Here is a 55868-nt window from a genome sequence, read left to right on the forward strand (position 1 = left end):
GCACCCGCACCTCCGCCGCAAGCTCCCGCGCCAACGCGGTGAGCGGGTCGGCGGTGCCGCTCAGCTGGAACTGGCGCTGGTGCACCCAGCGCATGAAATGGTGGAAATGCAGGCGTCGGGCGGGAACCTGGAGGTGTCGATGGAAGCCGTCCATCAGCCAGGTCTTGCCGCGGCCCACCGGGCCCCAGAGATAGACGCCGGGTATGGCCCGGCGGCCTCCCGATGCCGCTTCTTCGTGCAGCGCCTGATAGCAGGCGTCGAGGCGGGCGGCGGCAACCCGCTGCGCCTCGTCCGGGGCGAAGCCCTGGCGCTCCACCGCCTCCCGGTACAAGGCCAGGGGCGAGGCGGCCGTCATGCCTCTAGCCGGCGCAGCATGATGGTGACGTTCTCGCCCCGGTAGCTCAGCTCTTCGTGCTCGCACCAGCCGAGTCGACGATAGAGCCCCTGCTGGTCGGGGGTGTACAGGTAGAACTGGCCGACACCACAGGCGGCGGCCTCCTCTTCGACGCGGCGGATCAGCCTGGCGGCGATGCCCCATCCGCGCCACTCCGGCAGCACGAACACCGAGGCCAGCCAGGGCGTGAGCTCGCGACGGGAGTCCATGTCCTCTGCCATCAGCGCCGCCGTCCCCACCGGCCGATCGCCCTGCATGGCCACGAACACCGACGGCACGCCGCCGTCACCGCACTCGCGGCGGAAGGCCTCGCGGTATGACTCCGGGTTACTGCCGGGGTGCAGGTGCCCCCATTCGGCGTAGGTCCAGCTCGCCACCGTGGCGACATGGATTGAGTCGGGGTTCAAGCGCACGATGCTGAGATCTCGCATGATGTCCTTATCCAGGGTTACGTCTCTGCCCACCCAACTGGCATGGATATCTTACGCACAAGGCTACCCCAGTTGAAACGGGTAGACCGAACCGATCGCCAGGATGCGGGTGAGTTCGTCCAGCGCCGTCAGGGTCTCGTCGGCCAGCTGCGGATCGGCCAGGTCGTCGGGCGCCAGGCGGTCGCGATAGTGACGCTCGACCCAGGTGGTCAGCTCGTCATGAAGCCCGTCGTTGAGCAGCACCCGGCCGGTCAGGGCCGATCGCTCCACCTGCGAGAGTGCCACCCGCAGACGCAGGCAGGCCGGGCCGCCACCGTTGCGCATGCTCTGCTTGACGTCCTTGACGATCACTTCCCCGATGGGGTTGTTGCCCGCCAGCAGGTGATCCTGGATGGTGCGCCACACCGCCTCGCGCTCCTGGCACTCGCCGGGAACCACCAGGGTCATGCTGCCATCGGCATTGGTCAGCAGCTGGGAGTTGAACAGGTAGGAGGCCACGGCGTCCTCGAGGCTCACCGCCTCCAGCGGCACCCGTACCGGGATCAGGGGCGTCGCCATCTTGCGGCGCAGCTCGTCGAGGGTCGCCCCCTCGTCGAGGAAAGCCATCTCGTGGTAGAGCAGCACCGGGCCGTTGCCCACCGCGATCACGTCGTTGTGGAACACGCCGGCATCGATGGCATCGGGATGCTGCTGGGCGAACACCGCCTGGTCGTCGCTCAAGCCGTGCTGACGGGCCACCGCCTGGCTCGCCTCCAGGGTCTGGCGGGCCGGGAACTTCTGCGGCTCGATGCGCCCGCCGAAGGCCTGGCGGCCGTAGACGAAGAGGTGCACACCGGCCTCGCCGTGCTCGCCACAGAGCCGGGTGTGGTTGGCCGCCCCCTCGTCGGAGAAGGCCGGGGTCGCCGGCAGCACCGAATGGTGGGCGAAGTGGCGCTCGTCATGGAAGATCGCCGCCAGCACGCGCCCGGTGGTCTCCGGCTCCAGGTAGCGGTGAAAGCTCGACTGCAGGTTGGCCGGGGTGAAATGCACCCGCCCATCCGGCGCATCGCGGCTCGGCGTCACCGTACCGGCGTTGGCCGTCCACATGCTCGACGCCGAACACACCGCCCGCAGCACCTGGGGCGCCTCCCTGGCGGCACGGGCCAGCACCTCGGAATTGCTGCCAGTGAAGCCCAGCGCCCGCAGGGCGCCGAGATCCGGCCGCTGCTGGGGCGGCAACACGCCCTGGGCGTAGCCGGCGTCCATCAGCGCCTTCATCTTGGCGAGCCCCTGCAGCGCGGCCTCACGCGGGTTGGAGACCAGGCCGCCATGGCTCATGGAAGCGACGTTGCCGTGGGCCAGCCCCGAGTAGTTGTGGGTCGGCCCCACCAGGCCGTCGAAATTGACTTCCCGGTAGCTCTCGTCGCGCAGCGTCACAGCGTCGCTCATAACACCACTCCCGGCGGCAGTTGGTCAGGCAGGTGCAGATCCTCGCTCTCCATGGAGGCTACCGGATAGGCGCAGTAGTCGGCGGCATAGTAGGCACTGGGGCGGTGGTTGCCACTGTTGCCGACGCCACCGAAGGGGGCATCGCCCGAGGCGCCGGTGGTCTGGCGGTTCCAGTTGACGATGCCGGCACGAATGCGCAGCAGGAAGTCGTCCCAGTCGGCGCGCTCGCCGCCGATCAGGCCGGCGGAGAGGCCGTATCGGGTGTCATTGGCGATAGTGACCGCTTCGCCCCAGTCTTTATAACGGTATACCTTCAACAGCGGGCCGAAGTGCTCCTCGTCGGGCACCGCCAGGCCGGTGACGTCGATCAGCGCGGGGCTGAGCAGGCTGGTGCCCTCCTGCAGGCACGCCATGCGCGACAACACCACCCCGCCCAGGGCTTCCAGCTCGTCCTGGGCCTTGAGCAGCCCCTGGGCCGCCGCCGGGCTGACCAGGCCACCGTAGAACGGCGCCGGCTCGGCGAACTGACCTGCCACGTGCAACCGACCGATGGCGTCCGCCAGGGCGTCGAGCAGGTGGTCGCCGACCTGGCCCTCGGGCACGATCAGCCGGCGCGAGCAGGTGCAGCGCTGGCCGCCGGAGAGGAAGGCCGACTGCAGGATGGTCAGCACCACGGCGTCCTGGTCGTGCACGTCCTTGACCACCAGCGGATTGTTGCCCCCCAGCTCCAGGGCCAGGATCTTGTCGAATCGATCGGCGAACTGCCGGTTGAGCAGCCCGCCCACCTTGGCGCTGCCGGTGAACAGCAGGCCGTCGATGCCCGGGTGCGCCGAGAGCGCCTGCCCCACCGGTGCCCCGCCCTGCACCAGGTTGATCACCCCGGCCGGCAGGCCCGCTTCCTGCCAGCACTGCAGGGTGAGGTCGGCGGTCAGCGGCGTCTGCTCGCTGGGCTTGAACACCACCGTATTGCCGGCCAGCAGCGCAGGCACCATGTGCCCATTGGGCAGGTGCCCGGGGAAGTTGTAGGGACCGAACACCGCCATCACCCCATGGGGCCGATGCCGCAGTACCGCGCGGGTGTCGCCCACGTCACGGCTGCGCTCGCCGGTACGCTCATGGTAGGCACGCGCCGAGATCGCCACCTTGCCGATCATCGCCCCCACTTCGGTGCGGGCCTCCCAAAGCGGCTTGCCGGTTTCCGAGGCGATGGTTCGGGCCAGGTCCTCACGATGCGACTCCAGTACTTCGCGAAAGCGCTCCACCACCGCCAGCCTCTCATCGAAGGCGCGCCGCGCCCAGGGGGCAAAGGCACCTCGGGCGGCGGCCACCGCCGCCGCCACCTGGGAATCGCTGGCGCCGTTTCCCTGCCACAGGGTGTCGCCGGAGACCGGGTCCTGCTTGGTGAAGCGGGTAGCCTCCCCCGCCTGCCAGGTGCCATCGATCCACAGCTGCTGCATGGCTTTCATGGTGTCTCCTCGGTATCCAGTACGCGCAGGGCGTCGCCGGCGACAACGTCGAGTCGCCGCGCCTCCTGTTCGCTCAGGGTGATGGTGTCGTCCTCGTTGGGGCCGCCGGCTATCCAGGCGGCGCGGAAAGCGGCCATGTCGGTACTGGCCGCCAGCCAGCGCGGGCGAGCGGCAGGCGGCTCGCTGCCGGCATGCACCTCCACCCGGCAGCGGCGCGACTTGCGCACGGCGCGTATGTCGTCGATGTAGGCCTCCACGGTGGGGCCGCCGTCGAAGATGTCGATGAAACCTTCCCAGCGCAGCCCCTCCTTCTTGAGCATGGCCAGCGCCGGACGGGTATCGCGGTGCACCTGACCGATACAGGCCCGGGCCTCGTCGGAGAGAAACGGGGTATAGATGGGAAACTTGGGCATCAGCTCGCCGATGAAGCTCTTCTGGCCCAGCCCGGTCAGGCGATCCGCCTCGTCGAAATCCAGCGGGAAGAAGTGGCTTCCCAGGCACTCCCAGAAGGGACTCTTGCCCCGCTCGTCGAAGACACCCCGCATCTCCGCCAGCACCTTGTCGGGGAACTGGTCGCGAAACTCGGCGATGAACAGCCAGCGCATCATCGACAGCAGTGCGCCGTTGCGCTGGTGGCGCCGATCCTCGCCACGGTACTGGGGGCGCAGGAACAGCGACGCCACTTCGGCATCGCCGGTGTGGTCGGAGCTGAGAAAGAGGGTGTCGATGGTGCGATGCAGGTCGAGCTGCACCGAGGAGTGGGCCAGGGTGCCAAGGCGGTAGTGGTAGAACGGCACCTCGCGGCCCACCTGCCCTTCGATGGCACAGCAGCCGGCCAGCTCGCCGCTGGCCTCGTCCTCCAGCACGAAGAAGTAGTTGCGCCGGTCGGCCGGGGTGCGCTGCTCGAAGGCGGTCACGGCCAGCTCGATCTTCTCGGCGAGAAACTCGCGGTTGTCGGGCAGCGAGGTGAAGCCGACCCCGGTCTCGCGCGCCAGGGCCTGCAGCTCGTCCAGGTCGGACTCGGCAATCGCTCGAATGCGCATCACAGCTCTCCCTCGTCGTAGCCCAGCTCGGAATCGTCCGCCGCCAGGGCCAACGGCGCCACCAGCACGGCACGCCCCTCCTCCACGCCCAGCAGCTCGGCGTGCTCCGACGAGAGCATCAGCTGGCCGGTGGGCGACAGCGCGTAACGGGCCACCACGCAGCGAAAATCGGCCAGCCGCTGGTTGGCGATCATGGCCGGCTCCGCATCCGGCAGGGCATGGGCCGGGCGTATGCGCACCGGATGCCAGGCGGCGCGCCGGAAGCTTGCCAGGCGATCGCGCTCACCCTTGATCACCGGGCCGGCATCGAAGATGTCCACATGGCGCGAGCGCAGGAAGCCCTCGGCCAGCATCTCGGCCATGGCGACTTCATGGTCCGGGTGTTCGCGCCCGATCGCCGCGCGGGCCTGGGGCGTCAGCAGCGCCAGGTAGAGCGGGAACTGAGGCATCACCTCGGCGATGAAGCTCTTGGAGCGCACCCCCGCCAGGTAGTTGATGTCGTGGTAGTCACGCACGAAGAAGTGCCGCCCCACGCTGTTCCAGAACGGCGATTCGCCCTGCTCGTCCAGGTAGCCGGGAAAGGCCATGGCCAGCACCTCGGCGAAGCGCTCGGGATACTGGGCGATGAACATCAGCCTGGCCCGGCGCAGCAGGCTTTCCGCACTGGTGCCACGGTAGCGCGGCTCGATCGACAGCGCGCAGAGCTGGGTGGTCTCGGAGACCTCATGGGAGAGCGCCAGGGTCTGCACCTCGCGGCGCACGTTGAGCTGCTGCGAGGCGTGGATCAGGGTCTCCTGGCGATAGGTGTAGTAGGCCTCCCGGGCACCGGCCTCGGCGCGAATGGTGGCGGTGCCCACCACCTCGCCGCGCTCCAGGTCCTCGAGGACGAAGGTGTAGAGCTCGTCGCCGGGGAAGTCCACCTCACGGCTGAAGGAGTGCCGCGAGCGGGCGATGCGCTCCTCCAGCCGGTCGCGGTGGGCCGGCAGGTTGGTCAGGCTCGGCGTGGCGGTACCTGCCAGCCGCTCCAGGGCCGGCAGGTCGGCCGGCCGAACAGGGCGTACGACCATCATGGCAGGGTCTCCGGGTCGGTTGGCAGCATCTTGCATGGGCTGGCCGGCCTTCACTTGGCCGCCACCAGTCGCGCCACGGCCCGCTCGAGGCGCGCCATGCCCTCGCTGATATCGGCCTCGGGAATCACCAGCGACGGCGCCATGCGCAGCACGTTGGGCCCGGCGATCAGGGCCATGAGCCCCTCCTCGATGGCCAGCGGCAGGATGTCCTTGGCCCGGCCTTCGTAGTCGGGGGCCATCTCGGCGCCGACCAGCAGCCCCATGCCGCGGATCTCCTTGAACACGCCATGCTTGCGGTTGATTGCCTCAAGGTGCTCGCGGAACAGGTCATGGCGCTGTTTCACGCCATCGAGGACCGCTGGCGTGGCGATGTATTCGACCGCGGCCAGGGCCACGGCGGAGGCCAGCGCATTGCCGCCATAGGTGGAGCCATGGGTGCCGATGGCCAGCGCCGGGGCGACGCGGTCGGTGGTCAGCATCGCCCCCACCGGGAAACCGCCGCCCAGGCCCTTGGCGCTGGTGAGGATGTCCGGCATCACGCCGTATTCCATGTAGGCGTAGAGGGCGCCGGTGCGGCCGACGCCGGTCTGCACCTCGTCGAAGATCAGCAGGGCATCGTGGGCGTCGCACAGGTCCCGCAGCCCCTGCAGGAATTCCTGGGTGGCCGGCACGATTCCGCCCTCGCCCTGCATCGGCTCGACCATCACTGCGCAGGTATCGTCGTCGATCAGGTCACGGACGCTGGCGAGATTATTGAACTCGCCGTGGACGATGCCGCCCGGCACCGGGCCGAAGCCCTGGGAGTACTTGGGCTGGCCGCCGACGCTGACGGTGAAGAAGGTGCGCCCGTGGAAGGACTGCGAGAACGAGACGATGCGGCTCTTGTGCTCGCTGAAGTTGTCATGGGCCCAGCGCCGCGCCAGCTTCAGCGCCGCCTCGTTGGCTTCGCCGCCGGAGCTGCAGAGGTAGACCTTGTCGGCGAAGGTACGCTCCACCAGGGTCCGGGCCAGGGCCAGGGCCGGCTCATTGGTGTAGACGTTGGAAAGGTGCCAGAGCTTGTTGGCCTGCTCGGTGAGTGCCTCGACCAGCACCGGATGGCAATGGCCGAGGGAGTTGACCGCGATACCCCCGGCGAAATCGATATACTCGCGCCCTTCCTGATCCCATAGGCGGCTGCCCTCGCCGCGCACCGGAATGGCCTTCTGGGGAGAGTAGTTGGGCACCATGTACTGATCGAAATCGGCGCGGGTCGGGGTCTGGCTCATGTCGGTCTCCATTCCAGCGAAATAAGGGGAAGCGAAGCGCTACTGTCATTCGAGTATACGGAGCCCTAGCCGTCCAGGCTTTCAGCTATGGGACTCCATCTTGTGAAAATGGCTGTCGGCGTGACGCACCGGCCTCGGCTAGTGCAGCCGCTCCTCGCGGGGCGTTACCCCGAAATGATTGCGATAGGCCGTCGAAAAGTGCGCCGGGGAAGAGAACCCCGTCTTCATGGCGATCTCGCCGGCGGGCAGGTCGCTGTCACGCAGGAGTCGGCGAGCTTCCTGCAGGCGCAGGTCCAGGTAGTAACGGCCGGGGACGGCCTGGAGATACTTCTTGAACAGCCGCTCCAGCTGGCGCCGGGAGATGCCCAGGTGCTCGGCCAGCTCGTGGGTGGTCAGCGGCTCCTCGATATTGGCCTCCATCAGCATCACCGCATCCACCAGCGGCGCCGGCGCATGGCCCAGGCGGGCACGCAGCGGCACCTGCTGGGGCTCGTCGGCCATGCGGATCCGCTCCAGCACGAAATGCTCCGAGACCCGCTCGGCCAGCTCGCTGCCGTGGTGGGTGGCGATCAGCGTCATCATCATGTCCATGGCCGCCGTGCCGCCACCGCAGGTGAGCCGGTCCCGGTCGATCTCGAACAGCTGCTGGGAGAGCCGCACCCGGGGAAAGTCGCGGGTGAAGGCGGTGAAGCGCTGCCAGGGCAGCGTGGCGCGATAGCCGTCCAGCACGCCGGCGCGGGCCAGCAGCTCGGTACCACCGCCCACGCCGACCAGGACGACACCGCTTCTGCCCAGCGCGCGCAGGCGGGACACGATGGCGCCATCGGCATTCGCCGACAGGGGCGTCGGGGCACAGACGACCAGCATGTCGAGCTCGACCGCCGCCTCACCGAAAGGCTTGCCCGCCGCCAGGCTGAGTTCGGCGAGGCTAGGGGTCTCGCCGCCAGCGGGACTGTAGGGCTGCACGCGGTAGAGACGCCGACCGGCCAGCTGGTTGGCCACCATCAGTGGCTCCAGGGCGCAGGCCTGGGCCAGCAGGGAAAAACCCGGCAGCGTCAGCACCCCGATCCAGCGGGTCGCTGACGTGGAAACAGTGGCAGTGGGGGTGTCGGGCATGGAACGCTACGCCGTGAGCCGAATCGAGGCTGTGATCTTACTCGATTGACAGGGGCTACGCCGAGCGCCGTGCGGAGCCGCCCCGCGCCAGCGGCTCAGATCAGGCGTCCCCCGGGCCTGCGGCTTCAGGCCCGGGGGCAGGATGGCTCAGGGCCAGACCAGCGTGAAGATCAGAATCGCGCCGGCGATCAACGCCGCCACCAGCAGGACCCAGTGCAGGTTCTGGGGCGACTGCTTGGCCTCCGGCTGGTCCTCGTCCGGCTCCGGATGCTCGAAGTCCTCGGGCATCCTCACTTCCCTGAGATGCTCGTACTCTTCTTGCGCCGTCTTGCTCTCCTTGGTATCCATCGCCACCTCCATGCTCCGGAATGCTCATGCTGCGAACCGGACGGAGTGCCGCGATTCGCAGAGCCTATACGCACACTCTATAAATTCACGACATCGAAGGTCACGTCCGGGTTCACATCCGCCTCATAGTCCACGTCGTCGCGCTCGAACCCGAACAGCTTCAGGAAGTCGTGCTTGTAACCAGCATAGTCGGTAATCTCGAACAGGTTCTCGGTGGTCACCTTGGGCCAGAGGTCCTTGCACGCCTGCTGCACGTCGTCGCGCAGCTCCCAGTCGTCGAGACGCAGGCGGCCGGCGTCATCGGTGACGAACTCGCCGCCCTGCCCCTGGGGGGAATAGAGGCTCTCACCGAACAGGCGGTTGAGCTGGTCGATGGTGCCCTCATGCAGCCCCTTCTCCTTCATCACCTTGTAGACCATTGCGATATAGAGCGGCATGACCGGAATCGCGGCGCTGGCCTGGGTCACCACCGACTTCAGCACCGCCACGTTGGCGCCACCGCCGGTGGCCTTGAGCTTGCTGTCGATCTCGCCGGCGGCGCGATCCAGGTCCTCCTTGGCCTTGCCCAGGGCACCGTGCCAGTAGATCGGCCAGGTGATCTCGGTGCCGATATAGCTGAAGGCGACGCTGCGTGCGCCGGGCGCGAGCACGCCGGCACGATCCAGGGCATCGATCCACAGCTCCCAGTCCTCGCCGCCCATGACGGCCTTCGTGTCCTCGATCTCCTGCTCGGTGGCGGGCTCGACCTCGGCTTCGATGATCACATCCTTGTTGGTATCGATGGCGGTGGCACGGTAGGTCTCGCCGATGGGCTTGAGGCTGGAGCGCTTGAGTTCACCGCTGTCGGGCAACTTGCGTACCGGCGATGCCAGCGAATAGACGACCAGGTCCACCTGTCCCATGTCCTGCTTGATCAGCTCGATGGCCGTCTCGCGGGCTTCATGGGAGAAGGCGTCACCGTTGATCGACTTGCTGTAGAGCCCTTCCGCCTTGGCGAACTTGTCGAAGGCAGCGGAGTTGTACCAGCCCGCGGTGCCGGGTTTCTTCTCGCTGCCCGGCTTCTCGAAGAACACGCCCAGGGTATCGGCACCGTAGCCGAAGGCGGCGGTAATCCGCGCCGCCAGGCCGTAGCCACTGGAGGCCCCGATCACCAGGACCTTCTTCGGGCCCACGGACGGGTCCAGTCCACGGGCACGGGTCGCCTCGATCTGCTCGAGCACGTTCTTCTCGCAGCCGACGGGGTGGGTGGTGGTGCAGATGAAACCGCGAACCTTGGGTTTGATGATCACGTCTAACCTCGTTGTCGATGGCCCGCCGCTGGCACAGCAGCATCGGGCGGATTTGATTGGGCTGTGGTGGCATTCTAACGGCCGTCATCCCTCCTGTCCGCTCTTGAGCCGGGCCCTCGAGTGGGGCAGGATGCATTTCCCGGGCAACGCACAGGCAGGAGAGAACGATGGATGCACAGACGCTGGTCGATGAGCGCGGCGAGCTGTGGCTGGCACTGGCCCCGCTATGGCTGGACCGCGAACCCGGTGAGCGAGACTATACCCACATGGTGGAAGTGATCCAGCGCCACGACCTGACGCTGCATGAGCTGGAGTGGGTATTCCGCCTGGAACTGGCGCCGGTGCTGTCACGCAACCAGATGTCGGTCGCCAGCGAGTGGCGCAAGTTCGACGACTACCAGCTCATGAAGCGCCTGGTGGCCCACAACATGCGGCTCAAGGGCTGGCGGCGTAAGAGCTGGGCACTGTTCTCCGGCTTGACCACCATGATGACCCGCCACCGCTGGAACGAACTGATGATGCGCGTGATGCTCGAACGCGGTGAGTCACCCCGTTAGTGCCGCCACCGCTCAGATTTCATCCAGAGCCTGCTCCAGGGCGATTTCCAACGTAACGCCGTGCTCCCCCGGCGCGAAGCGTCGTATCACCCGGCCATCCCGGCCCACCAGAAACTTGGTGAAGTTCCATTTGATCATCGTGGTGCCGAGCACGCCCGGCGCCTTGCGCTTCAGCTCCTTGAAGAGCGGATGAGCCTGGGAACCGTTGACCTTGACCTTCTGCATGACCGGAAAGGTGACGCCGTATTCGGTCGAACTGAAGGCACAGAAGTCCAGGGCCGACTCCGGCGACTGACGCGCAAACTGGTTGCAGGGAAAGGCCAGTACGGTGAAGCCGCGGTCGCGATAGCGGCCATAGAGCCGCTCCAGCTCATGCAGCTGCTGCGTGAAACCGCAGCGGCTCGCCACGTTGACGATCAGCAGCACCTGCCCCTGGAGGGCCAGCAGATTGAAGGGTTCGCCGCGATGGGTGCGGCACTCGTGTTCGTGAATGGCCATGGGTCGCCTGCCTAGCTGACATCCATTCACGATGCCACGTCATCTCCCGCGGCACCAGTCCGATGGGCTCGATAACGACGCTTCGTCAAGTGGCGCCGTATTCCCTTGATGGCCTGTCGGAGTCGCCGCCGGCCAGCACTCCGCTCCACCTCGTTCAGCGGTGCGTAGGCCAGCTGTTCGTACTCCTCGGCCACGGTGCGCAGGGCCTCCCCCGCGGGGCCGCAGGCCGGGGCGACACGTCGCAGGTGGCCGGCCGGGGTCTCGCCGGAGACAGGCCCCAGGCCCAGGCGCACCAGTCGGTCCTGAAGATACCCTAGCATGGCACTTTCACTACGCCAGCGGCGCTGGCGGAGCCCCTGGCACAGCAGCCATGTCAGCCCCGCCAGCCCCAGCGCTGTGCCACCCAGCCAGGCCATGGCCTTCCAGGGCGCCGAGCGCAGATGCGCCATGAACCAGCCGTAACCCGCCTCCAGCCGCTCGCCGAGGCGCTGCATGAACGACCTGGCCGCCTCTCGCTGGTAACCGATGACGCCCCGCTGCCACTGGTATTCCAGATTCTCCCAGCGCAGCCGCAGGCGGTTGGCCCAGCCCAGCTCACGCAGCCGCAGCGAGGAGAAGGGCGAATCGGCCAGAAAGGCCTCGGCACTCCCCTCGACGGCCTGGGGCCCCAGTTCGATACGCTCGGGGGCAATGGCGGCCGTGGGGTCCAGGCGTTGCCAGGCGCCGTCGAGCCACACCTCGACCCAGGCGTGGGCATCGTAGTCGCGAATGGTGAAATAGCCATCCGGATGGCGTTCGCCGCCCAGGAAACCGACCACCAGGCGCGCCGGAATCCCCGCCACACGAATCAGGGTTGCCGCGGCTGAGGCGTAGTGGGTGCAGTAGCCGGCACGACTCTCGAACAGGAATTCGTCGACCCGATGACGGGAGTTCAGGCGCGGCGGCATGAGGGTATAGCGAAAGGGGGACTCGCCGAACTGCGCCATGACCGCCACCAGGAAGGCATGCTTGTCACCACCGCTCTCCTGCCACAGCCGCTCGCCCAGCGCCCGGGTACGGGGGTTGGCCCGGTTCGGCAGCAGGGTGTTCCAGGCGTCGCCGGCGGTGTCGGCATTGGCCGGTGCCGCCCCGCTACTCTCCAGGCGCAGCAGGCTGCGCGAACCCTGTGCGGCCAGCCGCTCCAGGGTGCCATCGGCCAGGTAACGCTGTTCGCTGTCAGTGGCCAGCGGTGTGCCTAGCGAGGGGAGCCAGGGCCGGCTATCGGGTTCCAGCAGCAGCTCGGCGCGAAAGCGCCCCTCACCGGCCGCCTCGTCCACCCAGGGCGACCGGCGTCCCTCGCGGACGAAGGCATCTTCGCTCCGCCCCAGGGTGGCGGCCAGCTCGTCGGGCGGCGCACGGAACCAGCGCTGGCCGTCGGTGCCGGAGAGCGTATAGACCCGCCAGTAGCGCTCATGGGTCGCCGGTTCCTCGCCGTCGAACGCCGCCCGGAAGACACGGGCATCGCTGCGCGACAGCTGTGCGATATCCCCCGGCGACACCTCATCGGACAGCCCGGTGGAGGCACGATCCATCTGGGGCATGCTCCACAGCGGCCCCAGCCTCGGCACGACCAGGAACAGCAGCACCATCAGCGGCGCCGAGTAGAGCAGCAGCCAGCCGGTTTCGGCCCAGGCCCGGCGTGCATCCGGCGCGCCGGCCAGCCAGTTCAGCGACTGCAGCAGCCAGGCCAGCGCCACAAGGGCGCCCAGTGCCATCGCGATCCCCTGGTCATGCAGGAATGCCACCCCGGTCGCGATGATGCCGATCACCACCACCACCCGGGCACCGCGTCGGTCATGGGTCTCGAGCAGCTTGAGCAGGTAGACGCCCAGCAGCAGCCCGATCAGCCCGTCCATTTCGTGCATGGCGCCGTACTGCAGCCAGAGGGCGCCCAGCAGCACTGCGACCCCTCCCAGGCGCACCAGGCGACCCGCCGGGGGCAGCCGCTGACGCAGCTGGAAGTAGCGCCAGGCCGCCACGCCGAGGGCCAGCGCCACCAGCCAGATCGGCATCCAGGGCAGATGCAGCGCCAGCACCAGGCACTGGCCGATGACCAGCCGGCGCAGCATGGCGGCACCGAGCTCGCGACCGTCGGCCAGCACCGCCACCTCCAGATGGGGCCGTTGGCGACGCACCGGCCAGCCTCTAGCGATCACTGGTCCGACCCTCCTGTCGAATCGGCCTGGAACAGGGCGAGTGCCTCCAGCGCGGCACGCCGCTGACGCTCCCCCTCCCCCCGGGGCAGCTCCCGCCCCGGGAGTCGTAGGCCGTAACGGTCACCGGCGCGATGATGCGCCAGCACCCGGGCACAGAGCAGCGACAGGCGGCGTTCGGGGCTGCCCCGGCAGTTGGCGTAATCCAGCCACAGCTGCTGGCGAGGCGGCACGCTGAACACCTTGGTGGTGAGGATGCCGCTGCGGCTCCATTGCTTCCAGGCCACTCGCGTGGCGCTATCGCCGCGCTCGAAGCGCCTCAGCCCGGCAAAATCGGTGGCGTCCAGCCCTGCGCCGAGCTGTCGATGCTCCGCCCCCGCCGCCTCGAGCGGTGCGGGGTAGACGAGCAGCCCGTCGGTGGGCTGCACCCAGGCCACTGCCCGCACCAGCCCCAGCGGCCAGCGGGTCTCCAGGCGCAGGGTGGGCGGCAGCTGCCAACCGCGCTGCCCGGGCCGCCAGGGCAAGCTTGCCGTGGCCTCGGTTTCCAGGCACGGCAGCGTGGTCTCATGGGCGTCCAGAACGAGCGCGATGGCAGTTCGCGAGCGAACTGCCCGTAGTCCCACTCTGAGACGCGCCTCGCGCCCGGCGAAGGCCTCCCGGGGCAGCTGCAGCTCCACGGCGACGCCCAGCAGATTGCGCCAGGCCCGCACCAGCACAACCACTGCCAGCCCCGCCAGCCAGAAGGCCAGGGCATAGGCGAGGCTGTTCTGGTAGTTGACGCCGAACAGCAGCAGTACCACCACCAGGGCGATCCAGGCCAGGCCGAAGCGGGTGGGAAGCAGAAACAGCCGGCGCTGTGGCAGGGGTTCGCCGGGGGCAATGGTCAGGCGTCGCCCGAGCCAGTCGCGCAGGCTTCTCCGCTTGCCGGCTTCCCGCTTGCCGGCTTCCCGCTTGCCAGCTTCCCCTGCGGCTGCCCCGGACGGGCCAGCGCGGACCGTGGTCATTGTCAGGCCGCTACCGGCACGTGGCCGAGCAGGTGCGCAGCCAGTGCCTCGCCCTCCTCGCGGTGGCCGCTGCTCAGGCGATGGCCGGCCACCGGCCCCCAGACGGCCTGGACATCCTCGGGCAGCACATGGTCGCGCCCGGCCAGCAGCGCCCAGCCACGTGACGCCTGCACCAGCGCCAGCAGCCCCCGGGTGGAGAGTCCCCAGGCCAGCTCGGGGTGCTCGCGACTGGCACGCCCCAGGGCCTGCACATAGTCGAGTACCCGGTCGGAGACATGAATCGTCGTGACCTTCGCCTGCCATTGGCGCAGCCGCTCGCCGTCCAGCAGCACGGCCAGGTCGTCGAGCCGGCTGCGCCCCGCCAGGCCGCGCAGGATGTCGCGCTCGGCACGAAAGTCGGGATAGCCCAGCGATAGCCGCATCAGGAAGCGATCCAGCTGCGATTCCGGCAGCGCGAAGGTGCCGGCCTGGTCCTGGGGGTTCTGGGTGGCGATGACGAAGAAGGGGTCGGGCAGCGCGCGGGTCTCCCCCTCCACGGTGACCTGCCCCTCCTCCATCGCCTCGAGCAGTGCGCTCTGGGTCTTGGGCGTGGCGCGATTGATCTCGTCGGCCAGCACCAGGCCATGGAAGATCGGCCCCGGGTGGAAGCGAAAGCTCGCCTCCCGCGGGTCGAAGACCGACACCCCCAGCACATCGGCGGGCAGCAGGTCGCTGGTGAACTGCAGCCGCTGCATGTCGAGCCCCGTAACCCGTGCCAGTGCCTGGGCCAGGGTGGTCTTGCCCAGCCCCGGGAGATCCTCGATCAGCAGATGGCCGCGGCAGAGCAGGCAGCAGAGGGCCAGGCGCACCTCACGGGACTTGCCCAGCACCACCCGGTCCAGGGTGGCGGCCACGGCCTCCAGGCTCTGTGCCGCCGCCAGCGCGTTCATCGCCCCGCCTCCAGCCAGCCGGACGCGATCAACGCCTCCACGGCCTGGCGGGTGTCCGGCGTGACCCCCTCCAGCGCCAGCGCCTCCTCGAGTGAACACCAGAAGGCATCGGCGACCTCTTCCACCTGCAGGGTGAGAGGGCCGTCGTACTCGACCAGGTAAAGGCTGCCGAAGATATGGTTGCCGCCCCGGTCGTGACGGAACTCCCCGGCATGACGCAGCGGCACGCCGCGAATGCCCAGCTCCTCGGCCAGCTCACGACGCGCCGCCACATGCACGGCCTCGCCGGCACCGACCACGCCCCCGGCGGCCAGGTCGAGCCCGCCGGGAAAGACCTCCTTGGTCAGGGTGCGGCGCTGCACGCAGATCTCGCCCCGTCGATTGCGGACGACCACGTAGGTGGCCCGGTGCCAGAACTGGAAGCGGCGCATCAGCGCCCGGGGCGCGCTGCCGCAGGGCCGATTCCGGGCATCCACCAGCTGGATGGCTTCATCGGCCACCCGGGGTGTCGGCAGTGTCGGGTCGAGAGGGGGCTTGGCCGTCACGGTCATCTCCGCAGGTTCGAGCCACAAGCCTACCCAGTGGTGGTGCCGTCGTCACGCCCGACGTCACGTTGACCCCGCCCGATGCACTGACCATGCTTCGGAACAGTCCCCCAAAATACCGACCGCAAGGAGCACCGGCATGGACAGTCCGTTCCCCCGAACCCGCATGGCGACCCACGAGGTGCTCAACCAGCCCGCCCCCCGGGGCGACCGGGACCTGCTCGCCGGGGACCTGCCGCTACGCGAGGCGCTGGCCAGGGAGGCCCCGCCGTGGGTCGCCGAGCGCCTCGCCCCCCTGGGCCGCGACACCGGCAGCACCCGAGTCGCCGCCCTGGGAGAGGAAGCCAACCGCCACCCGCCGGAGCTGCGACTCTTCGATCGCCACGGCCGACGCCTGGACGAGGTGCGCTATCACCCCGCCTACCACGAACTGATGACGATGGCGATGGCGGGCGGCTGGCATGCGGTAGCCTGGCAGGAAGAGGGCCGCGGCGGCCACCAGGCCCATGTTGCCGCCCTCTACCTGCTGACCCAGGCCGAACCGGGCTTCTGCTGCCCGGTGACCATGACCCATGCCGCCATGCCGGTGCTGCGCCACAGCCCGACAGTGGCGGCCGCCTGGGCACCCGGGCTGCTGGCCCACGCCTATGACCCCCGCCCCCTGCCGGCCGCGGAAAAACGAGGCCTGACCTTCGGCATGGCCATGACCGAGAAGCAGGGGGGCAGCGATGTGCGCAGCAATTCCACCCGCGCCGAACCCGACGGCGAGGGTTGGCGGCTCACCGGTCACAAGTGGTTCTGCAGCGCGCCGATGTCCGACGCCTTTTTCACCCTGGCACAGACCGACGACGGTCTCTCCTGCTTCCTGGTGCCGCGTTTCACGCCGGACGGTGAGCGCAACGCCATCGAGCTGCAGCGGCTCAAGGAGAAGTGCGGCAATCGCGCCAATGCCTCCGCCGAGATCGAGTATCGCGGCGCCTGGGCGACGCCGGTGGGCGAGCCCGGACGCGGCGTGGCCACCATCATCGGCATGGTGCAGCAGACCCGCCTGGACGCCGCCACCGCTCCAGTGGGCATGATGCGCCAGGCCCTGGCGGAAGCCTGGCACCATACGCGGCAGCGACACGCCTTCGGCAAGGCGCTGGCCGAGCAGCCGCTGATGCGCAGCGTCCTTGCCGACCTGGCGCTGGAGGTGGAGGCCGGCGTCGCCCTCGCCATGCGCACCGCTCGCGCCTTCGACGGGGCCGCCCAGGGTGACGAGCATGAAACCGACCTGGCCCGGCTGCTGCCATCGCTGGCCAAGTACTGGCACAACAAGCGCGGGCCCGGGTTCATGGCCGAAGCCATGGAGTGCCTGGGGGGCATCGGTTACGTGGAGGAGACGCCGCTGGCGCGGCTCTACCGGGAGGCGCCGGTGAATTCGATCTGGGAGGGGTCGGGCAACGTGATGTGCCTCGACGTGCTGCGGGTACTGGCCCGGCATCCGGAGTCGATCGAGGCGCTGCGGGCCGAGCTGGCCACGGCCCGGGGACAGCAGCCGGACTTCGACCTGGCGCTGGCCGGGCTGGAGCGCGAGCTGGCGCTGCCCGCCGCTGTCCTGGAGGCCAGGGCGCGGTGGCTTGCCCAGCGCCTGGCACAGTGCCTGCAGGCCTCACTGCTGCTGCGCCATGCCCCCAACGAGGTGGCCGAGACCTTCTGCCGCTCGCGCCTCGGTGTGGAAGCCGGCCCGGCCTACGGTGTGTTGCCGGCGGACGCCGCACTGGCCGCGATCCTGGCACGGATCGGCGACTGATCCGAGGCCAGCTCGGGAATCATGTCGGCGGGCACCGGCCGCGACAGGCCGAAGCCCTGCACATGGGTACAGCCGAAGCGGGCCAGGGTCGGCAGGCAGTCGAGCTCCTCGACCCCTTCGGCCACCACCCGGATACCCAGGCGGCGCCCCAGCAGGGCGACCGCCTCGACGATGGCCGCATCCTGGGAGTCCTGCTGCAGGTGGCGCACGAAGCTGCGGTCGATCTTGAGCTCGCTGATCGGCAGCATCTGTAGCCGCGACAGCGACGAGAAGCCCACGCCGAAGTCGTCCACCGACACTTCCATCCCGTTGAGATGCAGCCGGGCGGCGATTTCCGAGCCCAGCAGCTCGTCGTCCATGGCCGCGGTCTCGGTGATCTCGAGCACCACCAGGGGCGGCTCGCCCGGCCGGCGATGGCGCGTCATCGACAGCAGCTGCGACTCCATCAGGTCATCGGCGGTGACATTGACCGAGAGCGACAGCACCACGCCCATGCTCGCCCAGTGCGCGGCATCCGCCAGCGCCTGTTCGAGCACGTGGCAGGTCAACCGACGGCTCTGCCCGGCGGTGAGCATGGGCAGGAAGCTGGCCGGCCCGATCAGGCCGATCTCGGGGTGCGACCAGCGCACCAGTGCCTCGACGCCACTCAACCGGCCCGTGGCAAGCTCGAACTGCGGCTGGTAGTGAAGGGTGAGTTCGTGCTGTTCCAGGGCCCGGTCGAGCTCACCGGCGGAGAAGAAGGGGTCGTCCTCGGGGGCGATAGTCGGCTTGCGCCCCAGATGCAGCCGGTCCAGCCGCTGGCGCAGCTCGGCCAGGCGCATCGGCTTGTCCAGCGAGCCGAGCATCTGCAGGCCCAGGGTGTGCCCCACCCGCTCGGCAATGCGCGAGATCTTGCGCTCGACGCCGCCCAACAGCAGCACCCAGCCGGCATAGCGCCGTTCGGCCAGCAGGCGCAACAGGGCAATCCCGTCCGGATCGCCGAATTCCAGCCCCATGATGACCAGTTGAGGTTCGCACTCGTCGATCTCTTCCAGCAGGACATCGGCCCGACGATAGCAGCGGCTCTCCATGCCCAGCACATGCAGCTGGAGTGACAGGACAGCCACTACATCGGGATCCTCGTCCAGGACCACGGCAAGGGCGCGGTCCTCCTCTTCTATCGACAAAACGTCCATGGGGGCTTCCGCTTTCGAATAGCCTTGAGGCTAGCATTATCCCCTGCGCGAGGCCGGGCCGGCTGTCAACGCTGTCAGCCGAGAGGGCCGACAACCACCCGCAGGGCAAGGGCCAGCAGCATCACGCCGGTGATTCGATGAATCCAGTGCGAACGGCTCTGGAGCCAGGGCAGCACCCGGGAGTGGGTCAGCGATACCGCCACCAGCACATACCAGCCGCCGTCGATGATCATGGCGGTGAGCACGATGATCGCCTTGGCCGCCAGGCTCATGTCCGGGGTGACGAACTGGCTGAGCAGGGCAATGAAGAACAGGATCAGCTTGGGGTTGCCCAGCGCCACCAGCATGCCTTCCCGCGCCGCCTGGCTCCGGGTCGTGGCCATGCCCGTCGCCTCCATGGCACCGGCCCGCCCGGCGCGCAGCGCCTTGATGCCGAGCCAGGCCAGATAGGCCGCGCCCGCCCAGGTGATCGCCTGGAACAGGGTCGGGTAGCGCACGATCAGCGCCCCCAGGCCCCATACCGTCAGCAGGGCATAGAAGCCCACCCCCAGCGCATGAAAGAGTGCCGCCACTACCCCCGGCGCGCGTCCGCCGCCCAGGGTGTGGCGCAGCACCAGCGCCAGGCTGGGCCCGGGGGACATGGCCCCCATGGCGCAGACCGCCACCAGCGACATCCATAGCGAAAATGGCATCCTGATCTTCTCCTCGATATAGCCGACGCCGCCTTTCGGCGCCGCCCATCTCCTCAGCGGTGGAACTGCCCTTCCCGCTCCGGCTGCCACAGGATGGCATCGATGCGCAGCTTCGTCTCGCCGCCACCGGGCAACGGCCAGTCGATGACATCACCGATACGCAGGCCGATCAGCCCGGCGCCGATGGGCGCCATGACCGAGATGCCGTCTTCGGTCTGGGCCAGGGCATGAGGATAGACCAGGGTGCGGATGATCTGCCGGTTACGGTTCAGGTCGGTGAACTGCACCTGGCTATTCATGCTGACGACATCGTCGGGGATGTCTTCCGGGTCGACCACCTCGCCCCGCTCGAGCTCCTCCTCCAGGCAGTCGGCGACGAAACGATCCTTGTCGTCCGCCTGGTCGATCAGGCGCTGCAGGCGATCGGCGTCCAGGCGGTTGATGAGAATGGGTGGACGGGGTGACATGATGACCTCCTTATGGCCGGTCAGCGGCAGGTGAACGCGCTGCCGGCCCTACAACTAAAACAGCCCTTCGCCCGCATTGGGGAGAAGGACTGTGACGATAGCGACATGATAAGCCCGACGGCGGGCCTTGTCAGGTCCTCACGACCGGTTTCGGCGGCCCGTCAGGATTACCACGACACCCAGCACGGCCAGCGTCAGCCCGACGAACAGCGCCGGATTCTGGGTCTGAAAGCCGAACAGGGTCAAACCTACCCCCAGCACGATCAATGCTGCGGCGAACCACTTCACACCCATGACGCACTCCTCGCAATTCAGTATAGCCGCCAGCATGACGTCGATTCTGAGGCACATCAAGGAAATAGCGGAAGGTTCACATCACACCGAGGGTCTCCAGCGCCCTGCGGGTCACCTCGAAGGGGACGTAGAGCGCCTCCGGGCTGAGGTTCAGCACCACCATCAGCAGGGCGAAGGTCACCGCGCAGCCGATGAGGAAGCTCACCACGTGAAAGCCACGCCGCCCGGCCGCCTCCACCGGGCGGCCTTTGCCTCGATGTGCCTTGGGTGGAAAGCCCGTCTCGTCTGCGAACTCCTCGTCGGCGCCTGCGCGGCCACGCCTCAACCACCCCGGCGGCGGCCGGCCCTCACGCCGATCCCCCTCCTTCCAGTTCTCCTCCCGATCTTTCATCCCCATGCTCGCCCACCCCCGCCGATATCGCCACTGCATCACATTATTATAGCCCTAGGCTTGGGTGATTGGAGCGATCGTCACGAGAGATTTGGATTTCGAGAGAAGTTTATCGACCTGGTGAGGCGAATAGCTCGCCATTTAACGAATCGAACCGAGTGAATTGGCCGAAAGGCCGGATCTTGCAGCAGATCAGCGCTAAGTCCGACAGGCTTCTGGGGCTAGAAGTCCGTATTGATTACGTTAAGGAGGGCCGCCCACCGAACTCGTCAAGCCTGGGCTTGTTTCGGCTTGCGGCGCCAGGATGCTTTCGGCTTTCCTCGAGCAGACCCCGGGCTCAGCGCCACCGCGTATAACATCAGGCCCACTGACCCAAGGATGATTCGCGTGATGGGAGAATCCTGAGCGATGATAGCCAAGAGCATGACTATCGTGCCAAGCGCCAAGGCAAAGATGGATTTCATAACACTTCCTGATTACGCAACTTGGTCAGCTACCACGCCGGACTGGGAGCATACTCACCCAGGACAGAACAAAGCCAACAAATAGTTATCGATTTGAATTTAACCCCTTATCAGCCACCACCTTCGAGCCCGACAGTTCATGGAGCCGACACATCCCAATTACCGGAAAACCTTTTCCTGGCGCATCAGAAGCGGTGTATACCTGTAGATTAACGATCTCTTTCAGGCAGCCGGCCACCTCAGTCAAGATAGGCAACTATTGCGTCCATGCAGGACAGTTTAACCCGCGCCCGCTCGCCCCAGAATTCCAGGACCTCCGCATCAAATGAAGTTGATTTGATTTTCTCGAACGAATTACCGTTAAATTTCGTGGATTTCATGAATATTACCCTTTACAGGATTGCACTGTCACGATAGCTGAAAAATCATGAAGAGCAGGACAAATGAAACAACTTAAGAAGAAATGAACATACTAAATGACATACTGGGAGAATCTTTTCTGTCGACAGCGCAGCACGGGGATCGAATCACGCACGTAGCAGTATGCAGGTTGCGCTACGTCCCTGTAGCGCAGCGCGCAACATCCTGTTTAGGCATCTCCTTTGCCACGCTTATCCAGAGGATGGACCTTACGGCACGTACTCACTGTGCGCTGACGAACATAGCGTTGCGGAATCGCCAGAAGCGCGGGCAAGGCAAGCCGTCGCGGATCCCATGGCAATTGTGTATTCCTGCGCTAACGTACATAGCAAGTGTGTCGATTCTGGCGTGTGTGGGGGCGCTTGCCCCCCGCGCCTGAGGAACTTGTCAGCTAGAGGAGTCTTGTCAATCATGACCCAACAATCTGATCCTCGTCAGAATTCCATGCTGGCAGCCTTGCCCTTGGATGAATACCAGCGCCTCGCGCCCCTTCTCGAGCCGGTCGAGTTGAAGCTGGGGGCTTCGCTAGCCGAGTCGGGAGAGACGATGCGTTATGTCTATTTCCCCACGGATGCCATCGTATCGCTGCTGTGCGTCATGGAAGATGGTGATTCGACAGAAATCGCCGTCGTCGGCGCCGAGGGTGTCGTCGGCATCTCGCTGTTCATGGGCGGCGAAACCACACCGAGCCGTGCCATCGTGCAGAGCGCAGGCAGCGCCTATCGCCTCAGGGGGCCGCTGGTGAAGGCCGAGTTCTATCGTGCGGGCCCCCTGCAGGACCTGTTGCTGCGTTACACCCAGGCACTGATCACCCAGATGGCGCAGACTGCGGTGTGCAACCGGCATCACAGCCTGGATCAGCAGCTGTGTCGCTGGCTGTTGCTGAGCCTGGATCGCTTGCCGACCAACGAGCTGCGAATGACCCAGGAATTGATCGCCAACATGCTTGGCGTACGTCGAGAAGGTGTCACCGAATCGGCCGGAAAGCTGCAGAGAGCCGGCCTGATTGCTTACCATCGCGGGCGCATCACTATTCTGGACAGACCCGGTCTGGAAGCGCGGGTCTGTGAGTGCTATGCGATCGTCAAGAAGGAATACGACCGCCTGATGACCTATCGTCGCCCTCCCCGGGACAGGGGAATCGGATAGCTCTTACCTCAGGTCATCAGTAGTAGGCGCAGGATGCCCTCGGCTGGCGCGCCCCGCCGCCACCAAAACTGTGCGACCAAGCACTGAAAACAGAAGGCCAGAAACACAAACAGCCGCTCGTAAGCGACTGTTTTTCATCTGGTACCGGCGGTCGGACTCGAACCGACAAGGGCTTGCACCCGGCGGATTTTGAATCCGCTGCGTCTACCAATTCCGCCACGCCGGCAGCGCGGTGCATTATACGTGGCCTTCACCGCAGGTCAATCGGGATGCCTGACGACGCGGCCATTTTTCGGTATCCTTGCGGGCTTGTCCGGCTGCCCGCCAGCCGCTTCTGCCGACCTTTCCTGCGGACCCGAACCTGCATGCAGCGCGCCGATTTCCATTACGAGCTTCCCGAGGATCTGATCGCTCGCTACCCCTCCGAGCAGCGCAGCGACTGCCGCCTGCTGTGCGTGGATGGCGCCAGCGGCGAGCTGGCCCACCGGCGCTTCGTCGACCTGCTCGACCTGCTCGAGCCCGGCGACCTGCTGGTGTTCAACGACACCCGGGTGATTCCCGCGCGGCTGCACGGCCACAAGGCCAGCGGGGGCAAGGTGGAGATGCTGCTGGAGCGTCCGCTGGACGCCCACCGGGGCCTGGCGCACCTGCGCAGCAGCAAGTCGCCCAAGCCCGGCACCGAGCTGATCTTCGAGGGCGACATCCATGCCGTGGTGGAGGGCCGCCGCGATGCGCTGTTCGAGCTGCGCTTCCTTGGTGAGACGCCGTTGATCGCGCTGCTGGAGCGTCATGGCCATATGCCGCTGCCGCCCTACATCACCCGCGAGGACGAGCTGGCCGACCGTGAGCGCTACCAGACCGTCTATGCGCGCCGCGACGGCGCCGTGGCCGCCCCCACCGCCGGGCTGCACTTCGACGAGCCGCTGCTGCAACGCCTGGCGGAGAAGGGCATCGACAGCGCCTTCGTCACCCTGCACGTGGGCGCCGGCACCTTCCAGCCGGTGCGCGCCGACGACATCCGCGAACACCAGATGCACAGCGAGTGGATCGAGGTGGGCGAGGCCGCCTGCGAGAAGGTGCGAGCCGCCCGCGCCGCGGGTCGTCGCGTGGTCGCGGTGGGCACCACCAGCGTGCGCTGCCTGGAAAGCGCCTGCGCCAACAGCAGCGACGGCGAGATCGCCCCCTACAGCGGTGAGACCGATATCTTCATCTACCCGGGCTACGCGTGGCGCTGCGTGGATGCCCTGATCACCAACTTCCACCTGCCCGAGTCGACGCTGCTGATGCTGGTGGCGTCCTTCGCCGGGTACGAGACGACGCTGGCCGCCTATGGCGAAGCCGTGGCCGAGCGCTACGCCTTCTTCAGCTATGGCGATGCGATGTTTTTAACCCGCAAGAGTTCCTGACCCGCAAGACAGGCTGAATATGAGCATGCCGAATTCGACACCGACTCACTCACACCCGGCTTCATACCCGGCAAGCGCCGTGAGTTCGCCAGCGCTTGCCTTGCCCCATCCTGCTCGGCACCCTCAGTTTCCCTATCGAGATACCCATGCGTAACGAATCCTTCATGTCCTTCGAGCGGCTGGCCAGCGACGGCCGGGCCCGCCGCGGCAGGCTGACCTTTCCCCGCGGCACGGTCGAGACACCCGCCTTCATGCCGGTGGGCACCTACGGCACGGTCAAGGGCATGACCCCCGCCTCGGTGGAGGAGGTCGGCGCCGAGATCATCCTCGGCAATACCTTCCACCTGTGGCTGCGCCCGGGCACCGAGGTGATCGAGGGCCATGGCGACCTGCACGATTTCTCCCAATGGCACAGGCCGATCCTCACCGACTCCGGCGGCTTCCAGGTCTTCTCCCTGGGCAAGATGCGCAAGATCACCGAAGAAGGCGTGCACTTCCGCTCGCCGGTGGATGGCGCCAAGGTGTTCATGGGGCCCGAGGAGTCGATGGCGGTGCAGCGTTCGCTGGGCTCCGACGTGGTGATGATCTTCGACGAGTGCACCCCCTACCCGGCCACCGAGCAGGAAGCCGAGCTCTCCATGGAACGCTCGCTGCGCTGGGCGAAACGCTCCCGCGAGGCCCACGGCGACTCCTCCTCGGCGCTGTTCGGCATCATCCAGGGCGGCATGTATCCCGAGCTGCGACGCCGCTCCCTCGACGGCCTGCTCGAGATCGGCTTCGACGGCCTGGCCATCGGCGGCCTCTCCGTGGGCGAGCCCAAGGAGGAGATGATCGGGGTGCTGAACTATCTGCCCGAATGGATGCCAGAAGAATACCCGCGCTACCTGATGGGCGTGGGCAAGCCGGAAGACCTGGTGGAGGGCGTGCGCCGCGGCGTCGACATGTTCGACTGCGTGATGCCCACCCGCAACGCCCGTAACGGCCACCTCTTCACCGCCGAAGGCACCGTCAAGATCCGCAATGCCAAGCACCGCCACGACACGCGCCCCCTGGAAGACGGTTGTGACTGCTATACCTGCCAGCACTTCTCCCGCGGCTACCTGCACCACCTGGACCGCTGCGGCGAAATGCTCGGCTCGATGCTCAATACGATCCACAACCTGCGCCACTATCAGCGCCTCATGGCCGGTTTGCGCGGTGCCATCGAAGCGGGTACATTGGCGGACTTCGTGGAAGGCTACTATGCGCAGCGGGGGCTGCCAGTACCTCCTGCGCCGAATTGAAGACCGACCGACTGCCGTGGCCACTGGCCCCGCAGCTTCGCTCGATGAACGTTTCTCGCACGCAACCTTAACTTACCCTCTCAGGAGACACGCCTCTCATGCTGGATTTCTTCATCTCTCCGGCCATGGCCCAGGACGCTGGCGGCGCCGGTGGCGGCATGGCACAGATCATCATGCTGGTCGGTTTCGTACTGATCTTCTACTTCCTGCTGTGGCGTCCTCAGGCCAAGCGGGCCAAGCAGCACCGTGAGCTGGTCGGCGGCCTCTCCAAGGGCGACGAAGTGGTCATCGGCGGTGGCCTGCTGGGGCGCATCACCAAGGTTGGCGATGATTTCATCTCCCTGGAAATCGCAGACAATACCGAGGTCAATGTACAGAAGAGCGCTGTGGCGAACGTGCTGCCCAAGGGCACCATCAAGTCCATCTGACTTCGACGCTCCTCGTCCTTGCCGATCGACCCTCCCCGGTCAGGTAACGGCGAGGGTCGCAATCCGGCCGATGCCCCGGGCGCCCTTCGCGCCCTCGGGCATGCGGCCGTGTTGTCGTCTCGTTAGCCGCTGCTTCAGCCGCCTCTTTTCATTTTCAGCAACCCGTTTTCAGCAACCCGTTTTCAGCAACCCGTTTTCAGCAACCAAAGGGCAGGGCTCGCATGCTCAACCGTTACCCCCTGTGGAAGTATCTGCTGATAGGCATTGTGCTGCTCGTAGGCCTGGTCTACTCGCTGCCCAACCTCTATCCGGAAGACCCGTCGGTCCAGATCAGTAGTGCCCGCGGCGATGCCACCATCGATGCCGGCCAGCTCGACAGCCTTCGCCAGTCCCTGCTCGACGCCGGGATCGACATCAAGGGCGTGGAGAGCGAGGACACCCGGGTCTTGATCCGCCTGGACGACCCCGACGACCAGCTGCGCTCACGGGACATGATCGCCGACATGCTCGGCGACGATTACGTCGTGGCATTGAACCTGGCCGAAGCGACACCCGGCTGGCTGCAGTCGCTCTCCGCCTCGCCCATGACCCTGGGGCTCGACCTGCGCGGCGGCGTGCACTTCCTGCTGGAGGTGGACATGGACGCGGCGCTCGAGCAGCGGCTCGAAGTGAATGCCAGCGCCATGCGCGAGCAGCTGCGCAGCGAGCGCATCCGCTACCGCGGCACCGAGATCGAAGGCCGCACCCTGACCATCACCTTCGCCAACGAAGAGGATCGCGATACCGCCCGCCGGCTGATCGCCCGCGAGTTCCGCGACTTCGACTACGACAGCGCCGGCGACGGGCGTGGCGCCCAGCTGGTCATGACCATGACCGAACAGGCGGTCAACGATCTCCAGGACTACGCCATCAACCAGAACCTCACGACCCTGCGCAACCGGGTCGACGAGCTGGGGGTGGCCGAACCCATGGTGCAGCGCCAGGGACCCGACCGCATCGTGGTCGAACTGCCCGGCGTGCAGGACACCGTAGCCGCCAAGCGGGTGGTGGGTGCCACCGCCAACTTGGAATTCCGTCTCGAGGCGCGCCCCGACACCCCGGACATCGAGACCCAGACCTTCAGCTTCCGCAATGACCCCTCGCGCACCGCCGACCTGATGCGCGACGTGATCATCACCGGCGACAGCGTCTCCAGCGCCAGCCGCAGCTTCGACGAGAACGGCCGCCCCCAGGTCAACATCAACCTGGACGGCACCGGCGGCACCCTGATGAACCGCGCCACCCGTACCAACATCGGTCGCAACATGGCGGTGCTGTTCATCGAGCACCGGACCCGCGATCGGACGGTGATCGAGAACGGCGAGGAAGTCACCGTTCGCGAGCCCTATACCGAGCGCGGCCTGATCAGCCTGGCCACTATCCAGAGCGCACTGGGCAACAGCTTCCGCATCACCGGGCTCGACTCGCCCACCGAAGCGGCCGAGCTGGCCCTGCTGCTGCGCTCAGGCTCGCTGGCGGCACCGATCTACTTCGTGCAGGAACGGACCATCGGCCCGAGCCTGGGTGCGGAAAACATTCAGCGCGGCGTGATGTCGGTGCAGATCGGCCTGCTGCTGGTGGTGCTGTTCATGCTGATCCGCTACAAGGTGTTCGGCATCTTCGCCAACGTGGCCCTGGCGCTCAACCTGACCCTGCTGATCGCCGCCATGTCGATGCTGGGTGCGACCCTCACCCTGCCCGGCATCGCCGGCATCGTGCTGACGCTGGGCATGGCGGTAGACGCCAACGTGTTGATATTCGAGCGAATACGCGAGGAGCTGCGCAGCGGGCTGTCGATCCAGCAGGCGATACATGCCGGCTACGAGCGCGCCTTCACCTCGATCGTCGATGCCAACATCACCACCCTGCTGGTGGCGGTAATCCTGTTCTCGATCGGCACCGGGCCGGTCAAGGGCTTCGCCGTGACCCTGTCGCTGGGGATCATCACATCGCTGTTCACCGCCCTGCTGGTGACCCGTTCGATGGTGAACCTCACCTACGGTGGCAAACCAGTCAAGAAGCTCTGGATATAAGAGGTGGTAATGAAAACCCTCATCAATCGACAGTTCGACTTCATGGGCAAGCGCCACATCGCCTTCGCGGTGTCGGCGCTGCTGATCCTGGCGTCGATCGTCTCGCTGCTGTTCCAGCAGCTCAACCTGGGGCTGGATTTCACCGGCGGCACCCTGGTGGAGGTGCGCTACGGCGTGGCGCCTTCGCTGGAGGCCATCCGCCTGATCCTGGAGGACGCCGGCTTCCGCGACGTCTCGGTGCAGACCTTCGGCGCCTCCACCGAGGTGCTGATTCGCCTGCAGCAGGCCTTCGACCCTGAAGTGGGCGACCGCGTCGTCAGCCTGCTGCGCGCCGAAGGCGACACCGTCGAGCTGATCCGTGCCGAGTTCGTCGGCGCTCAGGTAGGCGAGCAGCTGCGCGACCGAAGCGGCCTGGGGCTGATGGTGGCGCTGGGCGTGGTGATGCTCTACGTCGCCTTCCGCTTCCAGTACAAGTTCGCCATCGGCGCCCTGCTGGCACTGATGCACGACGTGATCATCGTGGTCGGGATCTTCTCGCTGTTCCAGCTCGATTTCGATCTCACCGTGCTGGCCGCCCTGCTGGCGGTGATCGGCTACTCGCTCAACGACACCATCGTGGTCTACGACCGTATCCGCGAGACGATCCGCAAGTCGCGCATCGACGACATGCCGGCGATCTTCAACGAAGCCATCAACCTCACCCTGTCCCGCACGCTGGCGACGTCTGGTACCACCTTGCTGGTACTGATGGCACTGCTGCTGCTGGGTGGCGACATGATCCACTACTTCTCGATCGCGCTGATCATCGGCGTGGTGGTGGGGACCTTCTCCTCCATCTACGTCGCCGCGGCCCTGCTGATCGCGGTGAAGCTGGAGCGCAAGGACCTGATCCCGCCGAAGAAGGAGGATCTGGAAGAGGGCGAGGAGGAGCTGCCGTAAGGCGTTTTTCCTGGCTAGAACCAAAACCGCCCCCGCAGCGTCGCTGCGGGGGCGGTTTCGTCAGCGCACCATGTCACATCAGAAGTGCGGCTTGAGCTGCTGCACCAGGGCCTTGAAGAGGCGCGGACCGGCGGCCATGAGCCGACCATCGTCCTCCACCGAGGGCTGACCGTCGGGTGTTCCCATGAGTGCACCGGCTTCCTTGAGCAGCAGGCTGCCGACCAGGCGGTCCTGCTCTTCCAGGCCCAGCACGAAGGCAGCATCGACGCGACCCGCGGCGAGTTCGGCCATGTCGAGCAGGCCGCTGCCGGTGGCCAGCTGGAGCTGAACCAGGGGGCCGAGCTGCTGGACCAGGGTCAGATAGGCGGGCAGGTGGCGGCTGCGCTGGTCGAACTCGGGCAGGCTCATGGCCAGGCTGGCACCGCTGATGGCGGTGGTCTTGGGCACGCGAATGCGCTTGCCGTTGTGCTGGGCACCGCGGCCACGGCTGGCCAGGTATTCGTCATCGCTGAAGGGGCATATCACCACCGCATGCTCCGGGCGGCCCTTCACCAGGCAGACCAGGGACAGGGCAAAGCCCTTGCCGGCCACGCCGAGGCTGGAATAACCATGGAAGGGCTCGATCCGCCATTCGATGTCCTGCCCTTCGCCCTCGCCGGAACGGTGGGGGGTAAAGCGGCCGGAAATGCCGTGCAGCGGATAACCGCGGCTGAGCTGATGCGCGATCAGCGTCTCGGCATTGCGGGCGGTGTCCTCGAGCAGGCGCTCGAGGTTGTGTTCCTCGTGAGAGTTCTCGATGCGCTCACGAATGCGCAGGAACTGTTCGGCGGCACTGCGCGTGGCGCGCAACGCAAATTGGACCATCGGATGCATGATCGGGCCTTGGAGCGTCGGTGGTGTTAAAGAACAGGCTAGTTCGAACGAAGCGTGCGGGTCGAACGTGTCGGCGCGAATCCTAGCAGAGTCGGCCCGCCTGTGCCATCACCGCGAGCGGACATGGTAGACTCTGCGCCCTCTTTTCCCGTGACGCGACAGGCAGGACTCCCATGCTCGACCGCATCCGCATCGTTCTGATCGGCACCAGCCACCCCGGCAATATCGGCGGCACCGCCCGCGCCATGCACAACATGGGCCTTGCCGACCTGGCCCTGGTGGCCCCGCGCTGCGAGCCGCTGACCAGCGACACCATTTCCCGTGCCTCCGGGGCCGATCATATCGTGCATGGCGCTCGCAGGGTCGAGACCCTGGAGCAGGCCGTTGCCGACTGCACCCTGGTGGTGGGCGCCAGCGCCCGCTCACGCACCCTGCCCTGGCCGATGATCTCGCCTCGGGCGCTGGGCAGCCGGCTGCCCGACGAGCTGTCCGGCGCCGAATCGCGGGTGGCGCTGGTGTTCGGCCGCGAGGACAGCGGCCTCTCCAATGCCGAGCTGCAGCGCTGCCATGCCCACGTGCATATCCCGACCAACCCGGACTTCAGCTCGCTCAACCTGGCCGCGGCGGTGCAGGTGCTGGCCTACGAGTGCCGCCTGGCCTGGCTGGCTCAGCAGGATGAGGCGGAAGGCGCCGAGGCCGAGCCGCACCAGCCGCTGGCAAGCCACCAGGAGCTGGAGCACTACTTCGCCCACCTGGAAAAGACATTGATCGCCATCGGCTTCCATGACCCGGCCCTGCCCCGGCAGCTGATGGCCCGGCTGCGCCGCTTCACCCTGAAGGCCCGCCCCGAGCGCATGGAGCTCAATATCCTGCGTGGTATTCTCACCGCCACGGAGAAGCAGGCAGCCCGGCCACAGGCCGAACAGCGGCACGACGCCGACGACAGCGACACACCATCGCCTTGAAGCCAGCCCTCTGCGCCCCCAATATGGGAAGTCACCCCGACAGATGCCGCTAACGGCTCCGTCCCACCGCCACCCAAGGACGCCGCATGTTTCAACGCCTGCGCGAGGACATCAACAGCGTATTCGCCCGTGACCCGGCGGCACGCAACTTCCTGGAAGTACTGACCAACTATCCGGGCCTGCATGCCCTGCTGCTCCATCGCCTGGCGCACTGGCTATGGAAGAAGCGCCTCAAATGGCTGGCACGCACCCTGTCGACCTTCTCGCGCTGGCTGACCGGCATCGAGATCCATCCCGGGGCGAAGATCGGTCGACGCTTCTTCATCGATCACGGCATGGGCGTGGTGATCGGGGAAACCGCCGAGGTGGGTGATGACGTCACGCTCTACCAGGGGGTCACCCTGGGCGGCACCAGCTGGCACAAGGGCAAGCGCCACCCCACCCTGGAGCAGGGCGTGATCGTCGGCGCAGGCGCCAAGATCCTCGGCCCGTTCACGGTGGGTGCCGGGGCCAAGGTGGGCTCCAATGCGGTAGTCACCAAGGAGGTGCCCGCCGGCGCCACGGTGGTCGGCATTCCCGGCAAGATCGTCAAGCGCGAGGAGCCCGACGTGGCCGCGGCTCTCGACGTTGACCCGGCACGGCGAGAGGCGATCTGCCAGAAGTTCGGCTTCGACGCCTACGGCGTCAGCGAAGACATGCCCGACCCGGTGGCGCGCTCCATCCAGGCCATGCTCGACCACATGCATGCCGTGGACGAGCGCATCGAACGCATGTGCGGCACGCTGCGCAAGCTCGACGCCAGCTACCGAGAGGGCAAGCTGCCCGAGCTGCGCGACGAGGATTTCGCCGATATCCTCGACGACGTCGATGCCTGCTGTGGCCCGCCCAAGCCGAGCGAGCGCACGCCGCCGGAGGAGGACAAGGGCGACGCACAGCAGCGCAATGGTTGACCAGAACACTCGGGCTTTACCATAATGGCGTTCTGACCCCCGTGGCCTACATTGGCCGCGCCGCACACTGAGCGCCAGCCCTATACGCAGGCGCAGAGGTACGCTCCCATGCGTTCGACGAGCCCAGCATGCGTTTGACAACCAAGGGGCGCTACGCCGTCACCGCCATGCTCGACCTGGCCCTGAACAGCGACAGGGGCCCGATCTGTCTGGCCGACATCTCGCGCCGCCAGGAAATCTCGCTGCCCTATCTGGAGCAGCTCTTCGCACGCCTGCGCCGCGCGGCACTGGTCAAGAGCGTTCGCGGCCCCGGTGGCGGCTACCTGCTGGCGCTGCCGGCCGAGGAGATATCGGTGGCGAAGGTGATCGACGCGGTGGACGAGTCGGTGGATGCCACCCGCTGCCAGGGGCTGTCGGACTGCCAGCAGGGCGACACCTGCCTGACCCACCACCTGTGGTGCGACCTTTCCGAGCAGATCCGCGGCTTTCTCGACGGCATCACCCTCGGCCAGCTGGTGGAGAACGGTGATGTTCGCCGTATCGCCAAGCGTCAGCGCGGCCGCCTGGATGCGAATACCATCCTGACCTCTGCGCCCTGACCGCCAACGGACACCGATCCCGTATGGAGACTCCCACGAGCCCATGAGCGACCTCGTCTACCTCGACTATGCCGCCACCACGCCGGTCGACCCCCGGGTCGCCGACGTGATGCAGCGTCATCTCACCCAGGAGGGGATCTTCGCCAATCCCGCCTCGCGCAGCCATATGCTCGGCTGGCAGGCGGAACAGGCCGTGGAGAGCGCCCGCCGCCAGGTCGCCGACCTGATCGGGGCCGACCCGCGCGAGATCGTCTGGACCAGCGGCGCCACCGAAGCCGACAACCTGGCGCTGATCGGCTACATGCGGGCCAACCGCAGCCGGGGCGGCCACCTGATCACCTCGATCATCGAGCACAAGGCGGTGGTGGACACCGCCCGGGCGCTGGAAGCCGAAGGGTTCGAGGTCACCTGGCTGACCCCGGGGCGAGATGGGCGCGTCACCCCCGACCAGCTGCGCGACGCCATGCGTGCCGATACCGTCCTGGTCTCGCTGATGGCGGTCAACAACGAGCTGGGCTGCATCCATGATCTGGCGGGGCTGGCGGAAGTGGCGCATGCCGGTGGCGCCCTGCTCCATGTCGATGCCGCCCAGGCGGTGGGGCGCATCCCCCTCGATGTCGCCGCACTCGGCATCGACCTGATGTCGCTCTCCGGCCACAAGGTATACGGCCCCAAGGGCGTGGGCGTACTCTACGTCAAGCGCAGCCCGGATATCCGCCTGGCACCGCTGATTCACGGCGGCGGACACGAGCGCGGCATGCGCTCCGGCACCCTGCCGACTCACCAGATCGCCGGCATGGGAGAGGCCTTCGCCCTGGCCGCCCAGGAGGGCGAAGCCGACCAGGCCCGCATCCTGGCGCTGCGTAACCGGCTGCTCGATGGGCTCTCGAACCTGGACGGCATTCACCGCAATACCGCTGTCGATGTCGCGGTTCCCAATATTCTCAACCTCGCCTTCGAGGGTGTCGACGGCGAGTCGCTGCTGATGGCGCTGCGCAATATCGCCCTTTCTACCGGCTCGGCCTGCAACTCGGCGAGCGTTGAGCCATCCTATGTATTGAAGGGTATCGGCGTACCGCGCCCTCTGGCGCTGGCATCGCTTCGCTTCAGCTTCGGCCGCTTCACCACCGAAGCCGATATCGACAGGGCGCTGGACGCCCTGCAACATGCTCTTCCGGGCCTGCGCCGCTAGGCGGCCATGCCCACCCACACAAGCAGGAGAATGAATATGGCGCATCTTTCGATCACCACCGCCGCCGCCGAGCAGATCCAACGGGTGCTCGAGGAGCGCGGCCAGGGACTGGGCCTGCGGGTCTCGGTCAAGCCCAGCGGCTGCTCGGGCTACAGCTATGTGCTCGACTTCGCCGACGAAGCGGCCAATGACGACATCTCCTTCGAGGATCACGGCGTGACCGTTTTCGTCGCCCCCGATGCGCTGGAGATGCTCGACGGCAGCGAGGTCGACTATGTCTCGGAGGGGCTCAACCGCTTCTTCCGCTTCAACAATCCCAACGTCAAGGACCAGTGCGGCTGCGGGGAAAGCTTCACGGTGTGATGCGTTCACCCAGGCCTTCCGCCTTGGCAACCGGGCGATTGTTCCGCCCCCGGAGACCGGACGATTGTTCAACGCCCGCCGGGAGCGTTATACTCTGCGCCCACTGTTTATGCGCTGAATCGTCGCGCCGACCTGGCGTGCGACGCCGAACGCACCTTTATTCGTAGCGCCGCGCCGTGCCGGCTTCTCTTCGAGACCGGCGTAGCGTGGCGCTATCCCCATACATACTGCCAACGGAGACAGGCCCTCATGGCTACCGAACGTACTCTTTCCATCATCAAGCCCGACGCCGTCGCCAAGAACGCCATCGGCGAGATCATCGCGCGCTTCGAGAAGGCCGGCCTCAAGGTCGTGGCCGCCAAGATGCTGCACCTTTCCGAAGAGAAGGCCGGCGGTTTCTACGCCGAGCACAAGGAGCGCCCCTTCTTCAAGGATCTGGTCGGCTTCATGACCTCGGGCCCGGTCGTCGTGCAGGTGCTGGAAGGCGACGATGCCATCGCCAAGAACCGTGACCTGATGGGCGCCACCAACCCCAAGGAAGCGGCCCCGGGCACCATCCGCGCCGACTTCGCCGAGACCATCGATGCCAATGCCGTACATGGCTCCGACTCTCCGGCCTCCGCCGAGCGGGAAGTGGCGTATTTCTTTAGTGCCGACGAAATCTGCCCGCGCTGAGCCACACCAGGCCTGCCTACGCGGGGGCATTTTCGCCCCCGCCCCTGTCCCTCCGATGTCCGTGATGCCATGACCGCCACCGCTTCCCAACGCACCAATCTGCTCGGCCTGACTCGCGAGGAGCTGGAAGAATTCTTCCTCTCCATCGGCGAGAAGAAGTTTCGTGCCGCCCAGGTGATGAAATGGATCCACCACGAAGGCTGCGACGACTTCGCGGCCATGACCAACCTGTCCAAGGCGCTGCGCACGCGCCTGGCCGAGGTGGCCGAGATTCGTGGACCCGCGGTGGTCTATGAGGGCACCTCCAGCGACGGCACTCGCAAGTGGGTGCTGGAAGTGGAGGACGGCACCTATGTGGAGACCGTGCTGATCCCGGCCGAGAACGGCAAGCGGCGCACCCTGTGCGTCTCCTCCCAGGTCGGCTGCTCGCTGGACTGCAGCTTCTGCTCCACCGGCAAGCAGGGTTTTCAACGCAACCTCTCCAGCGCCGAGATCATCGGCCAGGTCTGGGTGGCAAGCAACAGCTTCGGCCCGCGCCGCGACACCGCCAACCGTCCGGTCACCAACGTGGTGATGATGGGCATGGGCGAGCCGTTGATGAACTACGACAACGTCGTGCCGGCCATGAAGCTGATGCTGGACGACAACGGTTACGGCCTCTCCAAGCGGCGTGTCACCCTGTCGACCTCCGGCGTGGTCCCCATGCTCGACAAGCTGGGCGACGAGCTCGACGTGAGCCTGGCCATTTCGCTGCATGCCGCCACCGACGAGCTGCGTAGCGAGCTGGTGCCGCTGAACCGCAAGTACAACATTCGCGCCCTGCTGGACGCCTGCCAGCGCTACCTCGCCAAGTGCAGCGATACGCGGATGGTGACCATCGAATATACCCTGATCAAGGACGTCAACGATCAGCAGGAGCACGCCGAGCAGCTCGCCGAACTGCTGCGCGAGCTGCCGTGCAAGATCAACCTGATTCCCTTCAATCCCTTCCCCCATTCGGGCTACGAGACGCCGTCACGCAACCAGACGATGCGGTTTCAGCAGTGGCTCTACGAGCTGGGTTACACGGCACCGGTTCGCAGCACCCGCGGCGACGACATCGATGCCGCCTGCGGCCAGCTGGTGGGGCGGGTGAAGGATCGCACCAAGCGGCATGAGCGCTATATCCGCTCGATACAGATCGACGCCGACTGAAGCGGGCGGGCGCCTTGACTTCAACACGTCACGGCGCTTTGATGGACAGGCTTTTTTTACCCGCCACCGCTGCCCGAAGAGCTCTTTGCATGAGGATGCCATGACGCGCTGCCCCTCCCTGCCTTCACGACTCAGGCCGCTTTCGCTGGTGGCGATGCTCGCCGGGTCGCTGTGGCTGACCGGCTGTGCCAGCCAGGCCGAGCGGGGCGACGGCAGCACTCCCGCCGAGGCGTTTACCGAGCTGGGCATGGCCTACCTGGAACAGGACAACCTTCCCCGCGCCATTGCGGCGCTCAATCGCGCCCTGGAGAGCGATTCGCGAAATCCTCAGGCACTTCAGGCCATGGCCATTGTCTACCAGCGGCAGGGAGAGGACGAACTGGCCGACGAGACCTTCCAGCAGGCCCTGAAGGCCGACCCCGACTACAGCCGGGCGCGCAACAACTACGCCGCCTTTCTCTATGACAAGGGCCGCACTGCCGAGGCCTGCGAGCAGCTCGAGCAGGCCTCCCGCGATACCCAGTACGCCAACCGGGCCCAGCTGTTTGCCAACCTGGGGCAGTGCCACTGGGAGATGGGAGACCTGGCCAAGGCACGCAGCAGCCTCGAACGCGCCCAGAGCCTGGAGCCGCGCAGTCCGCGAAGTTACTTCGCGCTGGCAGAACTGGAGCTGACGCTGGGGAATCCGGAGCGTGCCCACCAACAGCTGGATGCCTTCATCCGGCTGGCGGGCATGACGCCGAACGCCCAGGCGCTGGCCAACGAAATCGCCGTGGCCCGTAGCGGGAACACGGCCGTCACCCCTGACCCGGACACCCTAAGTGACGCCCCTTGATCAACGATTCATGACGAAGGATGCTCAGCCATGAGCGACAATCACAATATCGATACGGTCGACTTCGGGTCCCAGGCCTCGCCCGGCGAACTGCTGCGCCGCGAGCGAGAGACCCAGGGTCTCTCCCGGGAAGAAGTCGCCACGGCGCTCAACCTGCGGCCAGCCGTCGTCGGCGGGCTGGAAGAGGACAACTACGAGCAGATCCCGGTCGCCGCCTATCGCCGCGGCTACCTGCGCGCCTATGCCCGCCTGCTGGGCATCGATGATCGGCCCGTCCTCGAATCCTATGCCAGCCGCTTCAGCAGCCAGGAAGTGGAACAGCGGGTGACCCCGGTGAACGTCTCCCGCCCCCCCTCCCGCATTGGCGCCTGGCTATTCAAGCTGGTGACCCTGCTGGTCATTGCCGGGCTGATCGGCCTGACCCTGGTGTGGTGGCAGAGCCGTGGCGGCAGCGAACTGCTCGACTTCGGCGAAAGCAGCCCCGTCTCGGTGGACAACCTCGATGGCACCACCACCCTGGTCGAAGAGGCGCCCCGCCCCGAGGTCGAGGAGTCCCTGCCGCCGCTGCCCGAAGAGGGCGTCGATCCGATCGGCACCCAGGCACCCGTCGCCCCTTCCCCGCAGGTCGATGCCGCCGGGGCCGAGCGTCTCGCGACAGCCGGTGATACCGACGAGACGATACCAGCGGACGTCGAGGCGGTGACCGAGGAGGTCGCCGAGACCCCCGACATCGTCACCGAGGAGGAGCCCGAGGCCGCCGAGGCCCCCGCCGCCGGCGACGTTCGCCAGCTGCAGCTGACCTTCAACGAACAGTCCTGGACCGAGATCTTCGATGCCAACAACCAGCGCATCTTCGTCGGCCTCCAGGAGCCCGGCACCACCGCCAGCGTGGAGGGCGAACCGCCCTTCCGCATGACCATCGGCAATGCCACCGGCGTCGAGCTGATCTGGCGCGGCGAAGCGGTCGATCTCGCTGCCCGCGCCGGCGCCAACAACGTTGCCCGCTTCACTCTGGGAGAATGATTCCGTCACCATGCACGCTCAATCGCCCATCATTCGACGCAAGTCCCGCCAGATCCATGTCGGCAAGGTTCCGGTAGGGGGCGGCGCCCCCATCTCCGTGCAGAGCATGACCAACACCGACACCTTGGACGTGGCCGCCACCGTGGCCCAGATACGCCAGCTGGAAGCCGCCGGGGCCGATATCGTGAGGGTCTCGGTGCCGACCATGGATGCCGCCGAGACCTTCGGGCGCATCAAGCGCGAGGTCGAGGTGCCGCTGGTGGCCGATATCCATTTCGACTACAAGATCGCCCTGCGCGTCGCCGAACTCGGCGTCGACTGCCTGCGGATCAACCCCGGCAACATCGGCAAGGAGGAGCGGGTTCGCGCCGTGGTCAGCGCCGCCCGGGACAACGGCATCCCGATCCGCATCGGCGTCAATGCCGGTTCGCTGGAGAAGGACCTGCAGAAGAAGTATGGCGAGCCGACACCGGCAGCCCTGGTGGAGTCGGCCATGCGCCATATCGACCACCTCGACCGCCTCGATTTCCAGGACTACAAGGTCAGCGTCAAGGCCTCGGACGTGTTCATGGCGGTGGCCGCCTACCGCCAGCTTGCCACCCTGATCGAGCAGCCGCTGCACCTGGGCATCACCGAGGCGGGCGGTCTGCGTTCGGGTACGGTGAAGTCATCCATTGGCCTGGGCATGCTGCTGATGGACGGCATCGGCGACACGATTCGCGTCTCGCTGGCCGCCGACCCGGTCGAGGAGATCAAGGTCGGCTTCGACATGCTCAAGAGCCTGCGCCTGCGTGCCAAGGGCATCAACTTCATCGCCTGTCCCAGCTGTTCGCGCCAGAACTTCGATGTCATCGGCACCATGAATGCCCTCGAGGAGCGGTTAGAGGACATCATGACGCCGCTGGACGTTTCCGTGATCGGCTGTGTGGTCAACGGCCCCGGCGAGGCCAAGGAGGTCGATGTCGGCCTCACCGGCGGCTCGCCCGCCAACCTCGTCTATATCGACGGCAAGCCAGCCTCCAAGCTGCGCAACGAGCACCTGGTCGATGACCTCGAGCGCTTGATTCGCGAGCGGGTACGCCAGAAAGAGCAGGCCGAACAGGACGTGATCGCCCGCGACCAGTGAGCCGGGCGACAACAAGGAGTCAGCATTGAGCAAGTCCCCAGTCAGCAATAAAGAGCCGAGCAAGAAGAAGATCCAGGCCATTCGCGGCATGAACGACCTGCTGCCGGAGCAGTCGTCGCTCTGGCAGTACTTCGAGGGCACCGTGCAGTCGCTGATGCAGCGTTACGGCTATGCCGAGATCCGCACGCCCATCGTCGAGCAGACCGCCCTGTTCGCCCGCTCCATCGGCGAAGTCACCGACATCGTCGAAAAGGAGATGTACACCTTCGAGGACCGCAATGGCGACAGCCTGACCCTGCGCCCCGAGGGCACGGCGAGCTGCGTGCGCGCCGCCATGGAGCACGGCCTGCTGCACAACCAGACCCAGCGGCTGTGGTACCAGGGCCCGATGTTTCGCCACGAGCGCCCGCAGAAGGGCCGCTATCGGCAGTTTCACCAGGTCGGCCTGGAAGCCTTCGGCCTGGACGGCCCCGACATCGACGCCGAAGTCATCCTGCTCTCGGCACGGCTGTGGAAGGAGCTGGGCCTGCTCGATCACGTGACCCTGGAGCTCAACTCACTGGGCTCCAACGAGGCCCGGGCCGCCTATCGCGACAAGCTGGTGGCCTATTTCGAGGCGCACCGCGACCAGCTCGACGAGGATTCCCTGCGCCGCCTGACCAGCAACCCGCTGCGCATCCTGGATTCGAAGAACCCTGACATGGCGCCGATGCTGGCCGATGCGCCCCGGCTCATGGACCACCTGGACGACGGATCCCGCGAGCACTTCGAGCAGCTCACCAAGATGCTCGAGGCGGCCGGGATCGACTACACGATCAATCCGCGCCTGGTGCGTGGGCTGGACTACTACTGTCGCACCGTCTTCGAGTGGACCACCACCGCGCTGGGCAGCCAGGGCACGGTATGTGCCGGCGGGCGCTACGATGGCCTGGTCGAGCAGCTCGGCGGCAAGCCGACACCGGCCGTCGGCTTCGCCATGGGCATCGAGCGGCTGGTCCTGCTGCTGCAGACACTGGAGCTGGTACCACGGGGCGCCCTGGATGAGCTGGACGTCTACCTGCTGCCCATGGATGATGGCGCCACCGGAAGCGCCATGCTGCTGGCCGAGCAGTTGCGCACCGCTCTGCCCAGCCTGCGGCTACAGCTGCACTGCGGCGGCGGCAGCTTCAAGAGTCGCATCAAGAAAGCCGACAAGAGCGGCGCCCGCCTTGCCCTGCTGCTGGGCGAGGATGAATTGGCCAATGATCGAGTGACCCTGAAGTTCCTGCGTGAAGCGCGCGATCAGCAGAGCCTGAGCAGGCGCTCGCTGGGCACCGAACTCGCCACCTTGTTGTCAGGCAATGTTGTCGGATGACGCTACCGCCTGACCCGAACCGGACATGCCGTAAAGGAGACCGCCCGTGGCGGAGCTGAGAACTGAAGAAGAGCAGCTGGATGCCATCAAGCGCTGGTGGAAAGAGAACGGCACCGCGCTGATCGTCGGCGCGGCCCTCGCCGGCGCCGGCATATTCGGCTGGAATGCCTGGCAGAACTATCAGGAAAACCAGGCCGAGGCGGCCTCGCTGCGCTACCAGCACCTGGTCAACCTGGCCGACGCCGAGGTGCTGGACGATGAAGGCCTCGCCCAGGCCCGTGCCCTGGCCGACGAGATCGTCGACAACCACGGCCGCACGCTCTATGCCGACATGGCACGGCTGATCGACGCCCGCCTGGCGGTAGCGCAGGACGACCATGATGCCGCCCAGGCCGCCCTGCGGGCAGTCATCGACGCCAGCAAGCGCGACTACATCCAGGGCCTGGCACGACTGCGCCTGGCCCGGCTGCAGGTGGCCCAGGGCGATGCCGAAGCAGCGCTCGAGACCCTCGACAGCGGCATCCCCGACGCACTTGCCGCCCAGCGAGCCGATATCCGCGGCGACGCCCAGCTCGCGCTGGGCCGTGAAGACCAGGCGCGGGAAGCCTGGCGTGAAGCGCTGGCCCACGCCGAACAGCGTGACCAGCCGATCTACGGTGTCCAGCTCAAGCTGGAAAACCTTGGCGTTGAAGAGGCGATACTATGATTTCACTCATGCGGCGCAAGGCATCTCTCGCCATTGTCGCCACGCTCACCATCGGCCTGCTGGCCGGCTGCGCCAGCAAGTCGGAGCCGCGCTACTCGCCCAAGGAACTCTCTCGCTTCGATGCCACCGCCCAGTTGGACAGCGACTGGCGCCAGCGGGTCGGCCAGGGTCTCGGTCGAGCCCAGTACCCCATTGCCCCGGCGCTGGACAACGGCACTCTCTATGCCGCCGACGAGCGCGGCCGGGTGATGGCCTTCGAAGCCGGCAGCGGCAACCGGCTGTGGCAGAAGGACCTCGAAGCCGGCGTTTCCAGCGCCCTGACCGCCGTGGCCGGCGAGATCTACCTGGGCACGCGCAATGGCGAAGTGCTGGCGCTCAGCCAGCGCGACGGCAGCGTGCGCTGGCGCGCCCGGGTCCCCAGTGAAGTGCTGGCCGCGCCCCAGCCCAACCAGCAGCTGCTGGTGGTACAGAGCGTCGACGGCAGCGTCACCGCCCTGGACCGCAGCAACGGCCAGGAGCGCTGGTCGCACAGCACCACCGAACCCGCCCTTACCCTGCGCGGCACCGGCACGCCCTCGGTGATCGACCCGGTGACCTTCGCCGGCTTCGCCAACGGCCGCCTGGTCACCCTGGACAACCGCAACGGCCAGCCACTGTGGGAGCGACGCATTGCCGTGCCCCAGGGCCGTAGCGAGATCGACCGCATGGTCGACCTCGGCGGCCAGCCGGTGCTGACGCCGGATGGACGCCTGTTCGTCACCAGTTACAACGGCCGCCTGGTGGCCCTGCAGGCCAACACCGGCGAGATCCTCTGGGAGCGTGAACACTCCAGCCACCTGACCCCGGTGCTGGTGGGCGATCGACTCTTCACCGTCAACGAAGCCAGTCACCTACTCGCCTTCGACGCCCGCAGCGGCGAGGAAGTGTGGCGCAACCGCGACCTCGAGGGTCGCTGGCTCACCGCCCCCGCCTTCGCCGGCGGCAATCTGGTGGTGGGCGACTTCGAAGGCTACCTGCATCTGATCGACACCCAGAGCGGCCGCTTTACCGCCCGGACCCGGATCGACAGCTCGGGCATCAGCGTGCGCCCCGTCACCGATGCGCGGCGCATCTATGTGCTGACCAATAACGGTCGTCTGGAAGCCCTGGACATCCGCCGATGACGCCTGTGATTGCCCTGGTCGGCCGCCCCAATGTGGGCAAGTCGACCCTGTTCAACCGCCTGACCCGCTCGCGGGACGCCCTGGTGGCTGACTTCCCGGGCCTGACCCGAGACCGCAAGTACGGTAACGGCCTGCTCGGTGACAAGAGCTATACGGTCATCGACACCGGCGGCATCAGCGGCGACGAGGAGGGTATCGACGCCGCCATGGCCGAACAGTCCCTGGCGGCCATCGACGAGGCCGACATCGTGCTGTTCATGGTCGATGCCCGGGCCGGCCTCAACGTGGCCGACGAGGCCATCGCCAACCACCTGCGGGTCAACCAGAAGAAGACCTGGCTGGTGGTCAACAAGACCGACGGCCTGGAAGAGCACTCGGCCATGGCCGACTTCTGGGCGCTGGGCCTTGGCGACCCCTTCCCCATCGCCGCGGCCCACGGTCGCAACGTCACCACCCTGATCGAGACGGTACTCGAGCCCTTCCCCGAGCGCGACGAGAGCATTCCCGCCGATACCGGCACCAAGGGAATTCGCATCGGCGTGATCGGCCGCCCCAACGTGGGCAAGTCGACCCTGGTCAACCGGCTGCTGGGCGAGGAGCGGGTCGTGGTCTTCGACGAGGCCGGCACCACCCGGGACGCCATCGAGATCCCCTTCGAACGCCGCGGCAAGCCCTATGTGCTGATCGATACCGCCGGTGTACGGCGGCGCAAGAGCGTCCGCGAGTCCTTCGAGAAATTCTCGATCATCAAGACCCTGGAAGCGATCAAGGAGTGCCATGTCGCCATCATGGTGCTGGACGGTAGCAGCGGCCTGGTGGAGCAGGACCTGCATCTGCTCGACTACGTGCTGACCACCGGACGCGCCCTGGTGCTGGCGGTCAACAAGTGGGACGGGCTGGAAAGCGAAGCCAAGGAGAAGATGCGCGCCGAGATCAAGCGCCGCCTGGGCTTTGCCGACTACGCCGAGCTGCACTTCATCTCGGCCCTGCACGGCACGGCGGTGGGCGATCTCTACCCCTCCATCGAGCGCGCCTTCGCTTCCGCCAACAGCCACTGGTCGACCAACCGCCTCACCACCCTGCTGCAGGATGCGGTCAGCCAGCATTCGCCGCCCCTGGTGCATGGCCGCCGCATCAAGCTGCGCATGGCGCATCAGGGTGGCAGCAATCCGCCCATCATCGTGGTGCACGGCAACCAGACCGAGGCGCTGCCCGAAGCCTACAAGCGCTACCTGATCAACACCTTCCGCAAGGTGCTCAAGGTTCGCGGTACGCCGATCCGCTTCGAATTCCGCTCCGGCAGCAACCCCTTCGACCCCATGGCCGACGCCAGCGATCGCGATAAGGCCAAGAAGCGCGAGCTGGGCCGAACCAAGGAGGCTCGCAAGAGCCGTCGCTGAACCCGCCGACCACTTTGTCATCACCGCTACCCAGGCATCGCCGGCCCCCGGCCGGCAGTGCCGCTTCCCTCGTCCTGTCATGTTCCTTCCCGGTTACCGTGCCGTTGCGGAAAGTTTCTTGACAGCGAGGGCCGTCGAACCTGAAATACGCCCGTTTGCCATCCGCTGCTGCCCTTCCGGGCAGGGAGTCCCTTGCATGATCCTGACCCGCTTACTGCCGAAACTTTCCCAGCGTCACCGACGCTGGCGCCTGCTCGCGCCGCTGTGCCTGGCGGGGCTTTTGACCGGCTGCCTGGCCCTGCCCCAGACCGGCCTGTTCGCCTTCCGCCTGGCAGTCACCTCCCTGGGGGTAGAAGAGGTGCGCATCGGCCCCTACGCCGTGGATGCCCGCCTCGACACCAGCGATATCATGTCACTGGCGTTGTCGAGCCTCGGTGCCGGCAGCCTGCCGGTGCAGGCGACCCTGGCCATGGGCCTGGGGCTGCCCACCGGGATGCCGGCGGTGGAGATGTCCGGCTTTCGCTGGACGCTTGACATGCCGGGCGTCGAGCCGGTCAGCGGCAACTACGAGCAGGACGTGACCCTGACTTCGGGTGAGGATGCCAACTTGCGCCTGCCGGTGGCCTTCGACCTGCTCGACGGCGGCCGCGAGCGACTGGCCCCCATGGTGGAGCTGGCCAGCCAGCTGGCAAGCCAGGGCGAACTGCCCGCCGGCAGCGAGCTGGCCATCACCCCCGGCGACCTGCGCGGCCTGGGCATGACCCTGCCCGCAGGCCTGCTCACCCCCACCATCCGCCTGAGCGTGGGAGAGGACGGCTCGCTGATTCCAAGGAGGTAACGTCGTCGCCAAAGCCAAACGGGGCGCCGGGGACAGGTCGTAGAGGGGGTCCTACGCCAGGGATGGCGTCGGTAGCGCCCAGGGATGGGTTCACAGCGCCCCCTCATAGACCTGTCGACGGATCAGCCCCGCTGCCGGTATTCCGCTGACGACTTCTGCTACTCCCCATGCAGGCGACGACGCCCCACCCAGTGGCTGGCGAACTGCCAGGCCCCGCGGCCGCTGCGACCGCCGCGCAGGGTGGCGAAGCGAATCGCCTCCGCTCGGGCCTCGGCCCCCCAGTCCCGGGCACTGCCCAGTTGGGTGACCCAGTGGCAGCACGCCTCCAGGTAGGTGTCCTGGTTGAAGGGATAGAAACCCAACCAGAGCCCGAAACGGTCCGATAGCGAGATCTTCTCCTCCACGGCATCGCCATGGTGCAGCTCGTCACCCACCAGCTGCGATGCCTCGTTGTCGGACAGCGATTCGGGCAGCAGGTGGCGACGGTTGGAGGTGGCATAGAGCAGCACGTTCTCCGGCGGACCGGTCAAGGCACCGTCGAGCACGCTCTTGAGCGCCTTGTAGGCGTCATCGTGACCCTCGAAGGAGAGATCGTCACAGTAGACCACGAAGCGCTGTGGCTGGTGTCGCAGCTGCTCCACCAGGGTCGGCAACCCGGACAGGTCGTGGCGATCGACCTGTACCAGCCGCAGCCCTTCCGCCGCCAGGCTGTTGAGCAGGGCACGGATCAGCGACGACTTGCCGCTGCCACGGGAGCCCCACAGCAGGGCATGGTTGGCCGGCAGCTTCTGCAGGAAGGCGCGAGTGTTGTCGACCAGCGCCAGCTTCTGGCGCTCGATGCCCAGCAGGTCGTCCAGCGACAGGGCATCGCGGGGCGGTACCGGCAGCAGCCGCCCGCCCAGGGCGTGGCGCTGCCACAGGGCGGCCACATCACGCTCCCAGTCGACCTCCTCGGGTACCGGGGGCAGCCAGTGCTCCACATGGTCCAGCAGGCGACTGAGGCGTCTGCTCAGCTCCTCATCCATTGACGTCTCCTCGGAAGTTCCATGGTTTACAGTTGACCTTATGACGCTACGGGGTATCTTGTGGCGAACCGCCATCCCCGTCCAGGGTCTCAATAGTCCCGGACACAGGAGATTTTCACTATGCGCTGGATTCGCCCACTTGCCGTGACCGCCCTGGTCGTGACCCTCGCTGCCTGCACGACCTCACCCACCGGACGGCAGCAGCTCACCTTGATGTCCGACGCGCAGCTCAACGAGATGGGGCGCGAGGCCTTCCAGCAGTACCAGCAGGACCTGCCGGCGGCCGGCCAGGCCCAGCAGCGCTACGCCCAGTGCGTGGCCAGTGCCATCGTTGCCGTGCTGCCGGAGCGGGAGCGCGACAAGGACTGGCAGATCCGCGTCTTCGAATCGGAGCAGGCCAACGCCTTCGCCCTGCCCGGCGGCTACATGGGGGTCAATACCGGCCTCCTCGCTATCGCCGAGACCCAGGACCAGCTCGCCTCGGTGATCGGCCACGAGATCGGTCATGTCATCGCCAACCATGCCAATGAGCGGGTCTCGACCCATACCTCGACCCAGTTGGCCCTCTCGGTGCTGGGCTCCGCCTCTGGCATGCAGGGACAGGGCGGCCAGCAGCTGATGGGCGCGCTGGGCCTCGGCGCCCAGTACGGTGTTCTGCTGCCCTTCTCGCGCCGTCACGAGAGCGAGGCCGACGTGATCGGCATGCGCCTGATGGCCGATGCCGGCTTCGATCCGCGCGCCAGCGTCGCGCTGTGGGAGAACATGAGCGCCCAGGGCGGTGCCCGCCCACCGGAGTGGATGTCCACCCACCCCAGCCATGGCCAGCGCATGCAGGGCCTGCAGGCGGAGATGGGCAACGCCATGGCGCGCTACGAGCAGGCTCGCCAGGCGGGACGTCAACCCAACTGCTCCCGCCCCTGAGCACAGGCCGCCACTAACGCCCCCAGACAGGATGCAAGATGCTGAAAATCGGATTACTGCTGTTGATCGTCCCGCCGCTGATGCTGATGGGTCTCTACTTCTGGGAGCTCAGCGACGTGCGCGAATGTACCCTGATGCAGGGCGGCTACTGGGACTATCTGGACGGCGTCTGCCGCGACACCTCCCAGCCCTTCGTGCCCTGGGTGGAGCGTGAGCCCTTGCTGGTCAACGGCGGCATGCTGCTCTCCGTGGTGGGCCTTGTCATCTGCATGGCCGGGCTCTACGTCAAGCGGCGCTGAAGGGCAGCGCTCAACGCCAACGACGAGGCGGCGCCGGGTTATCGGCGCCGCCTCGCTGCGTTCGCTAACGCACCGGCCGGTCGCCGCCCCTCCTGGAGCGTTGAAGGTGTCAAACCGCGGATTAAACGCTTGCCTGGTTTTACAACGCCCGCCGCAGGCTTTCCCTTACCGGCGCCGTCAGCGGACGCTTGCCGCGCCACTGGTAGAACGACTCGGCGGCCTGCTCCACCAGCATGCCCAGCCCGTCGACCGGCATGGCCCCAAGCCCACTGGCCCAGCGCAAGAACACCGTGGGCTCGGTGCCATACATCATGTCGTAGGCCGTCGCACCCGGCGCAAACAGCGTCGCCGGCAGTGGCGGCAGCTCGCCCGCCAGGCTCGCGCTGGTACCGTTGACCACCAGGTCGAACTGGCCTGTCACCGCCTCGAATCCACTCCCCTGGATCGCGCCCAGGTCCTGAAAGTCGGCGGCCAGTGCCGTGGCCTTGGCCGCGGTGCGGTTGGCCACCAGCACGCTGGCCGGCCCGGCCGCCAGCAGCGGCTCGAGCACGCCGCGCACCGCCCCGCCGGCCCCCAGCACCAGAATTCGGGCGCCGGCCAGGCTCACCCCATGGTGCTCCAGGTCGCGGACCAGGCCGACCCCGTCGGTGGTGTCGCCATAAGTGAGGCCGTCCTTTCCCAGCAGCAGCGTATTGACGGCACCGGCACGCCGGGCCCGCTCGCTCAGCGTGTCGCAAAGCGAGAACGCCTGCTCCTTGAACGGCACGGTGACGTTGGCGCCCCGCCCCCCTTCGGCCGTGAAGCGGCGCCAGGCGCCGGCGAAGTCGTCCAGCGGCGCCTCGATGGCGGTGTAGTCGATATCCTCACCGGTCTGCTCGGCAAAGGCCGCATGAATCATCGGTGACTTCGAATGCGCAATGGGGTTGCCGAAGACGCAGTAGCGGTCTGTCATGGGATCTCCTCAAACACGGGAAGCGCCTGAATAGCCAACGAGCGACATGAAGCGCAAGGCGCCCGGAGCGCAGCAACCGGAGCCTATGGGTTATAGGTGAGGATTGCGAGCACCGCGTAACGCAGCGATTCGGTCGCGCAGATGCTCATTCAGCGCTTTCCCCCAGCCAGTCGCGGGGGCGCAAATAATCTCGATAGAGCCGCTCCTCGGCGCTGCCGGGCTCGGGCTGCCAGTCGTACTCCCAGCGGGCCAGGGGCGGCATCGACATCAGGATCGACTCGGTGCGCCCACCGCTCTGCAGCCCGAACAGGGTGCCGCGATCCCACACCAGGTTGAACTCCACGTAGCGGCCACGGCGGTAGAGCTGGAAATCGCGTTCGCGCTCGCTCCAGGGCATCCCGCTGCGCCGGCGCACGATGGGCAGGTAGGCCTCCAGGAAGGCATCGCCGACGGCTCGCTGGAAGGCAAAGCTGCGGTCGAAGCCCCACTCGTTGAAATCGTCGAAGAAGAGGCCGCCGACGCCGCGGGTTTCCTCGCGATGCTTGAGATAGAAGTAGTCGTCGCACCACGCCTTGAAGCGCGGGTAGACGTCATCACCAAAGGGGGTACAGGCGTCCCGTGCCACCCGATGCCAGTGCAGCACGTCCTCGTGCACCGGGTAGAAGGGTGTCAGGTCGAAGCCGCCGCCGAACCACCAGACCGGTGCCTCGCCTTCCTTCTCGGCGATGAAGAAGCGCACGTTGCCATGGCTGGTCGGTACGTGGGGGTTCTCGGGATGCATCACCCAGGAGACGCCCACGGCCTGAAAGCCGCGCCCGGCCAGCTCGGGGCGGGCGGCGGTCGCCGAGGGGGGCAACAGGTCTCCATAGACATGGGAGAAGTTGACGCCGCCCTTCTCGAAGATCCGGCCATGCTCGAGCACCCGGGAGCGGCCACCGCCCCCGGCTTCACGCTGCCAGCTGTCTTCCTGGAACAGCGCACCGCCATCCTCCGCGGCCAATGCCCGGCAGAGCCGCTCCTGCAGCTCGAGCAGGTAGGTCTTGACGTCTTCGAGGTTGGCATGTGCCATGGAGGGCCTCCTTTCGCCAGGTACGTTTCTGGACCTGGTACGTTTCAGGCGCGCAGCACCCGGCCGCTGACCAGGTCGCGAATGGTGCTGGGGCGATCGAGCCCGCCCAGCGCTCCCTCGACGATGGCGTCGAGTTCGTCGCCGAAGGCCTCGCGGACCTCGTCGGCGCTGAGCGCCGAGGGCTCACCGGCACGATTGGCCGACGTGGATACCAGGGGGCCGCCGAAGGCCTCGCACAGTGCCACCACCCCGGGGTGGTCACTGACCCGCAGGGCCACGCAGTGATGGGCGCCACGCACCAGCGCATGGGTGCGCCCGTTGTCCGGCACCAGCCAGGTATGGGGCCCCGGCCAGGTGGAGACCAGCGGCGCGTGGAGCTCCAGCGGCAGTCCCTCGAGCCAGGGGGTGAACTGCTCGATGCTGGCCGCAACCAGGATCAGTCCCTTGGCCGGGTCGCGCTGCTTGAGCCGCAACAGATGCGCCACGGCTGCGTCGTTGTCGGGGTCACAGCCCAACCCCCACACGCCTTCGGTGGGATAAGCGATCACGCCGCCGGCACGCAGCGCGGCCACGGCGTTGGAAAGAGACGTTACCTGGGGCATACCGGGCACCCTCGAAGTTACGAACAGAAAGACACTGACACAAGTACTGGCATCACGGATGCCTATGTCCAGCCGGCCGATATGCTATCACGCCTGGACATTGCCCGGCAGGCGCACCCAGCCGCCCGGCGCCTGGGCCACCTGGCCTTCCAGTTCGAGCTCCAGCAGGCGACGCTGGCAGTCGGGCACGGCCAGGCCGGTCAACGCAACCAGTGCATCCAGCGGCGAGGGGGAGTCGCTGAGCCAGCGCAGCAGCGGGTCGCCGCCGGCATCGACCGGCCCCGGGGCAGCAGACGACTGGGCGGTGGCGGAAAGCGAGGTGAAGGAAGGCGCCGCCCAGTGGGTCAGCTCCTCGAGAATATCGTCCAGCCGGCGCACCAGCACCGCACCCTGGCGAATCAGTTGCAGGCAGCCCCTGGCCTGGGGGTTGTGGATCGAGCCGGGCAGCGCGAAGACCTCGCGGCCCTGTTCAGTGGCCAGCCGCGCACTCACCAGGGAGCCGCTCTTCTCGGCGGCTTCCACCACCAGCACGCCGAGAGAGAGGCCGGTGACGATGCGGTTGCGGCGGGGAAAGAAGCCCGGTCGCGCCCGGGTACCGGGGGGATGTTCGGACAGCACCAGGCCGCCGCGATCGAGCAACTGGTGGTAAAGCCCCGCATGGCGGGGCGGGTAGATCACATCGACACCGCAGCCCAGCACCGCCACGCTGCGCCCGCCGGCCTCCAGGGCAGCATGCTGCGCAGCCCCGTCGATGCCCAGCGCCAGGCCGCTGTTCACGCACCAGTCCCGGGCGGCCAGCTCGCGGGCGAAGGCCGCCGCATTGGTGAGGCCTTCGCGGGTCGGCCGGCGCGAACCGACGATCGCCAGCCCGGGAGGCAGGAGCGCGTCGAGATCGCCCAGGGCCCAGAGCACCGGCGGAGGATCGGCGATCTGGCCGAGCAGCACCGGCCAGGCCGGATGACCGGGGAAGAGCAGATGCCGGGCCGCATCGGCATTCAGCCAGGCCAGGTCGGCATCGACCAGGGCATCGAGGGGGCTGCGGGCGGGGTGGTCGAGCCATAGCCGCAGCGCCGAGGCGGCCTCCCGGGGCAGGCGTGCCAGCCAGCCGTCGGGCCAGGCCGGCTCCATCGCTATCAGTTCGGCCAGCCGCGCCGCGCCCATGCCCGGCAGGCGCATCACCGCCAGCCACTCCCGCGTGCCCGGTGACACCGCTTTCACCGCAGCGCCACCCCCCGCCCATGGCGGGGATTGTGTACCCGATCACCGACTTCCAGCGTACGGGAGGCCCGCATCACCAGGCCATAGCTCATCTTCTCGTAGGGACGAAAGACCATGATCAGGCCCGCCTCGGTGCCGGGCAGCCGCAGGACCTCGCCGCTGCGCGGATCATTGACCCGCTCACCCTGCTGCTCGACCTGGAGTACGTGGCCGGTTTCCAGGCCGTCGCGGCGGCCGCGGTCCAGCGCCACCACCTGTAGCCGCCCGATGAAGCGCACGCCACCGGGTACCGCCAGGATGCGGCCGTCGACCGCACCATCCGGGGCCCGTGGCACGAACTCCCGAACCAGCTCACGGCTCTCCAGCGGCAGGATGATGTCGTTGTTGCGTACCTCCTGGGAGGCCGACAGCACCTCGAGTACGACGATATCCTCCTCGCTGCGCTGGACCCGGGCCTGGCCGATGCCCTCCAGTTCCAGCCCCAGCAGCTCACCGGAAACCGCGTCGTTGTAGCGCTCGCCGATACGATAGATCCCGTACCGCGGGCCGCGCTCGATCTCGCCACGGGCATAGATGCGATCTCCCGCCCCGCTGATGATGCGCCGGTCGTCGCCGGCAACCACATAGGCCAGCTCATCCAGTGCATCCGGGTCGTCGACGACCCGATGATCGCGCAGGAAGTGGCGTATCACTTCCAGGGGAATCGGCTCGATGGCTTCACGGGTCGGGATGCGCCGTATCTCCGGCGAGAGCCGAACGGTACCCTGGCCCCGCTCGAGGCCAAGGCAGGGACGCCCGTTGCAGTCATAGAGGTAGACCACATCGCCGGGATAGATCAGGTGAGGGTTGCGGATCTGAGGGTTGACCTGCCACACCTCCGGCCACTGCCAGGGGTGCTGCAGGAAGCGACCGGAGATGCCCCAGAGGGTGTCGCCACGCACCACGGTGTAGCGGTCGGGAGCGTCACCGCGCAGCCCCTCCTGCCAGCTGAGCCCCTGAGCCTGGGCCGCCCCACCCAGCAGCATGACAATGCAGACACTGCTTATCAAGACGACCCTGAAATAGTCAGCCAGCCAGCCGCATCCTGCCTTATCGTTGTATTCCGCCATCCCCAACTCCCCCTGCTCTCGCCCCATCCCGGAAGCCCTGAGGCCATCCCGCAGGGAACCTGAGCGACGTGTCATAGTCTGATTTTATCGAAATAATAGGTGATCGGGCGGTTTCACCCCGAGCCGCAGCCCCCTAGAATAAGGGAATCCCTGATGACAGCATAACGGTGGTTCCAACGCCATGGCCAAATTACCTATCCTCGAATTCCCCGACGAGCGACTGCGCACCAAGGCGGCGCCGGTCGAAGCGGTTGATGACGAGGTGCGCCAGCTGGTCGACGACATGCTCGAGACCATGTATGAAGCCAGCGGTATCGGGCTTGCCGCCACCCAGGTGGACGTTCACCGCCGCGTCATCGTGATGGATGTCAGCGACAGCCGGGCCAGTCCGCTGGTGCTGATCAACCCCGAATACACGCCGATCGGTGACGAGCGCGACCTGATGTCCGAGGGCTGCCTGTCGATCCCGGAGTATTACGCCGAGGTGCCCCGCGCACTGAAGGTACACCTCAAGGCGCTGGACCGGGACGGCAACCCCTACGAACTCGATGCCGAGGGCCTGCTGGCCCACTGTATCCAGCACGAATACGATCATCTGGAAGGCGTGCTGTTCGTCGACTACCTCTCCGCACTGAAGCGCGACCGGGTGCTGAAGAAGATGCAGAAACGCCACAAGCAGATGCAGGGGGCCTGAGGCCCACGCCCAACCTCGTTGAAGGCCGACAGCTGTCGGCCTTCGTCGTTTCCGCCTGCCTCCGTTATGATGGGGAACATCGCCCACTGGCAAGGCTTCGAAATCATGTCCCCACCCCTGCGTGTCGTTTTCGCCGGCACCCCCGACTTCGCCGCTTCCAGCCTGGCTGCGCTGCTGCAGAGCCGCCACTCCGTGGTCGCCGTCTACACCCAGCCCGACCGGCCCGCCGGCCGTGGCCGCAAGCTCGCCGCCAGCCCGGTCAAGACGCTGGCACTGGAACACGACCTGCCGGTGCTGCAGCCGGAAAGCCTGAAGGCACCGGAGGCCCAGGCCGAGCTGGCCGGGTTTGCGGCAGACATCATGGTGGTCGTCGCCTACGGCCTGATCCTGCCCCAGGCGGTACTGGACATTCCCCCAAGGGGCTGCCTCAACGTGCACGCCTCGCTGCTGCCGCGCTGGCGCGGTGCCGCCCCCATCCAGCGGGCCATCGAGGCCGGTGACAGCGAAAGCGGCGTGACCATCATGCAGATGGATGCCGGGCTGGATACCGGCGACATGCTGCTGATAAGACGCACCCCCATCACGGCCACCACCACCGGTGGCGAGCTGCATGACACCCTGGCCGCACTCGGCGGTGAGGCCATCGTCGAGGCGCTGGACGCCCTGGCAAGCGGCGCCTTGACGGCGACGCCCCAGCCCGCCGAAGGCGTTACCTACGCCGCCAAGCTCAGCAAGGCCGAGGCCGAACTGGATTTCCGCCAGCCGGCCGAGGCGCTGGCGGCCAAGGTACGCGCCTTCAACCCCTGGCCGGTGGCCTGGTGCACCCATGGCGAGGAGCGCCTGCGCCTGTTGATGGCGACGGCCTCGTCCCGTCATGATGGCGAAGCGCCCCGGCCCCCCGGCACCCTGCTTGCGCACGACCCCGATGCCCTGCGCATCGCCTGTGGCACCCAGGGCGCCGAGGTACTTCGCGTGACACGCGCCCAACTGCCCGGCGGCAAGCCATTGGCGGCTCGTGACCTGCTCAACGCCCGCAGCGACACCCTGGCACCCGGCCTGCTATTGGGGCAGGCCACCGAGGAGAAATCCTGATGCATCGATCGACGCCCTCCTCCCGTGCAGGAAAGGCCGTCCAGGACGGCGGCCAGGCGGTGCGGGTCAGCGCCGCCCGCGCGCTGGTGCCGGTCATCACCGGCAAGGGGTCGCTGGCCGACCTGGACGACCACCAGGTGGTCTCCCGGGACCGCGCCCTGTTCAAGGCGATGTGCTATGGCGTCTGTCGTACGCTGCCACGGCTCGAGGCGCTCGCCGCGCAGCTGCTCAAGACCCCCTTCAAGGCCCGAGATGCCGATGTCCAGGCCCTGCTGCTGCTGGGCATCCACCAACTGCTCTACATGCGCATTCCGGCCCATGCCGCCGTGGGCGAAACCGCCGGCGCAGCCAGGCTGCTGGGCAAGGAGTGGGCGACCAAGGTGCTCAACGGCTGCCTGCGCCGCCTGCAGCGGGATTCCGAGGCGCTGCAGGCCGAGGTCGACCAGGACCCCGGCGTAGCGCTGCTGCATCCAAGCTGGCTGCTCAAGGCGCTGCGCCAGGCCTGGCCCGACGACTGGCGCGCCATCGCCGCCGCCAACAACGAACCGGGGCCGATGACGCTGCGCATCAATCGCCGCCGCGGCGACCGGGAAGCCTACCTGGCACGGCTGATCGATTCCGGCCACGAGGCCAGGCTCTGTACGCACTCGCCCGATGGCCTGGTACTGGATACACCCTGTGACGTCCAGGCGCTGCCCGGCTTCGCCGAGGGCGATGTCAGCGTACAGGACGAGGCCGCCCAGCTCGCCGCCGAACTGCTCGGGCCAGTGCTGGCGCCACGTCCCGGCGGGCGTGTGCTCGACGCCTGCTGCGCCCCCGGCGGCAAGGCCTCCCACCTGCTGGAGCTGTTCAACGTGGAGCTGCTGGCGTTGGACAGCGACGCCACACGTCTCGCCCGGGTAGAGGACACCCTGGCCCGGCTGGGCCTTTCAGCCACCCTGCTGCACGCCGACGCCACCCAGCGGGACTGGTGGAACGGCACGCCCTTCGACGCCATCCTGCTCGACGCGCCCTGCTCCGGCAGTGGCGTGATCCGCCGTCATCCGGACATCAAGCGCCTGCGACGTCCATCGGACATCCCCAAGCTGGTCGAACTGCAGGCACGCCTGCTCGACAATCTATGGCCGCTGCTGCGCCCGGGGGGCTCGATGATCTACGCCACCTGCTCGGTGTTCCGCGAGGAGAACGACGAACAGGTCGAGGCATTCCTCTCCCGGACGGCAGACGCCATCGCCACCACGCCACAGGAAGTGAGCTGGGGCCGGCCGGCCGGCGCCGGTCGCCAGCTGCTGCCGGAAGCGGAGAGTCACGACGGCTTCTTTTATGCCAGACTGAAGCGGCAGGGCTGATATTGCCCTGCCTTCTCGACCACCAAGGAGCAAGGAGCCCCCATGAGCGATCATGTCTACAAGCACATCGAGCTGACCGGTTCTTCGGAGAAGGGCATCGAGGATGCCATCAACCGCGCGCTCGCCAAGGCCTCGCAGTCCCTGCACGGCATGCGCTGGTTCGAGGTAACGGACACGCGGGGCCACATCGAAAACGGCAAGGTCGGCCACTGGCAGGTGACGATCAAGGTGGGGTTCACCCTGGACTGAGGATGTCCCCCGCAAGGCCCGGTCTGTTACCCGTTGTACGGCTGGTTTATGCTAGCCACCATGCTGCGGCGCCAAATCGGCGTCGCAGAGTCGTTTCACGGACCCGACAGCAATGAAGATCATCATTCTTGGCGCCGGCCAGGTCGGCGGTACGCTGGCCGAGCATCTGGCCCGCGAGGAAAACGACATCACCGTGGTGGACACCGACGGCGAGCGGCTGCGCGAGCTGCACACCCGGCTCGACATCCGCACCGTGGTGGGGCCGGGCTCCTACCCCGTGGTGCTGCGCCAGGCCGGCTGCGAGGACGCCGATATGCTGATCGCGGTGACCAGCCAGGACGAGGTCAACATGATCGCCTGCCAGGTCGCCCACACCCTGTTTCGCACCCCCACCAAGATCGCCCGGGTCCGCGCCACCGCCTACCTCACCCGCAAGGGGCTGTTCGCCCACGAGGCGGTGCCCATCGACGTGCTGATCAGCCCCGAGCAGGTGGTCACCGACCACATCCGCCGGTTGATCGAGCACCCCGGCGCGCTGCAGGTGCTGGAGTTCGCCGGTGGGCTGGTGCAGCTGGTGGCGGTCAAGGCGTTCTACGGCGGCCCGCTGGTGGGCCAGGACCTGGGCTTCCTGCGACGCCACATGCCCAGCGTCGACACCCGGGTGGCGGCCATCTACCGCCGCAACCGGCCGATCATTCCCCGCGGCGACACCGTGATCGAGGCCGACGACGAGGTCTTCTTCATCGCCGCCCGCCGCGACATCCGCGCGGTGATGAGTGAGCTGCGCCGGGTCGACCGCGACTTCCGCCGGGTGATGATCGCCGGCGGCGGCAACATCGGCGAGCGGCTGGCCGAACACCTCGAGCACAGCCACCAGGTCAAGATCATCGAGCACGGCATCGAGCGCTGCACGGTGCTCGCCGAGCGCCTCGACCGCACCGTGGTGCTGCACGGCAGCGCCACCAACAAGCGGCTGCTGGAAGAGGAGAACATCGAGGACTGCGACATCTTTTGCGCGCTGACCAACGACGACGAGGTCAACATCATGTCGTCGATGCTGGCCAAGCGCATGGGTGCCAAGAAGGTGCTGACGCTGATCAACAACGCCGCCTACGTGGACCTGGTCCAGGGCGGCGAGATCGACATCGCCATCTCGCCGCAGCAGGCCACCATCGGCAGCCTGCTGACCCACGTGCGCCGCGGCGACATCGTCAACGTGCACTCGCTGCGCCGCGGTGCCGCCGAGGCGATCGAGGCCATCGCCCACGGCGACATGCAATCCTCCAAGGTGGTTGGCCGCGCCATCGGCGACATCGACCTGCCCAGCGGCACCACCATCGGTGCGCTGGTGCGCGGCAAGGAGGTGCTGATCGCCCACGACGACGTGGTGGTGGAGTCGGGCGATCACCTGATCCTGTTCGTGATCGACAAGCGCCGCATTCGCGAGGTGGAACGCCTCTTCCAGGTCGGCCTGACCTTCTTCTGA

General features: G+C 67.0%; 57 protein-coding genes, 1 tRNA gene and 1 pseudogene (1 of these 59 cut by a window edge). 30 read left to right on the forward strand and 29 right to left on the reverse strand.

The annotated features are described in order from the left end of the window. The 10 genes from zapE to fabV form a co-directional block, all read right to left on the reverse strand. Positions 1-355, reverse strand: partial view of a cell division protein ZapE gene (zapE, locus tag LY622_RS07750; protein WP_234290368.1) — the beginning only. It extends 791 nt beyond the left edge of the window; the window shows 355 of its 1146 coding nt (coding positions 1-355); it begins with the start codon at positions 353-355; the stop codon falls past the left edge of the window. Continuing rightward, entirely contained in the window at positions 352-825 is a 474-nt protein-coding gene (locus tag LY622_RS07755) for a GNAT family N-acetyltransferase (protein ID WP_234290369.1), read from the reverse strand. The genes zapE and LY622_RS07755 overlap by 4 nt, the downstream gene beginning before the upstream one ends. A 63-nt stretch (positions 826-888) precedes the next feature. Beyond that, entirely contained in the window at positions 889-2253 is a 1365-nt protein-coding gene (gene astB / locus LY622_RS07760; protein WP_234290370.1) for an N-succinylarginine dihydrolase, read from the reverse strand. Next, the gene (astD, locus tag LY622_RS07765) at positions 2250-3719 is read right to left on the reverse strand and encodes a succinylglutamate-semialdehyde dehydrogenase (protein ID WP_234290371.1); all 1470 of its coding nucleotides are present in this window, start codon (positions 3717-3719) and stop codon (positions 2250-2252) included. The genes astB and astD overlap by 4 nt, the downstream gene beginning before the upstream one ends. Beyond that, on the reverse strand, positions 3716-4762 hold the full coding sequence (gene astA / locus LY622_RS07770; protein ID WP_234290372.1) for an arginine N-succinyltransferase: 1047 nt from the start codon (positions 4760-4762) through the stop codon (positions 3716-3718). Before astA ends, astD begins: the two co-directional genes overlap by 4 nt. Then, positions 4762-5832: an arginine N-succinyltransferase gene (locus LY622_RS07775; RefSeq protein WP_234290373.1), complete on the reverse strand. Its 1071-nt coding sequence runs from the start codon at positions 5830-5832 to the stop codon at positions 4762-4764. Before LY622_RS07775 ends, astA begins: the two co-directional genes overlap by 1 nt. A 50-nt stretch (positions 5833-5882) precedes the next feature. Further along, positions 5883-7097, reverse strand: coding sequence for an aspartate aminotransferase family protein (locus LY622_RS07780; RefSeq protein WP_234290374.1), 1215 nt, complete (start codon positions 7095-7097; stop codon positions 5883-5885). Between the two features lie 138 nt (positions 7098-7235). Next, the gene (locus LY622_RS07785) at positions 7236-8213 is read right to left on the reverse strand and encodes a GlxA family transcriptional regulator (RefSeq protein WP_234282330.1); all 978 of its coding nucleotides are present in this window, start codon (positions 8211-8213) and stop codon (positions 7236-7238) included. Positions 8214-8360: 147 nt separating this feature from the next. After that, positions 8361-8561, reverse strand: a complete 201-nt coding sequence (locus tag LY622_RS07790; protein ID WP_234290375.1) for a hypothetical protein — start codon at positions 8559-8561, stop codon at positions 8361-8363. A gap of 77 nt (positions 8562-8638) precedes the next feature. Continuing rightward, positions 8639-9850, reverse strand: coding sequence for an enoyl-ACP reductase FabV (gene fabV / locus LY622_RS07795; RefSeq protein WP_234290376.1), 1212 nt, complete (start codon positions 9848-9850; stop codon positions 8639-8641). Between the two features lie 167 nt (positions 9851-10017). Here fabV and LY622_RS07800 point away from each other — a divergent pair, with 167 nt between their 5' ends. Further along, positions 10018-10407: a DUF7079 family protein gene (locus LY622_RS07800; protein ID WP_234282334.1), complete on the forward strand. Its 390-nt coding sequence runs from the start codon at positions 10018-10020 to the stop codon at positions 10405-10407. 12 nt (positions 10408-10419) lie between these two features. Here the strand turns inward: LY622_RS07800 and LY622_RS07805 are convergent, their stop codons facing one another. Genes LY622_RS07805 through LY622_RS07825 form a run of 5 tightly spaced genes read right to left on the reverse strand, consistent with a single transcriptional unit; the run spans position 10420 to position 15575 of the window. Continuing rightward, entirely contained in the window at positions 10420-10905 is a 486-nt protein-coding gene (locus tag LY622_RS07805) for a glutathione peroxidase (RefSeq protein WP_234290377.1), read from the reverse strand. A gap of 26 nt (positions 10906-10931) precedes the next feature. Further along, complete coding sequence (locus LY622_RS07810) at positions 10932-13100, reverse strand: transglutaminase TgpA family protein (protein ID WP_234290378.1); 2169 nt, start codon at positions 13098-13100, stop codon at positions 10932-10934. Further along, the gene (locus LY622_RS07815; RefSeq protein ID WP_234290379.1) at positions 13097-14101 is read right to left on the reverse strand and encodes a DUF58 domain-containing protein; all 1005 of its coding nucleotides are present in this window, start codon (positions 14099-14101) and stop codon (positions 13097-13099) included. The genes LY622_RS07810 and LY622_RS07815 overlap by 4 nt, the downstream gene beginning before the upstream one ends. A 2-nt stretch (positions 14102-14103) precedes the next feature. Then, positions 14104-15030 carry an AAA family ATPase gene (locus LY622_RS07820; RefSeq protein ID WP_234290380.1) on the reverse strand — a complete coding sequence of 309 codons (927 nt, stop codon included), beginning with the start codon at positions 15028-15030 and terminating at the stop codon, positions 14104-14106. Continuing rightward, positions 15027-15575: an NUDIX hydrolase gene (locus tag LY622_RS07825; protein WP_234290381.1), complete on the reverse strand. Its 549-nt coding sequence runs from the start codon at positions 15573-15575 to the stop codon at positions 15027-15029. The genes LY622_RS07820 and LY622_RS07825 overlap by 4 nt, the downstream gene beginning before the upstream one ends. A gap of 139 nt (positions 15576-15714) precedes the next feature. Here LY622_RS07825 and LY622_RS07830 point away from each other — a divergent pair, with 139 nt between their 5' ends. Next, positions 15715-17367, forward strand: coding sequence for an isovaleryl-CoA dehydrogenase (locus LY622_RS07830; RefSeq protein ID WP_234290382.1), 1653 nt, complete (start codon positions 15715-15717; stop codon positions 17365-17367). On the opposite strand, the gene LY622_RS07835 is transcribed toward LY622_RS07830, so the two are convergent. From LY622_RS07835 to LY622_RS07860, 6 genes are all read right to left on the reverse strand, one after another. After that, entirely contained in the window at positions 17307-18542 is a 1236-nt protein-coding gene (locus LY622_RS07835) for an EAL domain-containing response regulator (protein WP_234290383.1), read from the reverse strand. The two genes, LY622_RS07830 and LY622_RS07835, sit on opposite strands and share 61 nt — an antisense overlap. Positions 18543-18616: 74 nt before the next feature. Then, a complete protein-coding gene (locus tag LY622_RS07840) occupies positions 18617-19234 on the reverse strand; it encodes a LysE family translocator (protein WP_234290384.1) in 618 nt (205 codons plus the stop codon). Positions 19235-19287: 53 nt separating this feature from the next. After that, entirely contained in the window at positions 19288-19701 is a 414-nt protein-coding gene (rnk, locus tag LY622_RS07845; protein ID WP_234282351.1) for a nucleoside diphosphate kinase regulator, read from the reverse strand. A gap of 138 nt (positions 19702-19839) precedes the next feature. Next, positions 19840-19995 (reverse strand): hypothetical protein, encoded by a 156-nt coding sequence (locus LY622_RS07850; protein WP_234282353.1) that lies wholly within the window; start codon positions 19993-19995, stop codon positions 19840-19842. A gap of 76 nt (positions 19996-20071) precedes the next feature. Then, positions 20072-20392: a hypothetical protein gene (locus tag LY622_RS07855; protein WP_234290385.1), complete on the reverse strand. Its 321-nt coding sequence runs from the start codon at positions 20390-20392 to the stop codon at positions 20072-20074. 263 nt (positions 20393-20655) lie between these two features. Beyond that, positions 20656-20850 (reverse strand): hypothetical protein, encoded by a 195-nt coding sequence (locus tag LY622_RS07860; protein WP_234290386.1) that lies wholly within the window; start codon positions 20848-20850, stop codon positions 20656-20658. Positions 20851-21681: 831 nt separating this feature from the next. On the opposite strand from LY622_RS07860, the gene LY622_RS07865 reads away from it, so the two are divergent. Beyond that, positions 21682-22419, forward strand: a complete 738-nt coding sequence (locus tag LY622_RS07865; protein ID WP_234290387.1) for a Crp/Fnr family transcriptional regulator — start codon at positions 21682-21684, stop codon at positions 22417-22419. Positions 22420-22558: 139 nt separating this feature from the next. Here the strand turns inward: LY622_RS07865 and LY622_RS07870 are convergent. Beyond that, positions 22559-22645 (reverse strand) — tRNA-Leu (locus LY622_RS07870). Positions 22646-22784: 139 nt separating this feature from the next. Here LY622_RS07870 and queA point away from each other — a divergent pair. The 5 genes from queA (at position 22785) to secF (ending at position 28547) form a co-directional block, all read left to right on the forward strand. Continuing rightward, positions 22785-23825 carry a tRNA preQ1(34) S-adenosylmethionine ribosyltransferase-isomerase QueA gene (gene queA, locus LY622_RS07875; protein WP_234290388.1) on the forward strand — a complete coding sequence of 347 codons (1041 nt, stop codon included), beginning with the start codon at positions 22785-22787 and terminating at the stop codon, positions 23823-23825. Positions 23826-23989: 164 nt separating this feature from the next. Beyond that, entirely contained in the window at positions 23990-25108 is a 1119-nt protein-coding gene (gene tgt, locus LY622_RS07880) for a tRNA guanosine(34) transglycosylase Tgt (RefSeq protein WP_234290417.1), read from the forward strand. A gap of 98 nt (positions 25109-25206) precedes the next feature. Beyond that, positions 25207-25536 (forward strand): preprotein translocase subunit YajC, encoded by a 330-nt coding sequence (gene yajC, locus LY622_RS07885; protein WP_234290389.1) that lies wholly within the window; start codon positions 25207-25209, stop codon positions 25534-25536. A gap of 221 nt (positions 25537-25757) precedes the next feature. After that, on the forward strand, positions 25758-27608 hold the full coding sequence (gene secD / locus LY622_RS07890) for a protein translocase subunit SecD (RefSeq protein WP_234290390.1): 1851 nt from the start codon (positions 25758-25760) through the stop codon (positions 27606-27608). A 9-nt stretch (positions 27609-27617) separates the two neighbouring features. Beyond that, positions 27618-28547: a protein translocase subunit SecF gene (gene secF / locus LY622_RS07895; RefSeq protein WP_234290391.1), complete on the forward strand. Its 930-nt coding sequence runs from the start codon at positions 27618-27620 to the stop codon at positions 28545-28547. Positions 28548-28625: 78 nt separating this feature from the next. On the opposite strand, the gene LY622_RS07900 is transcribed toward secF, so the two are convergent. Further along, on the reverse strand, positions 28626-29420 hold the full coding sequence (locus tag LY622_RS07900; protein WP_234282366.1) for an inositol monophosphatase family protein: 795 nt from the start codon (positions 29418-29420) through the stop codon (positions 28626-28628). 173 nt (positions 29421-29593) lie between these two features. On the opposite strand from LY622_RS07900, the gene trmJ reads away from it, so the two are divergent. The 15 genes from trmJ (at position 29594) to LY622_RS07975 (ending at position 43803) form a co-directional block, all read left to right on the forward strand. After that, a complete protein-coding gene (gene trmJ / locus LY622_RS07905; RefSeq protein ID WP_234290392.1) occupies positions 29594-30385 on the forward strand; it encodes a tRNA (cytosine(32)/uridine(32)-2'-O)-methyltransferase TrmJ in 792 nt (263 codons plus the stop codon). A gap of 86 nt (positions 30386-30471) precedes the next feature. Beyond that, positions 30472-31335 (forward strand): serine O-acetyltransferase, encoded by an 864-nt coding sequence (gene cysE, locus LY622_RS07910; protein WP_234282370.1) that lies wholly within the window; start codon positions 30472-30474, stop codon positions 31333-31335. 128 nt (positions 31336-31463) lie between these two features. After that, entirely contained in the window at positions 31464-31934 is a 471-nt protein-coding gene (gene iscR, locus LY622_RS07915; protein WP_234290393.1) for a Fe-S cluster assembly transcriptional regulator IscR, read from the forward strand. A 43-nt stretch (positions 31935-31977) separates the two neighbouring features. After that, positions 31978-33126: an aminotransferase class V-fold PLP-dependent enzyme gene (locus LY622_RS07920; protein ID WP_234290394.1), complete on the forward strand. Its 1149-nt coding sequence runs from the start codon at positions 31978-31980 to the stop codon at positions 33124-33126. Positions 33127-33162: 36 nt separating this feature from the next. After that, positions 33163-33489: a HesB/IscA family protein gene (locus LY622_RS07925; protein ID WP_234290395.1), complete on the forward strand. Its 327-nt coding sequence runs from the start codon at positions 33163-33165 to the stop codon at positions 33487-33489. 249 nt (positions 33490-33738) lie between these two features. Next, on the forward strand, positions 33739-34164 hold the full coding sequence (gene ndk / locus LY622_RS07930) for a nucleoside-diphosphate kinase (protein WP_234290396.1): 426 nt from the start codon (positions 33739-33741) through the stop codon (positions 34162-34164). A 69-nt stretch (positions 34165-34233) separates the two neighbouring features. After that, positions 34234-35358, forward strand: coding sequence for a dual-specificity RNA methyltransferase RlmN (gene rlmN, locus LY622_RS07935; RefSeq protein WP_234290397.1), 1125 nt, complete (start codon positions 34234-34236; stop codon positions 35356-35358). Positions 35359-35458: 100 nt separating this feature from the next. Next, positions 35459-36193, forward strand: coding sequence for a type IV pilus biogenesis/stability protein PilW (gene pilW / locus LY622_RS07940; protein WP_234290398.1), 735 nt, complete (start codon positions 35459-35461; stop codon positions 36191-36193). A 30-nt stretch (positions 36194-36223) separates the two neighbouring features. Then, complete coding sequence (locus LY622_RS07945) at positions 36224-37216, forward strand: RodZ domain-containing protein (RefSeq protein WP_234290399.1); 993 nt, start codon at positions 36224-36226, stop codon at positions 37214-37216. Between the two features lie 10 nt (positions 37217-37226). Then, positions 37227-38342: a flavodoxin-dependent (E)-4-hydroxy-3-methylbut-2-enyl-diphosphate synthase gene (gene ispG, locus LY622_RS07950; RefSeq protein ID WP_234290400.1), complete on the forward strand. Its 1116-nt coding sequence runs from the start codon at positions 37227-37229 to the stop codon at positions 38340-38342. A gap of 25 nt (positions 38343-38367) precedes the next feature. Beyond that, positions 38368-39696 (forward strand): histidine--tRNA ligase, encoded by a 1329-nt coding sequence (gene hisS, locus LY622_RS07955; RefSeq protein ID WP_255762496.1) that lies wholly within the window; start codon positions 38368-38370, stop codon positions 39694-39696. A gap of 46 nt (positions 39697-39742) precedes the next feature. Continuing rightward, positions 39743-40402: a YfgM family protein gene (locus tag LY622_RS07960; RefSeq protein WP_234290401.1), complete on the forward strand. Its 660-nt coding sequence runs from the start codon at positions 39743-39745 to the stop codon at positions 40400-40402. After that, complete coding sequence (gene bamB / locus LY622_RS07965) at positions 40399-41565, forward strand: outer membrane protein assembly factor BamB (protein WP_234290402.1); 1167 nt, start codon at positions 40399-40401, stop codon at positions 41563-41565. Before LY622_RS07960 ends, bamB begins: the two co-directional genes overlap by 4 nt. Further along, positions 41562-42965, forward strand: a complete 1404-nt coding sequence (gene der / locus LY622_RS07970; RefSeq protein ID WP_234290403.1) for a ribosome biogenesis GTPase Der — start codon at positions 41562-41564, stop codon at positions 42963-42965. Before bamB ends, der begins: the two co-directional genes overlap by 4 nt. 196 nt (positions 42966-43161) lie before the next feature. Then, complete coding sequence (locus LY622_RS07975) at positions 43162-43803, forward strand: hypothetical protein (protein ID WP_234290404.1); 642 nt, start codon at positions 43162-43164, stop codon at positions 43801-43803. 158 nt (positions 43804-43961) lie between these two features. Here LY622_RS07975 and LY622_RS07980 read toward each other — a convergent pair whose 3' ends face one another. Further along, positions 43962-44828, reverse strand: a complete 867-nt coding sequence (locus LY622_RS07980; RefSeq protein ID WP_234290405.1) for an ATP-binding protein — start codon at positions 44826-44828, stop codon at positions 43962-43964. Positions 44829-44948: 120 nt separating this feature from the next. Between LY622_RS07980 and LY622_RS07985 the strand changes: the two genes are divergently transcribed. Further along, positions 44949-45749 carry a M48 family metallopeptidase gene (locus tag LY622_RS07985; protein WP_234290406.1) on the forward strand — a complete coding sequence of 267 codons (801 nt, stop codon included), beginning with the start codon at positions 44949-44951 and terminating at the stop codon, positions 45747-45749. Positions 45750-45787: 38 nt separating this feature from the next. Then, positions 45788-46048 carry a hypothetical protein gene (locus LY622_RS07990; protein WP_234282390.1) on the forward strand — a complete coding sequence of 87 codons (261 nt, stop codon included), beginning with the start codon at positions 45788-45790 and terminating at the stop codon, positions 46046-46048. 139 nt (positions 46049-46187) lie between these two features. Here the strand turns inward: LY622_RS07990 and aroE are convergent, their stop codons facing one another. From aroE to LY622_RS08015, 5 genes are all read right to left on the reverse strand, one after another. Continuing rightward, positions 46188-47000, reverse strand: a complete 813-nt coding sequence (gene aroE / locus LY622_RS07995) for a shikimate dehydrogenase (RefSeq protein WP_234290407.1) — start codon at positions 46998-47000, stop codon at positions 46188-46190. Positions 47001-47145: 145 nt separating this feature from the next. Then, positions 47146-48069, reverse strand: coding sequence for an oxygen-dependent coproporphyrinogen oxidase (hemF, locus tag LY622_RS08000; RefSeq protein WP_234290408.1), 924 nt, complete (start codon positions 48067-48069; stop codon positions 47146-47148). Positions 48070-48113: 44 nt separating this feature from the next. Then, positions 48114-48671 carry an L-threonylcarbamoyladenylate synthase type 1 TsaC gene (gene tsaC / locus LY622_RS08005; RefSeq protein WP_234290409.1) on the reverse strand — a complete coding sequence of 186 codons (558 nt, stop codon included), beginning with the start codon at positions 48669-48671 and terminating at the stop codon, positions 48114-48116. Between the two features lie 87 nt (positions 48672-48758). Further along, a complete protein-coding gene (gene dprA / locus LY622_RS08010; protein WP_234290419.1) occupies positions 48759-49847 on the reverse strand; it encodes a DNA-processing protein DprA in 1089 nt (362 codons plus the stop codon). A 38-nt stretch (positions 49848-49885) separates the two neighbouring features. Next, on the reverse strand, positions 49886-50914 hold the full coding sequence (locus LY622_RS08015; protein ID WP_234290420.1) for a LysM peptidoglycan-binding domain-containing protein: 1029 nt from the start codon (positions 50912-50914) through the stop codon (positions 49886-49888). Between the two features lie 265 nt (positions 50915-51179). Between LY622_RS08015 and def the strand changes: the two genes are divergently transcribed. The 5 genes and pseudogenes from def to trkA form a co-directional block, all read left to right on the forward strand. Further along, positions 51180-51692: a peptide deformylase gene (gene def, locus LY622_RS08020; RefSeq protein WP_066443886.1), complete on the forward strand. Its 513-nt coding sequence runs from the start codon at positions 51180-51182 to the stop codon at positions 51690-51692. A 105-nt stretch (positions 51693-51797) separates the two neighbouring features. Then, positions 51798-52784, forward strand: coding sequence for a methionyl-tRNA formyltransferase (fmt, locus tag LY622_RS08025; RefSeq protein WP_234290410.1), 987 nt, complete (start codon positions 51798-51800; stop codon positions 52782-52784). After that, positions 52784-54133 carry a 16S rRNA (cytosine(967)-C(5))-methyltransferase RsmB gene (rsmB, locus tag LY622_RS08030; RefSeq protein WP_234290411.1) on the forward strand — a complete coding sequence of 450 codons (1350 nt, stop codon included), beginning with the start codon at positions 52784-52786 and terminating at the stop codon, positions 54131-54133. The genes fmt and rsmB overlap by 1 nt, the downstream gene beginning before the upstream one ends. 42 nt (positions 54134-54175) lie before the next feature. Further along, entirely contained in the window at positions 54176-54382 is a 207-nt protein-coding gene (locus LY622_RS08035) for a dodecin (RefSeq protein ID WP_066443873.1), read from the forward strand. Between the two features lie 109 nt (positions 54383-54491). Continuing rightward, a pseudogene (gene trkA, locus LY622_RS08040) lies at positions 54492-55868 on the forward strand (Trk system potassium transporter TrkA); the annotation flags it as partial.

Origin of the sequence: Halomonas alkalisoli (assembly GCF_021412585.1) — a bacterium.
GTDB classification, from domain to species: Bacteria; Pseudomonadota; Gammaproteobacteria; order Pseudomonadales; family Halomonadaceae; genus Halomonas; species Halomonas alkalisoli.

What these genes read in the sequence shown, in the direction of transcription:
- LY622_RS07755 (WP_234290369.1), bottom strand. Translation starts at nt 825, where the DNA reads ATGCGAGATCTCAGCATCGTGCGCTTGAACCCCGACTCAATCCATGTC.
- astB (WP_234290370.1), bottom strand. Translation starts at nt 2,253, where the DNA reads ATGAGCGACGCTGTGACGCTGCGCGACGAGAGCTACCGGGAAGTCAAT.
- astD (WP_234290371.1), bottom strand. Translation starts at nt 3,719, where the DNA reads ATGAAAGCCATGCAGCAGCTGTGGATCGATGGCACCTGGCAGGCGGGG.
- astA (WP_234290372.1), bottom strand. Translation starts at nt 4,762, where the DNA reads ATGCGCATTCGAGCGATTGCCGAGTCCGACCTGGACGAGCTGCAGGCC.
- LY622_RS07775 (WP_234290373.1), bottom strand. Translation starts at nt 5,832, where the DNA reads ATGATGGTCGTACGCCCTGTTCGGCCGGCCGACCTGCCGGCCCTGGAG.
- LY622_RS07780 (WP_234290374.1), bottom strand. Translation starts at nt 7,097, where the DNA reads ATGAGCCAGACCCCGACCCGCGCCGATTTCGATCAGTACATGGTGCCC.
- LY622_RS07785 (WP_234282330.1), bottom strand. Translation starts at nt 8,213, where the DNA reads ATGCCCGACACCCCCACTGCCACTGTTTCCACGTCAGCGACCCGCTGG.
- LY622_RS07790 (WP_234290375.1), bottom strand. Translation starts at nt 8,561, where the DNA reads ATGGATACCAAGGAGAGCAAGACGGCGCAAGAAGAGTACGAGCATCTC.
- LY622_RS07800 (WP_234282334.1), top strand. Translation starts at nt 10,018, where the DNA reads ATGGATGCACAGACGCTGGTCGATGAGCGCGGCGAGCTGTGGCTGGCA.
- LY622_RS07805 (WP_234290377.1), bottom strand. Translation starts at nt 10,905, where the DNA reads ATGGCCATTCACGAACACGAGTGCCGCACCCATCGCGGCGAACCCTTC.
- LY622_RS07815 (WP_234290379.1), bottom strand. Translation starts at nt 14,101, where the DNA reads ATGACCACGGTCCGCGCTGGCCCGTCCGGGGCAGCCGCAGGGGAAGCT.
- LY622_RS07820 (WP_234290380.1), bottom strand. Translation starts at nt 15,030, where the DNA reads ATGAACGCGCTGGCGGCGGCACAGAGCCTGGAGGCCGTGGCCGCCACC.
- LY622_RS07830 (WP_234290382.1), top strand. Translation starts at nt 15,715, where the DNA reads ATGGACAGTCCGTTCCCCCGAACCCGCATGGCGACCCACGAGGTGCTC.
- LY622_RS07835 (WP_234290383.1), bottom strand. Translation starts at nt 18,542, where the DNA reads ATGGACGTTTTGTCGATAGAAGAGGAGGACCGCGCCCTTGCCGTGGTC.
- LY622_RS07840 (WP_234290384.1), bottom strand. Translation starts at nt 19,234, where the DNA reads ATGCCATTTTCGCTATGGATGTCGCTGGTGGCGGTCTGCGCCATGGGG.
- rnk (WP_234282351.1), bottom strand. Translation starts at nt 19,701, where the DNA reads ATGTCACCCCGTCCACCCATTCTCATCAACCGCCTGGACGCCGATCGC.
- LY622_RS07850 (WP_234282353.1), bottom strand. Translation starts at nt 19,995, where the DNA reads ATGGGTGTGAAGTGGTTCGCCGCAGCATTGATCGTGCTGGGGGTAGGT.
- LY622_RS07855 (WP_234290385.1), bottom strand. Translation starts at nt 20,392, where the DNA reads ATGGGGATGAAAGATCGGGAGGAGAACTGGAAGGAGGGGGATCGGCGT.
- LY622_RS07860 (WP_234290386.1), bottom strand. Translation starts at nt 20,850, where the DNA reads ATGAAATCCATCTTTGCCTTGGCGCTTGGCACGATAGTCATGCTCTTG.
- LY622_RS07865 (WP_234290387.1), top strand. Translation starts at nt 21,682, where the DNA reads ATGACCCAACAATCTGATCCTCGTCAGAATTCCATGCTGGCAGCCTTG.
- queA (WP_234290388.1), top strand. Translation starts at nt 22,785, where the DNA reads ATGCAGCGCGCCGATTTCCATTACGAGCTTCCCGAGGATCTGATCGCT.
- tgt (WP_234290417.1), top strand. Translation starts at nt 23,990, where the DNA reads ATGTCCTTCGAGCGGCTGGCCAGCGACGGCCGGGCCCGCCGCGGCAGG.
- yajC (WP_234290389.1), top strand. Translation starts at nt 25,207, where the DNA reads ATGCTGGATTTCTTCATCTCTCCGGCCATGGCCCAGGACGCTGGCGGC.
- secD (WP_234290390.1), top strand. Translation starts at nt 25,758, where the DNA reads ATGCTCAACCGTTACCCCCTGTGGAAGTATCTGCTGATAGGCATTGTG.
- secF (WP_234290391.1), top strand. Translation starts at nt 27,618, where the DNA reads ATGAAAACCCTCATCAATCGACAGTTCGACTTCATGGGCAAGCGCCAC.
- LY622_RS07900 (WP_234282366.1), bottom strand. Translation starts at nt 29,420, where the DNA reads ATGCATCCGATGGTCCAATTTGCGTTGCGCGCCACGCGCAGTGCCGCC.
- trmJ (WP_234290392.1), top strand. Translation starts at nt 29,594, where the DNA reads ATGCTCGACCGCATCCGCATCGTTCTGATCGGCACCAGCCACCCCGGC.
- cysE (WP_234282370.1), top strand. Translation starts at nt 30,472, where the DNA reads ATGTTTCAACGCCTGCGCGAGGACATCAACAGCGTATTCGCCCGTGAC.
- iscR (WP_234290393.1), top strand. Translation starts at nt 31,464, where the DNA reads ATGCGTTTGACAACCAAGGGGCGCTACGCCGTCACCGCCATGCTCGAC.
- LY622_RS07920 (WP_234290394.1), top strand. Translation starts at nt 31,978, where the DNA reads ATGAGCGACCTCGTCTACCTCGACTATGCCGCCACCACGCCGGTCGAC.
- LY622_RS07925 (WP_234290395.1), top strand. Translation starts at nt 33,163, where the DNA reads ATGGCGCATCTTTCGATCACCACCGCCGCCGCCGAGCAGATCCAACGG.
- ndk (WP_234290396.1), top strand. Translation starts at nt 33,739, where the DNA reads ATGGCTACCGAACGTACTCTTTCCATCATCAAGCCCGACGCCGTCGCC.
- rlmN (WP_234290397.1), top strand. Translation starts at nt 34,234, where the DNA reads ATGACCGCCACCGCTTCCCAACGCACCAATCTGCTCGGCCTGACTCGC.
- pilW (WP_234290398.1), top strand. Translation starts at nt 35,459, where the DNA reads ATGACGCGCTGCCCCTCCCTGCCTTCACGACTCAGGCCGCTTTCGCTG.
- LY622_RS07945 (WP_234290399.1), top strand. Translation starts at nt 36,224, where the DNA reads ATGAGCGACAATCACAATATCGATACGGTCGACTTCGGGTCCCAGGCC.
- ispG (WP_234290400.1), top strand. Translation starts at nt 37,227, where the DNA reads ATGCACGCTCAATCGCCCATCATTCGACGCAAGTCCCGCCAGATCCAT.
- bamB (WP_234290402.1), top strand. Translation starts at nt 40,399, where the DNA reads ATGATTTCACTCATGCGGCGCAAGGCATCTCTCGCCATTGTCGCCACG.
- der (WP_234290403.1), top strand. Translation starts at nt 41,562, where the DNA reads ATGACGCCTGTGATTGCCCTGGTCGGCCGCCCCAATGTGGGCAAGTCG.
- LY622_RS07975 (WP_234290404.1), top strand. Translation starts at nt 43,162, where the DNA reads ATGATCCTGACCCGCTTACTGCCGAAACTTTCCCAGCGTCACCGACGC.
- LY622_RS07980 (WP_234290405.1), bottom strand. Translation starts at nt 44,828, where the DNA reads ATGGATGAGGAGCTGAGCAGACGCCTCAGTCGCCTGCTGGACCATGTG.
- LY622_RS07985 (WP_234290406.1), top strand. Translation starts at nt 44,949, where the DNA reads ATGCGCTGGATTCGCCCACTTGCCGTGACCGCCCTGGTCGTGACCCTC.
- LY622_RS07990 (WP_234282390.1), top strand. Translation starts at nt 45,788, where the DNA reads ATGCTGAAAATCGGATTACTGCTGTTGATCGTCCCGCCGCTGATGCTG.
- aroE (WP_234290407.1), bottom strand. Translation starts at nt 47,000, where the DNA reads ATGACAGACCGCTACTGCGTCTTCGGCAACCCCATTGCGCATTCGAAG.
- hemF (WP_234290408.1), bottom strand. Translation starts at nt 48,069, where the DNA reads ATGGCACATGCCAACCTCGAAGACGTCAAGACCTACCTGCTCGAGCTG.
- tsaC (WP_234290409.1), bottom strand. Translation starts at nt 48,671, where the DNA reads ATGCCCCAGGTAACGTCTCTTTCCAACGCCGTGGCCGCGCTGCGTGCC.
- dprA (WP_234290419.1), bottom strand. Translation starts at nt 49,847, where the DNA reads ATGCGCCTGCCGGGCATGGGCGCGGCGCGGCTGGCCGAACTGATAGCG.
- LY622_RS08015 (WP_234290420.1), bottom strand. Translation starts at nt 50,914, where the DNA reads ATGCTGCTGGGTGGGGCGGCCCAGGCTCAGGGGCTCAGCTGGCAGGAG.
- def (WP_066443886.1), top strand. Translation starts at nt 51,180, where the DNA reads ATGGCCAAATTACCTATCCTCGAATTCCCCGACGAGCGACTGCGCACC.
- fmt (WP_234290410.1), top strand. Translation starts at nt 51,798, where the DNA reads ATGTCCCCACCCCTGCGTGTCGTTTTCGCCGGCACCCCCGACTTCGCC.
- rsmB (WP_234290411.1), top strand. Translation starts at nt 52,784, where the DNA reads ATGCATCGATCGACGCCCTCCTCCCGTGCAGGAAAGGCCGTCCAGGAC.
- LY622_RS08035 (WP_066443873.1), top strand. Translation starts at nt 54,176, where the DNA reads ATGAGCGATCATGTCTACAAGCACATCGAGCTGACCGGTTCTTCGGAG.